The organism is Magnetospirillum fulvum MGU-K5 (assembly GCF_000442515.1).
GTDB lineage: Bacteria > Pseudomonadota > Alphaproteobacteria > Rhodospirillales > Magnetospirillaceae > Phaeospirillum > Phaeospirillum fulvum_B.
Genome location: NZ_AQPH01000021.1, coordinates 1 through 49,883, shown reverse-complemented (window position 1 = coordinate 49,883; position 49,883 = coordinate 1). Strand labels below are relative to the sequence as shown.

Annotated in this window: 49 protein-coding genes; 24 read left to right on the top strand and 25 right to left on the bottom strand. The window is 64.9% G+C overall.

Annotated features, from left to right (window positions below; genetic code table 11):
- The 3 genes from queG to rfaE1 all read right to left on the bottom strand — a co-directional run.
- On the bottom strand, positions 1 to 882 hold an 882-nt coding region (queG, locus tag K678_RS07600), incomplete at its 3' end, for a tRNA epoxyqueuosine(34) reductase QueG (protein ID WP_021131879.1).
- A 7-nt stretch (positions 883 to 889) separates the two neighbouring features.
- Complete coding sequence (queF, locus tag K678_RS07595) at positions 890 to 1,351, bottom strand: preQ(1) synthase (protein ID WP_021131878.1); 462 nt, start codon at positions 1,349 to 1,351, stop codon at positions 890 to 892.
- A complete protein-coding gene (rfaE1, locus tag K678_RS07590; protein ID WP_021131877.1) occupies positions 1,348 to 2,814 on the bottom strand; it encodes a D-glycero-beta-D-manno-heptose-7-phosphate kinase in 1,467 nt (488 codons plus the stop codon). Before rfaE1 ends, queF begins: the two co-directional genes overlap by 4 nt.
- Positions 2,815 to 2,959: 145 nt before the next feature.
- Between rfaE1 and K678_RS07585 the strand changes: the two genes are divergently transcribed.
- The 3 genes from K678_RS07585 to K678_RS07575 all read left to right on the top strand — a co-directional run bounded on the left by K678_RS07585 (position 2,960) and on the right by K678_RS07575 (position 5,925).
- A complete protein-coding gene (locus K678_RS07585) occupies positions 2,960 to 4,192 on the top strand; it encodes an anion transporter (RefSeq protein WP_021131876.1) in 1,233 nt (410 codons plus the stop codon).
- Between the two features lie 143 nt (positions 4,193 to 4,335).
- A complete protein-coding gene (locus tag K678_RS07580) occupies positions 4,336 to 4,830 on the top strand; it encodes a pentapeptide repeat-containing protein (RefSeq protein WP_021131875.1) in 495 nt (164 codons plus the stop codon).
- A 36-nt stretch (positions 4,831 to 4,866) separates the two neighbouring features.
- Entirely contained in the window at positions 4,867 to 5,925 is a 1,059-nt protein-coding gene (locus K678_RS07575) for a GGDEF domain-containing protein (protein ID WP_051185871.1), read from the top strand.
- A 56-nt stretch (positions 5,926 to 5,981) separates the two neighbouring features.
- Here K678_RS07575 and K678_RS07570 read toward each other — a convergent pair whose 3' ends face one another.
- On the bottom strand, positions 5,982 to 6,860 hold the full coding sequence (locus tag K678_RS07570; protein ID WP_155804493.1) for a PLP-dependent aminotransferase family protein: 879 nt from the start codon (positions 6,858 to 6,860) through the stop codon (positions 5,982 to 5,984).
- The gene (locus tag K678_RS07565) at positions 6,857 to 7,408 is read right to left on the bottom strand and encodes a hypothetical protein (protein ID WP_021131872.1); all 552 of its coding nucleotides are present in this window, start codon (positions 7,406 to 7,408) and stop codon (positions 6,857 to 6,859) included. Before K678_RS07565 ends, K678_RS07570 begins: the two co-directional genes overlap by 4 nt.
- Before the next feature lie 106 nt (positions 7,409 to 7,514).
- On the opposite strand from K678_RS07565, the gene ispH reads away from it, so the two are divergent.
- From ispH to rlmN, 4 genes are read left to right on the top strand one after another with little or no spacing between them, the layout of a single operon-like run.
- On the top strand, positions 7,515 to 8,480 hold the full coding sequence (ispH, locus tag K678_RS07560; RefSeq protein ID WP_021131871.1) for a 4-hydroxy-3-methylbut-2-enyl diphosphate reductase: 966 nt from the start codon (positions 7,515 to 7,517) through the stop codon (positions 8,478 to 8,480).
- A 7-nt stretch (positions 8,481 to 8,487) separates the two neighbouring features.
- Entirely contained in the window at positions 8,488 to 9,471 is a 984-nt protein-coding gene (locus K678_RS07555) for a homoserine kinase (protein ID WP_021131870.1), read from the top strand.
- Positions 9,468 to 9,935 (top strand): ribonuclease HI, encoded by a 468-nt coding sequence (rnhA, locus tag K678_RS07550; protein ID WP_021131869.1) that lies wholly within the window; start codon positions 9,468 to 9,470, stop codon positions 9,933 to 9,935. Before K678_RS07555 ends, rnhA begins: the two co-directional genes overlap by 4 nt.
- A 44-nt stretch (positions 9,936 to 9,979) precedes the next feature.
- On the top strand, positions 9,980 to 11,122 hold the full coding sequence (gene rlmN / locus K678_RS07545) for a dual-specificity RNA methyltransferase RlmN (RefSeq protein ID WP_021131868.1): 1,143 nt from the start codon (positions 9,980 to 9,982) through the stop codon (positions 11,120 to 11,122).
- A gap of 200 nt (positions 11,123 to 11,322) precedes the next feature.
- Here the strand turns inward: rlmN and dksA are convergent, their stop codons facing one another.
- Complete coding sequence (gene dksA, locus K678_RS07540; protein WP_021131867.1) at positions 11,323 to 11,739, bottom strand: RNA polymerase-binding protein DksA; 417 nt, start codon at positions 11,737 to 11,739, stop codon at positions 11,323 to 11,325.
- A 154-nt stretch (positions 11,740 to 11,893) separates the two neighbouring features.
- Positions 11,894 to 12,325, bottom strand: a complete 432-nt coding sequence (locus K678_RS07535) for a flagellar assembly protein FliX (protein ID WP_021131865.1) — start codon at positions 12,323 to 12,325, stop codon at positions 11,894 to 11,896.
- A gap of 263 nt (positions 12,326 to 12,588) precedes the next feature.
- Here K678_RS07535 and K678_RS07530 point away from each other — a divergent pair, with 263 nt between their 5' ends.
- From K678_RS07530 to K678_RS07510, 5 genes are read left to right on the top strand one after another with little or no spacing between them, the layout of a single operon-like run.
- Complete coding sequence (locus K678_RS07530) at positions 12,589 to 13,764, top strand: flagellar basal body P-ring protein FlgI (protein WP_021131864.1); 1,176 nt, start codon at positions 12,589 to 12,591, stop codon at positions 13,762 to 13,764.
- On the top strand, positions 13,764 to 14,081 hold the full coding sequence (locus K678_RS07525) for a rod-binding protein (protein WP_021131863.1): 318 nt from the start codon (positions 13,764 to 13,766) through the stop codon (positions 14,079 to 14,081). The genes K678_RS07530 and K678_RS07525 overlap by 1 nt, the downstream gene beginning before the upstream one ends.
- A 2-nt stretch (positions 14,082 to 14,083) precedes the next feature.
- Positions 14,084 to 14,581 (top strand): flagellar protein FlgN, encoded by a 498-nt coding sequence (locus K678_RS07520; protein WP_021131862.1) that lies wholly within the window; start codon positions 14,084 to 14,086, stop codon positions 14,579 to 14,581.
- Positions 14,582 to 14,593: 12 nt separating this feature from the next.
- A complete protein-coding gene (flgK, locus tag K678_RS07515; RefSeq protein ID WP_021131861.1) occupies positions 14,594 to 17,482 on the top strand; it encodes a flagellar hook-associated protein FlgK in 2,889 nt (962 codons plus the stop codon).
- A 9-nt stretch (positions 17,483 to 17,491) separates the two neighbouring features.
- Complete coding sequence (locus K678_RS07510) at positions 17,492 to 20,455, top strand: flagellin (protein ID WP_021131860.1); 2,964 nt, start codon at positions 17,492 to 17,494, stop codon at positions 20,453 to 20,455.
- Here K678_RS07510 and K678_RS07505 read toward each other — a convergent pair.
- Positions 20,439 to 21,083 carry an MlaC/ttg2D family ABC transporter substrate-binding protein gene (locus K678_RS07505; RefSeq protein WP_021131859.1) on the bottom strand — a complete coding sequence of 215 codons (645 nt, stop codon included), beginning with the start codon at positions 21,081 to 21,083 and terminating at the stop codon, positions 20,439 to 20,441. The genes K678_RS07510 and K678_RS07505 overlap by 17 nt on opposite strands.
- 287 nt (positions 21,084 to 21,370) lie before the next feature.
- Between K678_RS07505 and K678_RS17660 the strand changes: the two genes are divergently transcribed.
- From K678_RS17660 to K678_RS07490, 3 genes are all read left to right on the top strand, one after another.
- Positions 21,371 to 22,231, top strand: coding sequence for a PDC sensor domain-containing protein (locus K678_RS17660; RefSeq protein WP_021131858.1), 861 nt, complete (start codon positions 21,371 to 21,373; stop codon positions 22,229 to 22,231).
- A gap of 260 nt (positions 22,232 to 22,491) precedes the next feature.
- Complete coding sequence (locus tag K678_RS07495; protein WP_021131857.1) at positions 22,492 to 23,631, top strand: diguanylate cyclase domain-containing protein; 1,140 nt, start codon at positions 22,492 to 22,494, stop codon at positions 23,629 to 23,631.
- Complete coding sequence (locus K678_RS07490; RefSeq protein WP_021131856.1) at positions 23,628 to 24,275, top strand: DsbA family oxidoreductase; 648 nt, start codon at positions 23,628 to 23,630, stop codon at positions 24,273 to 24,275. The genes K678_RS07495 and K678_RS07490 overlap by 4 nt, the downstream gene beginning before the upstream one ends.
- A gap of 44 nt (positions 24,276 to 24,319) precedes the next feature.
- Here the strand turns inward: K678_RS07490 and K678_RS18155 are convergent, their stop codons facing one another.
- Positions 24,320 to 24,745 carry a bacteriohemerythrin gene (locus K678_RS18155; RefSeq protein ID WP_196802551.1) on the bottom strand — a complete coding sequence of 142 codons (426 nt, stop codon included), beginning with the start codon at positions 24,743 to 24,745 and terminating at the stop codon, positions 24,320 to 24,322.
- 245 nt (positions 24,746 to 24,990) lie between these two features.
- Here K678_RS18155 and K678_RS07480 point away from each other — a divergent pair, with 245 nt between their 5' ends.
- Both K678_RS07480 and sseA read left to right on the top strand, forming a co-directional pair.
- Positions 24,991 to 26,010 carry a cysteine synthase A gene (locus K678_RS07480; protein WP_021131854.1) on the top strand — a complete coding sequence of 340 codons (1,020 nt, stop codon included), beginning with the start codon at positions 24,991 to 24,993 and terminating at the stop codon, positions 26,008 to 26,010.
- 18 nt (positions 26,011 to 26,028) lie between these two features.
- Positions 26,029 to 26,883, top strand: a complete 855-nt coding sequence (gene sseA, locus K678_RS07475; protein WP_021131853.1) for a 3-mercaptopyruvate sulfurtransferase — start codon at positions 26,029 to 26,031, stop codon at positions 26,881 to 26,883.
- Between the two features lie 16 nt (positions 26,884 to 26,899).
- Here the strand turns inward: sseA and K678_RS07470 are convergent, their stop codons facing one another.
- The 9 genes from K678_RS07470 to K678_RS07425 form a co-directional block, all read right to left on the bottom strand.
- Positions 26,900 to 27,643, bottom strand: a complete 744-nt coding sequence (locus K678_RS07470; protein ID WP_021131852.1) for a response regulator — start codon at positions 27,641 to 27,643, stop codon at positions 26,900 to 26,902.
- A gap of 134 nt (positions 27,644 to 27,777) precedes the next feature.
- Positions 27,778 to 28,392, bottom strand: coding sequence for a hypothetical protein (locus tag K678_RS07465; protein ID WP_021131851.1), 615 nt, complete (start codon positions 28,390 to 28,392; stop codon positions 27,778 to 27,780).
- Positions 28,393 to 28,401: 9 nt separating this feature from the next.
- Positions 28,402 to 31,812: a tetratricopeptide repeat protein gene (locus tag K678_RS07460; RefSeq protein WP_021131850.1), complete on the bottom strand. Its 3,411-nt coding sequence runs from the start codon at positions 31,810 to 31,812 to the stop codon at positions 28,402 to 28,404.
- 6 nt (positions 31,813 to 31,818) lie between these two features.
- Entirely contained in the window at positions 31,819 to 32,466 is a 648-nt protein-coding gene (locus K678_RS07450) for a protein phosphatase CheZ (protein WP_021131849.1), read from the bottom strand.
- A 20-nt stretch (positions 32,467 to 32,486) separates the two neighbouring features.
- A complete protein-coding gene (locus tag K678_RS07445) occupies positions 32,487 to 32,855 on the bottom strand; it encodes a response regulator (protein WP_021131848.1) in 369 nt (122 codons plus the stop codon).
- 137 nt (positions 32,856 to 32,992) lie between these two features.
- On the bottom strand, positions 32,993 to 33,730 hold the full coding sequence (locus tag K678_RS07440) for a MotE family protein (protein WP_021131847.1): 738 nt from the start codon (positions 33,728 to 33,730) through the stop codon (positions 32,993 to 32,995).
- A 10-nt stretch (positions 33,731 to 33,740) separates the two neighbouring features.
- A complete protein-coding gene (locus tag K678_RS07435; RefSeq protein ID WP_021131846.1) occupies positions 33,741 to 34,274 on the bottom strand; it encodes a DUF6468 domain-containing protein in 534 nt (177 codons plus the stop codon).
- Positions 34,275 to 34,280: 6 nt separating this feature from the next.
- Complete coding sequence (gene fliM, locus K678_RS07430; RefSeq protein ID WP_021131845.1) at positions 34,281 to 35,456, bottom strand: flagellar motor switch protein FliM; 1,176 nt, start codon at positions 35,454 to 35,456, stop codon at positions 34,281 to 34,283.
- Positions 35,457 to 35,516: 60 nt separating this feature from the next.
- Complete coding sequence (locus K678_RS07425; RefSeq protein WP_021131844.1) at positions 35,517 to 36,065, bottom strand: flagellar basal body-associated FliL family protein; 549 nt, start codon at positions 36,063 to 36,065, stop codon at positions 35,517 to 35,519.
- Positions 36,066 to 36,351: 286 nt separating this feature from the next.
- Here K678_RS07425 and flgF point away from each other — a divergent pair, with 286 nt between their 5' ends.
- Genes flgF through flgH form a run of 4 tightly spaced genes read left to right on the top strand, consistent with a single transcriptional unit; the run spans position 36,352 to position 39,709 of the window.
- Entirely contained in the window at positions 36,352 to 37,092 is a 741-nt protein-coding gene (flgF, locus tag K678_RS07420) for a flagellar basal-body rod protein FlgF (protein WP_021131843.1), read from the top strand.
- A gap of 31 nt (positions 37,093 to 37,123) precedes the next feature.
- On the top strand, positions 37,124 to 37,909 hold the full coding sequence (gene flgG / locus K678_RS07415) for a flagellar basal-body rod protein FlgG (protein WP_021131842.1): 786 nt from the start codon (positions 37,124 to 37,126) through the stop codon (positions 37,907 to 37,909).
- Between the two features lie 11 nt (positions 37,910 to 37,920).
- A complete protein-coding gene (flgA, locus tag K678_RS07410; protein ID WP_021131841.1) occupies positions 37,921 to 38,913 on the top strand; it encodes a flagellar basal body P-ring formation chaperone FlgA in 993 nt (330 codons plus the stop codon).
- Between the two features lie 31 nt (positions 38,914 to 38,944).
- Positions 38,945 to 39,709, top strand: a complete 765-nt coding sequence (flgH, locus tag K678_RS07405; RefSeq protein ID WP_021131840.1) for a flagellar basal body L-ring protein FlgH — start codon at positions 38,945 to 38,947, stop codon at positions 39,707 to 39,709.
- Between the two features lie 61 nt (positions 39,710 to 39,770).
- Here the strand turns inward: flgH and K678_RS07400 are convergent, their stop codons facing one another.
- The 7 genes from K678_RS07400 to K678_RS07365 form a co-directional block, all read right to left on the bottom strand.
- Positions 39,771 to 40,283, bottom strand: a complete 513-nt coding sequence (locus K678_RS07400) for a hypothetical protein (protein ID WP_021131839.1) — start codon at positions 40,281 to 40,283, stop codon at positions 39,771 to 39,773.
- 50 nt (positions 40,284 to 40,333) lie between these two features.
- Positions 40,334 to 41,104, bottom strand: a complete 771-nt coding sequence (locus K678_RS07395; RefSeq protein ID WP_021131838.1) for a LamB/YcsF family protein — start codon at positions 41,102 to 41,104, stop codon at positions 40,334 to 40,336.
- On the bottom strand, positions 41,101 to 42,399 hold the full coding sequence (locus K678_RS07390) for a replication-associated recombination protein A (protein WP_021131837.1): 1,299 nt from the start codon (positions 42,397 to 42,399) through the stop codon (positions 41,101 to 41,103). Before K678_RS07390 ends, K678_RS07395 begins: the two co-directional genes overlap by 4 nt.
- Positions 42,400 to 42,784: 385 nt before the next feature.
- A complete protein-coding gene (locus tag K678_RS07385; RefSeq protein WP_021131836.1) occupies positions 42,785 to 44,179 on the bottom strand; it encodes a DegQ family serine endoprotease in 1,395 nt (464 codons plus the stop codon).
- 784 nt (positions 44,180 to 44,963) lie between these two features.
- Positions 44,964 to 45,485, bottom strand: coding sequence for an MlaD family protein (locus tag K678_RS07375; RefSeq protein WP_021131834.1), 522 nt, complete (start codon positions 45,483 to 45,485; stop codon positions 44,964 to 44,966).
- Between the two features lie 12 nt (positions 45,486 to 45,497).
- Positions 45,498 to 45,989, bottom strand: coding sequence for an outer membrane lipid asymmetry maintenance protein MlaD (mlaD, locus tag K678_RS07370; protein WP_021131833.1), 492 nt, complete (start codon positions 45,987 to 45,989; stop codon positions 45,498 to 45,500).
- A gap of 60 nt (positions 45,990 to 46,049) precedes the next feature.
- Complete coding sequence (locus tag K678_RS07365; protein WP_021131832.1) at positions 46,050 to 46,397, bottom strand: NADH:ubiquinone oxidoreductase subunit NDUFA12; 348 nt, start codon at positions 46,395 to 46,397, stop codon at positions 46,050 to 46,052.
- Positions 46,398 to 46,503: 106 nt separating this feature from the next.
- Between K678_RS07365 and K678_RS07360 the strand changes: the two genes are divergently transcribed.
- The 3 genes from K678_RS07360 to K678_RS07350 all read left to right on the top strand — a co-directional run.
- Positions 46,504 to 48,021, top strand: coding sequence for a replicative DNA helicase (locus K678_RS07360; protein ID WP_021131831.1), 1,518 nt, complete (start codon positions 46,504 to 46,506; stop codon positions 48,019 to 48,021).
- Between the two features lie 10 nt (positions 48,022 to 48,031).
- Positions 48,032 to 49,150 (top strand): alanine racemase, encoded by a 1,119-nt coding sequence (alr, locus tag K678_RS07355; RefSeq protein ID WP_021131830.1) that lies wholly within the window; start codon positions 48,032 to 48,034, stop codon positions 49,148 to 49,150.
- Positions 49,147 to 49,883 (top strand): MlaE family ABC transporter permease (locus K678_RS07350; RefSeq protein ID WP_021131829.1); only part of this gene is annotated, 737 nt, incomplete at its 3' end. The genes alr and K678_RS07350, both read left to right, overlap by 4 nt.

Sequence of the window (49,883 nt, the reverse complement as noted above, 5' to 3'; positions counted from 1 at the left end):
ATCCCGTCCGACCCGTTTGACCGGGGTTCCGACGAACAGGGTGCGAAACCCCGCCTCGTCCAATTGGGCAAGATCGCCCAGCCGAGGCACCATCGTCTCGATCCGGGGCAGAAAATCGGGATCGGACGGCGCGGAAAACCGCACCCACGGGCACGCGGCCTGACAGGCATCGCAACCGTAAATCCGGTTCCCCATCCGAGGCCGCAACGCCTCGGGCATCGGGGCCTTGGCCTCGATGGTGTGATAGGACAGGCACAGGCGCGGATCGATCCGCCCTTCGCCGTCCAAGGCTCCGGTCGGGCAGGCCTCGACGCAGGCCCGGCAACTCCCGCAATGATTGCTTTCGGGCAAATCGGGCGGCAGATCGAGATCGGTCAGCAGTTCGGACAGGAACATCCAGCCGCCGTTACGCTTGGAGACCAGCAGGGTATGCCGCCCCTGCCAGCCCAGCCCGGCTTGCTGCGCCAGCGGCTTTTCCATCACCGGGGCGGTATCGACGCAGGCGCGCACCTCGGCACCGAACCGCTCGGTCAGCCAGCGCGCCAACACTTTCAGCCGCTTTTTTATGACATCGTGATAATCGCGGCTGCGGGCATAGGCGCAGATCGCGCCGCGATCGGGCAGACGGGTCGCCGTTTGGGGATCGTCGGGCGGCGCGTGGCTGGTCGCCAACACGATTGCCGTCCGCGCCTGGGGCCACAAGGCCCGGGGACGGACGCGGCGGTCGGCGGTGTCGGCCAACCAGTTCATCTCGCCCTGGCGGCCTTCAGCCAGGAAACCGAACAGATCCTCGGCCCAGCGCGGCTCCCCATCGACCGGAGCAAAGCCGACATCGCAAAAGCCGAGACGAAGCGCCTGGGCGCGGATCTCGGCTTTCACCACGATGACGCTATCCCCGACCGCGATAAGACGGCACGCCGGGATCGGGCAACCACAATCCGGCCGGGGCCGGGCCGGTCTGCCAGAACACATCGATCGGAATGCCGCCGCGCGGATACCAATAGCCCGCGATCCGCAGCCAGGTCGGGGCGGTGGCCGCGACCACCCGCTTGGCGATCGCCAGGGTGCAATCCTCGTGGAACGAGCCGTGATTGCGGAAGCTGCCCAAGAACAGCTTCAACGATTTGCTTTCGACCAACGCCGCGTCGGGGGCGTAATCGATCACCAGATGGGCGAAATCGGGCTGGCCGGTGATCGGGCACAGCGAGGTGAATTCCGGCGCGGTGAAGCGAACCAGATAAAGACTGCCGGGGTGGGGATTGGGCACCACCTCCAACACCGCTTCGGCCGGATCGGACGGCAGCGCCGTCGCCTGGCCAAGCTGGGTCAGTCCGGGACTCGTGCCGCTCATGACGCGCCTCCATTCATCCGACGAATCGTGTTGGTGGTGCTCTGTCCTTCGATGAGGTCGGCCAGAACGACCTTGCCGCCCCAGCCCTGAACCAGATCGGCACCGACCACCGTCGCGACGGTGTAATCGGCCCCCTTGACCAGCACGTCGGGACGCAACGTCTCGATCAGCGCCAGCGGGGTGTCTTCGCCGAAGATCACCACCAGATCGACCGAGGCCAGCGACGACAGCACGGTGGCCCGCGCCGCCTCGGACTGGACCGGACGAGTCGGACCTTTCAGCCGCTGGACCGAGGCATCGCTGTTCAACCCGACCACCAGCCGGTCACAGGCCGCCCGCGCCTGGGCCAGGATCGAGACATGGCCGGGATGGAGCAGGTCGAAACAGCCGTTGGTGAAACCGACCTTCAGCCCCTTGCGCCGCCACAGATCAGCCAGATCGGCGGCAGCAGCGGCGGTGACGATCTTCGACCCGCCGGCGGTGAGGTCGCCGTGATGCAACACCGCGATCAGTTCATCGGCATAGGCGACGGCGGTGCCGACTTTGGCCACGACGATTCCGGCAGCGACATTGGCGAGCACCGCGCCTTCGAGCAGGCTGGCACCCGAGGCCAACGCGGCGGCCAGGGTCGCCACCACGGTATCACCCGCGCCGGAAACGTCGAACACCTCGCGCGCCTCGGCGGGCAGGTGATGCACCGCCCCGTCGCCCTGGACCAGAGTCATCCCGTCCTGGCTGCGGGTCACCAGCACCGAATTGATGCCGCAGGTGGCGATCAGATGGCGGGCGGCGGCAACCACCTCGTCGTCATTATCGACCGCCATTCCGGTCGCTTCGTGCAATTCCTTGCGATTGGGGGTGACGATGGTGGCCCCGGCATAGATCGAATAATCGGTGCCCTTGGGATCGACCACCACCACCTTGCCCGCCGCGCGGGCGATCAGGGCGGCAACGATGTCGGGAGCCAGCACGCCCTTGCCGTAATCGGACAGCACCACCACCCCGGCTTTGGCCATCAGGGCCTCGGCGCGGGCCAGCACCTCGGCGCGGACCGGCTCGGTTACCGCAGAGCGGGTTTCGCGGTCGGCGCGCAGAAGCTGTTGATTCGACGCGAAGAAGCGGGTTTTGATCGTGGTCTGGCGGCCGGGCTCGACCAGCAGCGCGGGTTCGATCGTCTTGTGCTCGTCAACCAGCCGGGCAATCTCTTGCCCCGGCGCGTCGTCACCGACCACCGCGATGAACGCCGGATGAGCCCCCAGCGCAACCAGATTGCGCACGACATTACCCGCGCCGCCCAGCATCGCGCTTTCGCGCTGGACCGCCAGCACCGGGATCGGCGCTTCGGGACTGATCCGGTCGACCGAGCCATAAACGAAGCGGTCCAGCATCACATCCCCGACGCACAGAACGGAAGTGGCCCGCAACCGCTCGACGCGGTCAGCCAAAGCGGAAAGTTCGGTCATGCTACCCCTTCGGACTGATAGATGACATCGCCCTATCCCAACCGTCCCTCTGGCGCAAGACAAAAGCCCCGAGACACCGGCAATTCCTCATTTGGGCTTTGACTTCTCTTGATTGCGGACGGGCGGACGGGCGATAAACAGAGCCATGGATACCTTCGTCATCGTCGTCTTCGTCCTCACCTATCTCGGCATGGCTTTCGGCAGCGTGCCCGGATTGAAAATCGACCGCACCGGCATCGCGCTGGTCGCCGTGGTGGCCCTGTTGCTGTCGGGTAAGGTCGGCGTCCGCGCCATGGGGAGCTCGATCGACGTCCCCACCCTGCTGCTGCTGTTCGCCTTGATGATCGTGTCGGCCCAGTTCCAACTGGCCGGGGTCTATGACGCGGTGGCGGCGCGGGTGGCGGGGGGCACCGGCTCGCCCCGACGCCTGCTGGCTCTGGTGATCGTCGCGGCGGGCGGGCTGTCGGCAGTGCTGGCCAACGATGTCGTCTGCTTTGCGATGACTCCGATTGTCGCCGAAGGAATCCGCCGCCGTGGGCTTGATCCCCGCCCCTATCTGCTCGGTCTGGTCGGTGCCGCCAATGCGGGCAGCGCCGCCACCCTGATCGGCAATCCGCAAAACATTCTGATCGGTCAGGTCGGTGGGCTGGATTTCTGGGACTTCCTCGCCGCCTGCGCCGTCCCTGCGCTGGCCTCGCTGGTGGTGGTCCATGTCGCCATCGCCTGGATCTGGCGAGCCGAACTCAACACCACCCCGACCCCGCCGCCGCCGCTGACGTCGGGTCCGCACCTGCACCGCTGGCAGGCGATGAAGGGGGCCTGCGCTCTGCTTGGCCTCGCCCTGCTGTTCGCCGCCCCGCTGCCGCGCGAAGTCGGCGCGATGGTGATCGCCGGTCTGTTGCTGGCCAGCCGCCGGATGTCGTCGCGGGAAATGATCGGCTCGGTCGATTGGCACCTGCTGCTGCTGTTCGCCTGCCTGTTCGTCGTCACCGGAGCCTTTGCCGACACCGATCTGGCCCGGCAATGGGTCGAGAGTCTGGCCGACAACGGGCTGTTCCCCGAAACGTTGGGGGCGATGCTGCCGCTGTCGCTGGTCGCCTCGAACTCGATCGGCAACGTACCTGCGGTGATGCTGATCCTCGCGGTCTGGCACACGCCCGATCCGGGGGCGCTGACCGGGCTGGCGCTGCTGTCCACCCTGGCGGGCAATTTCCTGCTGGTCGGCAGCATGGCCAACATCATCGTCGCCGAGCGTGCCGCCTCGGTCGGAGCGAAACTGTCGTTCGGCGATTTCGCCCGCGCCGGTATCCCCCTGACCCTGGTAACGATGGCGATCGCGGTGGCTTGGCTGTGGTTGGGCGGCTGGATGACCTGGTAGGAATGCCGGTCTGTCCGGATATCCCCCGTGGGAACACTCAATCGGCAACAATTCAATCGAAGCGTTGTAGCGGTCGCGAGGCGGGACGGGCATACTTGAGTCCGTCGCCCTTCGTCGGGGTGAGTTTAGACCCACGGAACAATATGCGGATCGTCGCCCTTTTCCTTTTTGTCCTGCTCGGCTTCGCCGCTCCGACCTTGGCCGCCGATTGCAACGCGCCCGCGGCGGCGGGGGTCGATTGGCAACGCTGTTACATGGACGGGCGTGGTTTTATCGGCGACACCCTGACCGGATCGCGGCTGCGCGAGACCAGCTTCCAGCGCTCGGACCTGTCGGGGGCCAATCTGGTCCGGGTCGACGGCTATCGCGTCCGCTTCGTCTCGGCCCGGATGCGCGGCGCAAAGCTGGATGACGGCCAGTTCAGCGATGCCGATTTCACCAAGGCCGATCTGGCCGGCGCATCGCTGGTGCGCAGCGATCTGCGGCGCGCCCGATTCTTCAACGCTTCATTGCGCGGAGCCGACCTGACCGGAGCCAGAACGCAAGGCGCGGAAATGCTGGGGGCCGATCTGTCGGGAGCGCTGTGGACCGACGGGGTGCGCCGCTGCGCCGAGGGATCGCTGGGGCAGTGCAATTGAGCGGAACGATGGACATCATTGGGAGCAGAATAGGTCTTGGCTGATAACAGGAACTCCGACCCGATCGACGTTGCCCTGCATTGCGCACGGGCTGCTCTCGGCATGATGGAGCGGCATCGGATTCCGCCCTATCCCGAGAATTTTTCGATCTGGTACGCCTACGTCAACGGACGCAATCCCGAACTGACGGCGGCGATCGAGGAGATTTTGCGGGCGGGGAAGCGCTTTTCCCCCGAGATCAACGACACCCTGTACGAACGGTTTGCCGCCTTCACCCCCGACAAGGCCGAATTGCGCGAGGTCGGCCAGCGGGTCGAGGAAGCGGTCGGGCGGATGCTCGATTACCTGTCCCACGCGTCGCAGGGCACGTCGAATTATGGCGCGGCCCTGGAAAACTTTTCGGGCTGCCTCAGCACCAACGACCCGACGCCGGGCCAGATCAACGAAGCGGTCGCGGCGATCCTGACCGAAACGCGGACGATGACCGATCTCAACCGCCAGCTCGAACGGCGACTGGCCTCGTCGGGACGGGAAATCCGCCAGCTTCGCGATGCGCTCGACAGCCTCCAACGCGAGGCATCGACCGATGCCCTCACCCAGCTCGCCAATCGCAAGACCTTCGATTCGGTCATCACCCAGGCGATCCGCGACGCCGACTATACCGGCCGCCCGCTCTGTCTGGTGATGGTCGATGTCGATCACTTCAAAAGCTTCAACGACACTTACGGCCACCCGCTGGGCGACCAGATTCTGAAGCTGATCGGCCGCTCGCTGGTCGAGACGATCCAGTCCAAGGACACCGCCGCCCGCTATGGTGGCGAGGAATTCGCGCTGATCCTGCCCGAAACCGATCTGGAGGCCGCGATTGTGATCGCCGACGATATCCGTCTGCGCGTCGCCGGACGTCGGGTCACCAACCGCCGCACCGGCGAAACCCTGGGACAGGTGACCCTGTCGGCGGGCGTCGCCCAATTCGTCGCCGGGGAAACGATCACCTCGCTGGTTCACCGCGCCGACGAGGCGCTGTATCTGGCCAAGCGCGAGGGCCGCAATCAGGTGAGAAGCGAGCGCGAGCTCGCTCCGGACCGGATTTAACCGTCGTTCCGAGGATTGGTCTCATACCGGCCAACCCTCGATTTGGCCGGTTGGTATCAAGCCAGCGCCGCCGCCAGACGGTCGGGGGCGTCGTCGTCGATCGCGCCGGTGACCGAGAGCAGCAGCAGCGGCCGCAATTCCGGCCATCCCGGATACAGCCGGGCGGCCGGAACGGCCTCGATCCCGGACAGTCGGGGCAGACACGGCACCATTGCCTCGGCATCCTTGTCTTCGCCGAGATAGAGCGCGACGGTGGCGAACCGCTGCCCCGACACCAGCGACAGCCCCCTCACCCGCCGCAGCCGCGCCGCGATCCGCTCGGCCGCATCGTTAGCCGCCCGCGCCCGCGCCGCCAATCCGTCGTTGGCCAGGGCGGCCCCAAGCGTCTCGACCGCCGCACCGGACACAGGCGTTTCGCCCGATCCTTCCGCCAGCGCGGCCCGTCCATAGACCAGCCCCAGCGGCAGCGAGACCCCAAGCAACGGCGAGTGCCCCCCAACCACCACCAGATCGGCGTCGGGCGGGCCGCCTAAGGCAAGCAAAGCAGGATCGGCGATCACGGCCACCGGCACCGTTCCATCCTCGCGGCACAGGCTGGCGGCAAGACCGAACCCGCGCAGAGTCCCGAACGGATCGGGGCTCTGGACCACCAGGGCGGCAAGATCCCAGCCCGTCCGCCCGGCCAAATCCTCGATCCCAAGCGGATCGGGGGCCAGACACTCGATCTCGATGGCCAGGGGAGCAAGCGCCGCCTCGATCGCAGCGGCGGTGACGGGATGCAGACTGCCGGACAGAATCACCCGCCGCCGCCCGGTCGCGTCACAGGCTCGCCGCACCGCCAGAACACAGGCCCCGACCACGTCGCTCTGCGCCGCCGCGACCGACACGCCCCCGGTCAATACTGCCAGGGCGTCATCGCCCGGCGCAGACCTCACCGTTTGGTCCTGCGGTTCTGTTCCAGTTCATCAGCGGTGGTCTGGAAGCCGAGATAAATGACGTATTGGTCAATCAGTTCCCGATTCTTAAGCGGAATCTGCATCCGCACCCCCTCGTCGGTGATGCGGAACGAATCGACGCCTTCGGGGAAGACAACCGGAACCGCGATCACCGCCTTGGCCTCGTCGGCGGGATAGAATTTGGGGATCGCGACGAAATAGCTGAGAGTGGCTTCGCGACTGACGGCGGCGGGGCCGCGCTTGAGGTCCAGGCTGACCGACAGATCGACATTGGCGCCCTTGGCGTCATAGCCGCATTCGCCCTTAAAACCGACGATTTCGGCCTCGACCTCGACGTCGGTCAGATCGCGCCCGGCCCCCGGACGGAATTTGGTGATATGCGAAGCGTCCGACAGGATGTAAACGGGGGGGCACGGTGGCGGCTCGGACTTCGTCAACGAGGAACAGCCGGCCAGGGCCACCGCCATCGCCAGAACCGAAAGGGCTGGGCCAAAGGCTCGGCCACGGGGGGCGGCAAATTCACGCATGCCATTCTTCCTTCGACGGACCATGATCTGGTAAACCTTCGAACCGACTTTAGTGAAGGCGGCAGCCAGGCACAAGCTGGCATCAAGTCCGCGAAAGGATGCTCCAGTGACGACAGATTCCTCCGTTGCGAAAAAACCGCCCCTGACCCTGCTGCTGGCGAGCCCGCGCGGCTTTTGCGCCGGGGTTGACCGCGCCATTCATATCGTCGAACGGGCGCTGGAGAAATTCGGCGCGCCGGTCTATGTGCGCCATGAAATCGTCCATAACCGCTTTGTCGTCGAGGAACTCGCCCGCAAAGGCGCGGTGTTCGTCGAGGAACTGAACGAAGTCCCCGATGGGGCGGCGGTGGTGTTCTCTGCCCACGGCGTGCCCAAGACGGTGCCGCTGGAGGCAAAGCGGCGCGCCCTGACCTCGCTCGACGCCACCTGTCCGCTGGTGACCAAGGTCCATCGCGAGGCCGAGCAGCACCACGATCTCGGTCGCCAGATCATCATGATCGGCCATGCTGGACACCCCGAAGTGATCGGCACGATCGGTCAGGTGCCCGAAGGCACCGTCCTGCTGGTCGGCACCCCCGAGGAAGCGGCGACGGTGATGCCGCGCGATCCCGACAAGCTGGCTTATATCACCCAGACGACGTTGTCGGTCGATGATGCCGCCGAAGTGATCAAGGTGCTGCAAGCCCGCTTCCCCAAGATCGTGTCGCCCAAGCGCGAAGACATCTGTTATGCCACCACCAACCGTCAGGCGGCGGTGCGGACGATCGCGCCGCGCTGCGATGCCCTGATGGTGATCGGCTCGCCCAATTCGTCCAATTCCAGCCGTCTCGTCGAAGTCGCCACCCGCGCCGGATGCTCGCGCTCGGTGCTGGTGCAGCGCGCCACCGAAGTCGATTGGGCCGAATTGGAGGGGATCGAGCGTCTGGGGATCACCGCCGGTGCCTCGGCTCCCGAAATCCTGGTCGAGGAAGTGGTCGCGGCCGTGCGGCAACGCTTCGACGTCACGATTGAGGAAGTCCGGGTCACCACCGAAATGGTGACCTTCAAGCTGCCGCAATCCCTGTCGGAATAAGTCCACGATGGCGGTCTATACCGAGGTCTCCGACGACGCGCTCGACGCCTTCGTCGGCCAGTACGATATTGGGGAGGTGGTGTCGTGCAAGGGCATCGCCGAAGGCGTTGAGAACAGCAACTATCTGCTGCAAACGGAACGGGGTGCCTACATCCTGACCCTCTATGAAAAGAGGGTCGATCCCGGCGATCTCCCGTTCTTTCTCGGCCTGATGGACCATCTCGCCGCGCGCGGGCTGGCCTGTCCGACCCCGATTGCCGGACGGGACGGAAAGACCTTGCGCTCGCTATGCGATCGCCCGGCCGCCATCGTCAGCTTCCTGTCCGGGGTGTGGCATGGCCGCCCCCGGGCCGACCATTGCTCTGCCCTGGGCGAAGCGATGGCGGAAATGCATCTGAAGGGGGCCGATTTCGCCATCCGGCGGCCCAACAGCCTGTCGGTGGCGGGATGGCGGCCGCTGTTCGACACGATCCGCGACCGCGCCGACGAGATTACCCCCGGCCTCGCCCCGCTGGTCGAGGCGGAACTGGCCTATCTCGAGACGCACTGGCCGACCGATCTGCCGGTTGGGCTGATCCATGCCGACCTGTTCCCCGACAACGTCTTCTTCCTGGGCGGACGTAACCATGACACCCCGGAACGGGTGTCGGGGCTGATCGATTTCTATTTCGCCTGCACCGATCTGCTGGCCTACGACATCGCGATCTGTCTCAACGCGTGGTGCTTCGAGCCGGACGGGTCGTTCAACGCCACCAAGGCGCGCTATCTGCTGAGTGGCTATCGCCGCCTTCGCCCGCTGTCGGATGCCGAGATGGCGGCTCTGCCGCTGCTGGCGCGGGGCGCGGCGCTCCGCTTCCTGCTGACCCGCAGCTATGATTGGCTGAACACGCCCGCCGGAGCGCTGGTCAAGCGCAAGGACCCGATGGAATATCTGCACAAGCTGCGCTTTCACCAGAACATCGCCGGTCCCGGCGGATACGGCATCGAATGAGCGACACCGAACGGGTCCAGATTTTCACCGACGGGGCGTGCAGCGGCAATCCCGGTCCCGGCGGCTGGGGGGCGATTCTGCGCTTTCGCGGCACCGAGAAGGAATTGAAGGGCGGCGAGGCGCTGACCACCAACAACCGCATGGAAATGATGGCGGTTCTGGTGGCCTTCAACACGCTGACCCGCCCCTGCGCCGTCGATCTTTATACCGACAGCCAGTACGTCAAAAAGGGCATGACCGAGTGGCTGCGCGGCTGGAAAGCACGCGGGTGGAAGACCGCCGACAAGAAGCCGGTCAAGAACGACGATTTGTGGAAAGCGCTGGATGCGGCGGCGGCCCGGCACGATGTCGCCTGGCACTGGGTGCGCGGCCATGACGGCCACCCCGAGAACGAGCGGGCCGACGCCCTGGCCCGCGAAGGCGTCGCGATGGCGCGGGAGGGCGCGACAACAGAGGTTCTCTGACGGGGCCTGTTGCGCCCAAGACGCGGGAACCCTATGTTCCGCCCATGACTGCGACCGAAACCAAACCCAATCTGATCGGCCTATCGCGTGCGGACCTGATCGCCGCGATGGAAACGATCGGCGAAAAGCCCTTCCGCGCCAAACAGCTTTGGCACTGGATGTATCATCGTGGCGAAAGCGATTTCGCCCAGATGAGTTCGATTTCAAAGACGATGCAGGCCCGTCTGGCCGAGCATTTCGTCGTCCGCCGCCCGGTGGTCGAGCGCGAACTGATCTCGACCGATACCACCCGCAAATGGCTGTTGCGCTTCAATGACGGCAACGAGGCGGAAACCGTCTATATCCCCGACGGGGACGAGGATCGCGGTGCCGCCTGCGTCTCGACCCAGGTCGGCTGTACCCTCACCTGCCGCTTCTGTCATACCGGCACCCAGACGCTGGTGCGCAACCTCTCCGCCGCCGAGATCGTCGGTCAGGTGATGGTCGCCCGCGATTCGCTGGGCGAGTGGCCTACCCCCGACGATAGCGGCCGCCGCCTGTCGAACGTGGTGGTGATGGGGATGGGCGAGCCGCTTTACAATTTCGACAACGTCGCCACCGCGCTGGAAATCGTGATGGATGGCGAGGGGATCGGCATCTCGCGCCGTCGCATCACCCTGTCGACCTCGGGCGTGGTGCCGATGATGAAGCTGTGCGGCGAGCGGCTGGGGGTCAATCTGGCGGTCAGCTTGCACGCCGTCACCGACGAATTGCGCGACCGGATCATGCCGATCAATCGGAAATATCCGCTGAAAGAGCTGATCCAGGCCTGCCACGACTATCCCGGCGCGTCGAACGCACGGCGGATCACCTTCGAATACATCATGCTGAAGGGGGTCAACGATTCCCCCGCCGACGCCCGCGCGTTGCTGAAGCTGATCCGGGGCCTGCCCGCCAAGTTCAACCTGATCCCGTTCAATCCCTGGCCGGGGTCAGAGTTCGAAACGCCGGAGCCGCGTTCGGTCAAGGCGTTCTCGGACATCTTGCAAGATGCGGGCTATTCCGCCCCGATCCGGATGCCGCGCGGGCGCGACATCCTGGCCGCCTGCGGCCAGTTGCGGTCGGACAGTCTGCGGGAAAAGGCCAGCCTGGCCAAGGCGCGCGCCGCCGCCGGGATTATCGACGACGACCATCCGCAGCGGGACTGATACCGGCGGCTCAATGAATTGACCCGCCGTATTGCCCTTCGCCGGGCGCGGGCATCCGCGCCCTTGGCCGCCGCCGCAATGGCGGCCAGATACCGGCCAACAGGTCAAAACAAAGGTTGGCCGGTATGGTACCAAAGTCCACGCATGGGAATACCCCCGGCAAAGCCATGCTTCGCCGGGGCGTGTGCCGTTAACAACACCTATTCGTCGCGGTGAGTGCGTTCCTGGCGCTCGTGCCGTTCCTGCGCCTCGATCGACAGCGTCGCGATCGGACGGGCTTCCAGGCGGCGGATGCTGATCGGCTCGCCGGTATCCTCGCAATAGCCGTAGGTCCCATCCTCGACCCGCTGCAACGCGGCGTCGATTTTGGCGATCAGCTTACGCTCGCGGTCACGCGTGCGCAGTTCCAAGGCGCGGTCGGTTTCGGCGGAGGCACGATCGGCGATATCCGGCTCCTGCAAGCCCCCTTCTTGGAGGTGTTGCAGGGTTTCGTCCGATTCGCGCAACAGCTCGGAGCGCCACCGCAAAAGTTTCAGGCGGAAGTACTCCTTCATGACATCGCTCATGAAGAGTTCATCCTCGGACGGATGATAATCCGGCGGCAGCGTGACGGTCATTCAAACCCTCGAAGTCGCGGGCGGTCCCAAATCGATGCGCAATATATGGTCCGAAGCCCACCCCCGCAAGCACCGTCTTTCATCCAAGAAGTTTGAAGCAAGCGAACACCCTGCCGAAGCAGTAGCGGCGAAAGCGAAAAAACGGGCAAGATCATCACCCCCGCCGTGAAAGCTTGGCCAGTTCCACCTCGACTCTCAGTTCGATCTCGTCCAGCAACGCGCTGAGTCGGGGGTCGGTCGAAGATTCACGGCGGACCCGGATCGTCTGGGCCAGGGTCGCCATTTTGTCCACCGGAATTTCGCCCATCAACAGGCCGTGGCGCAGATCTTCAAGCCCGTCGAGCAGGCTTTCGCCACGACGGACCAGACGGCGGCGGGTCTCGCGCTCCAACGCATCGTCGGCCTGCTGAACCATCAGCAACGCGTCGACGCTGCCGATCCCGACCGACGCCTCGACGGCGTGAGATTCCTCCGCCTGATCCATGGAATCGACCAGCGCCCGACGAAACTCGCCGGGTTTGCTGTTCTTATCGGTCCGGCGGGGGCCGCTCGCGGCACCCTTGGACCCAACTCCAGAAATCTTCATGTCTCCCCGGTGCGGCTGCGGATGGTGGGGGCCCGGCATAGGGCCGACATCGATCCTACCACAATTCACCCCGCACATATTTCGCCTGACTCGTCCATCCGGGTCAACCGGGCAGGAATTGCCGGGCAAAAGGGACGGAACTGCCGGTCACTCCCCTTCGACAGCCCGTCAAATGGGGCTTCGGCTCGCCCTGGCGGTTGGCATGGCTTTCGCATAGGTACGGACCGAGAGACCAAGCACCGCCTGCCGGGGACAAAACCGCCATGACCCGCATTCCAGCCACCCACCCCACCTTCGCCGCTCCCCTGCGCGCCTTGCTGCTGTCCACCCTGCTGCTGGCGGCGGCGCTGGGGATGGCTCCGGCCAATGCCTTCGGAGCCTCGCGCATCAAGGACATCGCTGATTTCGAAGGCGTGCGCGACAACATGCTGATCGGCTATGGCCTGGTGGTCGGGCTGAACGGCACCGGCGACAAGCTGACCAACGCTCCGTTCACCAAGGAAAGTCTGGCCGGCATGTTGGAACGGCTGGGGGTCAACATCCGCGACAAGACTGGCGCGATCACCTCGCTTGATCCCAAGAACGTCGCGGCGGTGATGGTCACCGCCGTCCTGCCGCCGTTTTCGCGCCAGGGCACCCATATCGACGCTTCGATCTCGGCGATGGGCGATGCCAAGGATCTGCGCGGCGGCACCTTGCTGGTCACCCCGCTGATCGGCGCCGATGGCGAAGTCTATGCCGTCGGCCAGGGGCAGGTCGCCACCGGCGGCTTTACCGCCTCGGGCGCGTCTGGAAGTTCGGTGACCAAGGGCGTCCCCACCGCCGGCCGCATCGCCAACGGGGCGATCGTCGAACGCGAATTGCCGTTCGAGATGGCCCATATGGAAGCGGTCAAGGTGTCGTTGCGCAATCCCGACTTCACCACCTCGCGCCGGATCGCCCAGGCGGTTAATTCCTATCTTGGCGGCGACATGGCCCGCCCGGTCGATCCCGGCACGGTCCAGATCATGGTTCCGCCCAATTATCGCGGCAATGTCGTCGGCCTGCTGACCGATATCGAGCAATTGCGGGTCGAGCCCGACCAGATGGCCCGCGTCGTCATTGACGAAACCTCGGGGACCATCGTGATGGGCGAGAACGTCCGCATCAGCACCGTGGCGATTGCCCAGGGCCAGTTGACGATCCGCATCACCGAGACGCCGCAGGTGTCGCAGCCCTCGCCCTTCTCGGAAGGCGGCACCACCACCACGGTTCCGCGCACCGATATCGATGTCGAGGAAGGCGGCGGCAAGAAGCTGGCTGTCGTCCCCCACAAGGTCACGCTTCAGGAACTGGTCGAGGGCCTGAACAGCCTGGGGATCGGCCCGCGCGATCTGATCTCGATCCTCCAGGCGATCAAGGCCGCCGGAGCCCTCCAAGCCGACCTTGAGGTGCTGTGATGACCGCCCTGGCCACCACGCCGTCCTATGACCCGTCGCTGGCGGCCCCGCGTGCGCCGACGATGACCGCCACCACCCGCGAAAAGGCCGCCAAGACCGCCAAGGCGTTCGAAAGCCAGTTCGTGTCGCAGATGTATCAGCACATGTTCGACGGCATCGAAACCGACGGTCTGTTCGGCGGCGGCAGCGGCGAGAAGATGTTCCGCTCCCTGCTGATCGACGAATACGCCAAAATAACGACCAACCGCCCCGGCGGCAGTGGCTTCGGCATCGCCCCCGCGATCGAGAAGATGCTGCTGAAGCAGCAGGAGGTTTAGTGATGACGACCCAATCCCTCGCCGAAGACGATTTCGTCCAGGACGACACCACCGACGACACCCTCAAAGACAGCGCCATCCCGGCGTTCGACGATCTGATGTTCGCCTGCACCAACCTGTGCGAATTGCTGGAAGTCGAGAACGACGCGCTGGCCAATCACGATGCCGAGACCATCGCCGCATTGGGCGATCGCAAGATCGCGCTGACACGGCTGTATGCGTCCTACACCAGGGGGCTGGCCGATCTGCCGGAATCGGGTCGCGGTTTCAATCCGGAACAAAGAGACGAATTGCTGGCGGTCGGCCGCCAGTTGGAAGAACTGGTCGAGCGCAATGCGATGCTGCTGCGCGCCGCGATCGACGCCACCAAGACGGTGGTCGACATCATCGCCCAGTCGGTGCGGTCAAGCCAGGAGCCCGGCATCGTCTATAACCGCAGCGGAGCGATGCGCGGCAACGACGACAAGGCGACCAGTTACAGCCTCAACAATCTCCTCTGAAGGAAGCGGGCGATGGCCATCACCCTCGGACTGGACACCGCGCTCTCGGGTCTGCTGACCAATCAGCAGGCGCTGAACACGATTTCCCAGAACATCGTCAACGTCAACACGCCCGGCTATACCCGCAAGGTGCTGATGCCGGAATCCCGCGCCGTCAACGGCCTGGGGGCCGGGGTGCAGGTTACCGCGCTCCAGCGCAACGTTGACGAGGGATTGCTGTCCTATGTCCGCTCCGACAACGCCACGCTGAGCAACCTTCAGGCCCTGTCCGGTACCTATCAGCAGGTCCAGAATCTGTTCGGCAAGGTCGGCGATAAAAGCTCGATCAGCCACAACGTCCAGACTGTCCTTAACAATCTGATCACCCTGGCCGCGACCCCGGACAAGTCCGACGTCCAGTCAGCGACGGTCCAGGCGGCCAAGACCGCGACCGACCAGATGGCGATGGTTACCGACCAGCTTCAGTCGCTGCGGGCGACGGCGGACCAGAAGATCGCCAGCGATTGCGATCAGATCAACTCGCTGCTGAGCAATATCCACGACCTCAACATCAAGATCACCCGCTCGCTGGCCCTGAAGATCGACGCCACCGACCTGCAAGATCAGCGCGACCAGTCGCTGACCAGCCTGTCGAAGCTGATCGACATCAGTTACTACAACCTCCAGGACGGGTCGGTCACGGTTGGCACCAGTGGCGGCGACGTGCTGGTCAATAGCAGCCAGGCCTTTTCCCTGACCCATTCCGGCCTGTCCGGCGCAGCGCCGTGGATGAGCCGCGCCGGGGGGCAGTTCGGCCCGATCACGCTGAACAACGGCAGCAGCCCGGCCAAGGACATGACCAGCCTGATCCGTGGTGGCGACATGAAGGCCAACATTGATCTGCGCGATACGATCCTGCCCAACCTGCAAAGCCAGCTCGACCAATTGGCGACCCAGTTGAAGGACACGCTCAATCTGGTCAACAATCGCGGCGTCCAGTTGCCGACCCCGGCCAGCACGATCACCGGCACCCGGACCTTCGCCGATCAGACCAACCTCAATCAGTCGATCAGCCTGTCCGGCACCGAGGACACCGCCCTGGTGCTCTACGATGCCCAGGGCAACCAGAAGGCCACCACCACCCTGCGCAGCCTGATGGATGGTTCGTCCTTCTCGCTGGCCAAGGAACTGATCAACCAGCCGTGGACGCTCTCGTCGATCGCCGACCGGATGCAGACCTGGATGCGCGGCCAGTCCACCTATGCCAACGCCTCGACCGCCAAGGTCGGGCTTGATGCCAACGGCCATTTCTCGATCTCGACCGGCAACAGCGATATCGGGCTGGCGTTCCGCGATCAGGTCGATAGCACCCCCGGTGCCAAGACCACCGATATCAGCGTCACCTTCCACGCCACCCAGCCGCCGGGAGTCAGCACCAACACCACGTCGATCCCCAAGGCGACCACCCTGGTCGGCACCAGCCTGACCGGCGCCTCTCCGGCCGTCGCCGCCACCGACACGTTCAAGCTGACGATGGGCGGCAACACCTATACCTACACGGTCGGGGCCGCCGCCTCGCCACCGCAAAGCGCCCCGGCCGCCAGCCTCACCGGCAACGACCTGCTGAACTGGGTCCGCTCGATCCCCGGTCTGGAAGGGTCGGAATTCGCCACAATCGCCGGTGTGACCAAGCTTCAGATCGCCAATACCACCGGTCTTTCGATCTCCACCACCGGCACCAGCGCCTCGCTGGCCGCGCTGACCCCCGGCGTTCCGGCGGCGGCAACCCCGGATCAGGTGGTTAAGGGCTTTTCAAACTTCCTGGGCCTGAACGACCTGTTCGTGTCGAACCAGCCCCGCGCCCTGCTCGATTCGCAGATCCTGCCGCCCTATTCCACCCTGGGGACGACGCGCGATCTGACTCTGTATGACAGTCTGGGCGCGGCCGGGCCGTCGATGACCTTCAATGCCGGGACCTCGATCCAGGAAATCGCCGCCAAGATCAACAGCAACAGCACCATCCTTCAGTCCGGATTGGTGGGGCAAAGCTCGGTGACCCTGGCCACGGGCAACACCTCGCTCAACATCCTCGATGTCAACGGCAACACCGTTTCCAGCGTGACCGTGCCGGCCGGGACCACCAGCCTTCAGGCGATCGCCGACGCGCTGACCGCCTCGAACTCGACGCTGACCGCCCAGGTGGAAAAAGATAGCGGCGGATATCGGCTGCGGGTCTGGGACAATAGCGGCAGCCCGCTCACGGTCAGCTATGACGGCCCCGACAGCACCGATCTGCGCAACAAACTCAGCCTGTCGAGCAGTCAGATTTTTGTCGCCAGCGTCGTCGACGAAGGGTCAGGTCAGCGCCTGCGCATCCGCCAGAGCAGCAACATGGATGCTTACGCCCAGTCCAGCACGGATGCCGCCAACACCAGCCTGCTGACCGATCTCGGGCTTGATACCGCCGCCAGCGGATTGGCCGGGAGCATCTCGGTGCGCAAGGACATCGTGTCCGCACCGTCGAAAATCTCGCGGGCGACAACCCAGTGGAACGCCGACACCAAGGTCTATTACATGAGCTCGGGCGATGCCAACATCGCCAGCCAGATGGTCACCGCGTTCAATCAGCCCCAGGCCATCAACGGCGCGGGCAAGCTGGCGACGTCGAAATACTCGCTGACCGACTATGCCACCCAGCTCGTGTCGATGACCGCACAGGACATCAGCAGCACCGCCTCGGACCTCAGCTACCACACCACCCTGAATCAGAACATCAACACCCAGATTCAGGCCAAAAGCGGGGTCAACCTCGACGAGGAGGTCTCGAACATGATTAACTTCCAACAGGCCTATTCCGCCTCGGCCAAGGTCATCAGCACCTTGAAAGACATGCTGGACGTCCTGATGGGAATCATCCGATAGGAGTGAACCATGGATCGCATTTCGACCTACGGGGCCTCCCAGCTCTACATCTCCCGGATCATGCAGACCCAGGTGCGGATGCAGAAGGAGCAGCTGCAATCGACCACCGGCTATGTGACCGAGGATTATTCTGGCATTGCGCAGGATGCCCGCACCGCGATCAACCTGGAAAACTCGACCTCGCTGGCCGATGCCTTCATGGCCGCCAACGCCTCGGTCCAGGTCCGGCAGAACACCGCCAACACCGCGCTGACCGCCGCCCAGACCTCGATCAACACGCTGAAGAACCGGCTGATCTCGTTCGCGTCGGGGCAGATGAAGGACCAGACCGCCGTCCGCGACGTTCAGGATGTCGCGATGCGGACCCTGACCGAACTGCAATCGACGCTCAACACCTCGGTCGATGGCGAGTATCTGTTTTCCGGCGGGCGCAAGGACACGATGCCGGTCAATTTCCCCGTCTCCAAGCTGGCCGACTTCCAGAAGATGTTCGACGGGCTCATCACCACCTTTCCGACCCTGCGCGGGGCCGATCTGCTCGACACCCATCTGACCAATCGCGACACCGGAGCGGTCAGTTTCGACGCCAGCAGCGGCCTGATCATCCCCACCAATGCCGGAGCCTATGCCAAGGTCCCGTCAAGCTCCTATGTCACGATCACCGGCACCACCCAGGTCGTCGGCTCGTCTACCCTGACCAATGACGGCAACGTCACCATCAAGGGACACGCCCCCAGCAATTCCGGCCGCACCCCGCTGGTCGAGACCTCGAACGCCGGGTCGGGCGCCTTCATCACCCTCTCGAACGGCACCGTCGTCACCAATGCCACCACTGGCGCCTTGTCCTTCTCGTATGACAAAGACGGCCAGATGGTGGTCAGCCCCGCCACCGGCAATTCGCTGACGTCGATGGTGCCCGGCACCCGCTTTACCATCAGCGGCTCGAACGCGACGATCGCCTCCACCTCGGCCACCGACACCACCAAGCTGGTCGGCACCAATTTCTACACCTATAACAACAACGCGACCTCGGCCACCGGCCTCCAGATCAACCCCGGCGACGATCTGGTCCTGGTCAACAACGGCGCAACCTTTTCCTTCATCGCCACATCCACCTCGACGATGGCCGATGTGGTCAATTGGGTAAACGCCCAGGTCGATCCGAACGTCCCCGCCCCCTCTCCGTCGATCGCCAAGGCGACGGTCGATAATCAGGGACGGCTGACGATCAGCAATCTCAACGGCGCGGCCGGTTCACCGATCACCGTCCGGGGAGCCTTGTCGGGCGTGTTCGGGGTCAGCGGCACCGTCAATGTCGGGGCCGGGGCGGTGGGCACGGCGGGAACTCCGGTGGTGGGAACGCCGTTGATGACCGGCGTCGTCGCCCAGACGGCCACCTCGCTCGGCACCCCTCCGATCGCGGTGGGCGACACCCTGTCCGTTCAGGTTGGCGCAGGCGCGCCCGCGACACTGACCGTCACCGCCAACACGACCCTGACCGACATCGCCCAGTTCATCCAGCAGCAGGACCCCAGCACCCTCAACGCGAATGGCAGCCTGAACACTCTGGGAGCCCAGGTCAGCGTTTCCGGCAGCGCGATGACGGTGAAGAACAACAACGGCACCAGCAGCTATACGCTGGGCGGCAATGTCGCCGCCGCGCTGGGCCTGACCGGAACCATCGCCAATGGGGCGACCTCCACCGGCTCGGTCCAACCGGCGCTGAAGGGCAATTACGACGGGTCGTTCGTCGTCACCAACTTTGACACCGTCACCGGCAAGATGACGATTGCCAACGACACCACGCCCAGCCAGGCGGAAACCCTGAACGCCACCGCGGTCACGCTGAAGCGCGACACCGGGGCCGACGGCATCCCCGACACCCTGGTATCGACTGGGATGACCGGCGGTTCGGCAACCTTTACCCTGTCGGGCGACACCGTGACGATGACGCTGCCAACCGGCGGCACCGACCTCTCCACCGTTTACAGCGTCGGCCAGCCGGTCACCATCGGCGGCACCGACAATCACAACGGCACCTATGAGGTCAGCGGGGTCACCGCCAACACGATCAGCTACAAGATCAACACCGACATGCTGCGGGTCGGTCCGTTCCTGGCCCAAAGCGGCCGGACCGACATGACGATGAGCTTCCCCACCAAGGTCAAGCCGCAGGACGGCAAGGACACCTCGCCCGACGTCCCGGGCAAGATCGTCTCGGGCACCGCGACCCTGGACCGGACGGCGTTCGGCGGCCTCAGCTTCACCTCGTCGGGCAACATCGTCTCGTCGGTCAAGGGAGCGCTGCTCGATTCGAAGAGCATGCCCTATCCGCCGGTCGGCACTCTGATCACGCTGAAGGGCAGCTCGGAGGTCAATGCCGGGGTCTACGAGATCACCGGCAACGATGGCACCACCCTCAGTATCCGCTGCAAGACGCTGACCACCGAAACCGCGATGCCGCAGACGGAAATGTCGGCGCAATCCTGGTACAAGGGCGACACCCTGTCGCTGAACACCAGCATCAACCAGACCACGACGATCGACACCTCGCTGACGGCGTCGGATTCGGCGTTCGAGAAGGTGGTCCGCGCCTGCGGCATCATCGCCCAGGGAGCGTATGGCACCGCGGGCGGGCTCGACCAGCATCCCGAGCGGGTGGCTCAGGCGATCACCCTGCTGAGCGACGCGCTGTTACATTCGTCAACGACGACGATGCCGTTCGGCAAGGAAGAATCGAGCGACCTGGACGGCCTCCAGAAACGGGTCGGACTGAACCTTGCCGCGATTAAAAACAGCAACGCGGCGTTGACTCAGATGAAGTCGTTCTTCGTCAACCGGGTCTCGGATATCGAGCAGATCAGCTCGACCGAGGCCATCACCGCGTTGCTGGCCGACAGTCAGGCGCTTCAGACCTCGTATCAGGCCCTGGCCAAGATGCAGCAGATGTCGCTGATCAATTTCCTGAAGTAGGAGAGGCGTTGGCGATATTGTTGGCGTCGATCTTACGCTGGAGCGCCTCCATCAGCGGCTCGATCTTGCCGCCGGAGGCGCGCAGCACCGACCCGAAATCCTCGCGCATTGCCCGGATCAGGCTGACCCCGTCAGCGGAGAGATCGACGATCCCCGGCCGACCGTCCGGGGTGAAGGCGACTTCCCAGCCGACCGGCGTCGGCACCGAACCGGGAAGAGAACGGGTCACTTCGGCCGGAATCCGGACCCGGTTGCCCAAATCCTCGCCCGCACCGACCTGGAAGGTGATGCCGGATTCGGCATCGGTCAGCATGCCGACATAGCTCGACACCAGGAATTGCAGCAGACGTTCGGAAAACGCCGATTGTTCCTCGGGGGTCAGCTTGCCCCAGAAGCGGCCCAGAACCGCCGCCGACAGCAGGGACGGCTCGGTATGGCGGCGCAGCAATCCGTCAAGCAAACGGGTCCGCTCTTCCAGCGGATAAGTCCGACCGGACGCGAATGTGCCCACGCCTTCATTCAACGCAGATTGAACCAACGCCTGCGCCGCCGCGACGTCGGCGGCCCGGGCGCTTCCCGCGCCGACGGCCAGCATGGCCACAACAATCAGCGTGCGTAAGATTTTCATCGTTCATTCCCCGAACAAAATGATCCCCGTCGGCGGCGGGTCTACGGCAAAGGAGATACTCCACAAGGTGGCAATACGGCAAGCAGAGGTCGCGCCTTGGATCCGCATGAGAGGGCTGCATCGAGTCCGTCGCGATGCGTCCCCCTGTGGGACTGGCGCGGCCACGCCCGGACGGAGCGGGTTAGGCGGACAGACCAGAGCCAGATGACCCTCTTGCGAGAAGACGCATCTGCCTACATATTAATCTTTGTCAAATTATGATCAATTTGCAGGCGGATGGTGCAGCGATGTCGGACCATGACCCCACGATTGATCTGGTCGCGCCCGGTCACGGTGCCGACATCACTCCCCTTGCTCCACCGTCCGATCACCATGGCCACACCCAGACACTCGATGAACGTCTGCTGGGAATGCGCCTGTCCGGACTGGCGCTTGATATGGTTGATCTGCTTGATCGCACCCTGCACGACCGCAGCGGCGATATCCGGCGCTGGGCAGCCGAACCAGCCGTCCGCGCCTGCCTTAGCGGTCGCCCCACCTCCGCCACCGCCATCCGGGAGGTGGCGCGGATCATTGCCGACCGCGCGTTCTATCTCGATTTGTGGATCATCGACGCCCAGGGCCGGGTCGTCGCCACCGGGCGACCCGCTCGCTCTTCGACACGGATCGGTGTCGATGCCTCAGGCGAGCCCTGGTTTCGCGACGCACTCGGCCTTGGTCCCGGCGGATCGGTCATCTCCGACATCGCCGCCATCCCCGGCTGCGGAAACGCGGCGACACTGGCCTTTGCCGCTGCGATTGGCGGCTCCGACCCCACCGAACCGGCTCACGGGGTGATCGCCCTGTTCTTCGACTGGCATGGCCAGACCACCCCCTTGTTACACCACGCCCGTCAGCGCGGCGGCGGAGCGGGAGTCCGGTGCTTGTTGCTCAACCCCCGCCAGCAGGTGATGGCTGATACCGACGCAACAGGCCGCTGCGCTCATCCCGGTCCTGTTACCCCCGGCCTCGCCGCTTGCGGGTGGTACAAAGACGCCAATGACATCGTGATCGGTTATGCGCGATGTCCGAACCACCAGAACGGCGCAGGACAGGGCTGGATTGGCATCGTTGCGCGTCGTGCCACCAGAAACAGCCACATCCATTAATTCCAGGCGCGTGGACTTATCCTTTGGGTTGGGCTCAAAGCATATTATGCTGAACTGACAGTCAACCTGCGGGGCCGCACCGATATGAATCGCCTTGCCACCCTTCTTGTCGCCAATGCGGACCGGACCGCCCTGGCCCCGGTCCTGAGCAGACTGGAAGCGGCAGGGTATTTCCTGGCGGAAGGGGGGAACACCCCGTCGACCAGGCCCGGCGGCTTAACCCCGACCTGATTCTGGTCGGCGAAGCCGATGGTGACCCGGTGACCCTGGGCGCCGCTTTTCGCGCCAATCCCGAATGCGCCGACATCCCGGTCGTGCTGCTCGCTCAGTCGGCGACGACCGAACTGGCGTTGCGGGCGCTGGCGGCGGACCTGGACGAAGTGATCGATCCGAACGCCGACGATGCTGAATTGCTCGCCCGCCTAAGGCCGCTGATCCGGCTGGCGACGATGCATGCCGAACTGCGCCTGCGCGCCGCCGCCGCCGCAACGCAGAGCCTGATCGCCCCCGAGCGCTTTGTCGCCCCGTCCGATCCGGGCCGTCCCAGCGTGCTGGCGATCGGGGCCGAGTCCGCCACCGTCGCATCCTTGCTGTCCGACAACACCGAGATCACCGCCATTCCCGACCTGTACGAGGCGGAGCGGTTGTTGGAGCAGCGCAATTTCGACGCGGCGGTCCTGACCGCCTCGGGCGAGGCCGAACTGGCCTTCGCCTCCCAGGTCCGCCACAACCCCCGCCTGTTCAATCTGCCGATCGTGATGATCGCCGCCGATGAAACGGTGGCCGCCCGCGCCTATCGCCGGGGGGCAAGCCGGGTGCTGGACCGGCCGCTCGATCCCGGCCATCTCCGCGCCGCAGTCCTGACCCTGGTCCGCCGCCAGAAGGTGCGGTGGGGCATCCGCGGTATCCTGGGCCAAAGCCTGGGCGAGGCGACCGCCGACCCGCTGACCGGAACCTATGGCCGGGCTTTTCTCGAATCCTATCTGGGGGCGAGGCTGGACGTCGCCCGCGCCCAGGACCGCCCGCTGGCGGTGGTGTTCTTCTCGATCCCCAATATCGAGGGGGTGCGCAAGCATTTCGGCGAGGAGGCGGCCACCCACCTGACCCGCCAACTTGGCCAATGGATCACCCGTCTGGTCCGGGCCGAGGACCCGACGGCCCTGTTCGGGTCCAACCGCTTCTGCGTGGTGCTGCCCGACACCCCCCTGGCCGAGGCCGAAGTGGTGATGCACCGGATCGCCGGGGTCCTGTCGAACACCGATTTTGCCGTTCCCGACGTCTATCAGCCGGTGCGGATCTGGGTTCAGGTCGGCTGTACCGACGCCCGGCCCGAGGACGATTGCCTCAGCTTGTTTACCCGTGCCGGGGCCGCACTGGACGAGGAACTACAGGTGCCATGAGGATCGAGTACGTTTTCGACACGGTCTGCCCCTGGTGCTATGTCGGGAAACGTCGACTCGAACGCGCCCTGGCCGAACGCGCCGACAGCCGGGTCACGATCCAGTGGCGGCCGTTCCTGCTCAATCCCGACCTGCCGCCCGATGGGGTTGACCGCCGTTCGTATCTCGACCGCAAGTTCGGCGGCCCCGCCCGGGCGCAGCGGGTTCATGCCGCCGTCGCCACCGCTGGCGAGGTCGAAGGGATCGTCTTTGCCTTCGACCGGATCGGACGGACTCCCAACACGCTCGATTCGCACCGTCTGATCCGCTATGCCGGGTCGATCGGACGCGAGGCCGAAGCGGTCGAAGCCATCTATGCCGCTTATTTCAGTCAGGGGCTGGATATCGGCGATATCAGAATCCTGGCCGAAATCGGGGCCCGGGTTGGACTGAATCGCAAGATGCTGTTCGAATACCTCGCCTCAGAAGCCGACAAGGCGGCGGTACTGTCCGACAATGCCCGCGCCCACCGCCTGGGGGTCAACGGCGTTCCCTGCCTGATCCTTGATGGGCAATATGCCCTGGCCGGAGCGCAGGAGCCCGACATCCTGCTGCGGCTGATCGACATCGTCCGCGAAGCCGAAGCCGAAGCGGCTTTCAGCTAAATTTTGTTTTTATACCAACCGGCCAAATCGAGGTTTGGCCGGTATTACTCCACTTCGTGGAGATAGTCGCGGTAGCCCAGGTCGATCTCGATGATGTGCTCGACCATCGCCTGGACGAAATGACGCAACGACAGCCCGACGAACGACACGTCACGGGGAATCACCACCGCACCGCGAATATGCCGGGCCATATGGCACAAAACCCGATGTTCGATTTTGTGCGCCGGCGTGTGGGGATAGCTGGTCAGCGCGAAAAATCGTTCTTCGGCGGCGAAATGGCGTTCAAGCATCCCCAGCAGGCGATCGATCGCTTCCAGCACGGCGGGGGCATCCCCCCGATCAACGAAACCGGCAACAAGGATGATCTGATCAAAAATTTCTTCATGTTCACGGTCAATCTGGGCATCACCTACCGAAATTGATCTATTCCATTTAGGATAAAGATGCGCCGTGACAGATGAATCCGCCAACCCTTGCTCCCATTCCGACCGACTAGATTTGTCTACGACAATATAAACACCTCCGACACTGCTGGACTAGCTGCTTTATCCTTTCCAGAAAAATTCCATTTTGGTACCGCCCAATGATGGGAAAACTTTCTGCGGCCCGTGGCGATCGCGGCGAAAGCCGGTTTTATCGTTACCGCTGACGCTTGAACCAACGCGCCACGAAAGCTACAGTGAAGAATGCGTAAAACTCAGGAATTCACATAATCATGACGGAAATTCGTGACGGACTGGCCGGGGCCATCGGCGAGACTCCGCTGATCCGGCTGCGGCGGGCCTCCGAGGCGACCGGCTGCGACATCCTGGCCAAGGCCGAATTCCTCAATCCCGGCGGCTCGATCAAGGACCGCGCCGCGCTTGGCATCATCCGCGATGCCGAAAAGCGCGGCTGGCTGAAGCCGGGCGGCACCATCGTCGAAGGCACCGCCGGCAACACCGGAATCGGGCTGGCTTTGATCGGGCGGGCCTTGGGCTATCGCACCCTGATCGTGATGCCCGAGACCCAGAGCCAGGAAAAGCGCGACATGCTGCGGCTGGCCGGGGCCGAGTTAAAGCTGGTTCCGGCCCTGCCCTACCTCAATCCGGGCAATTACGTCCGGGTGTCGGAGCGGTTGGCCGGGGAACTGGCCGCGACCGAGCCGAACGGCGCGATCTGGGCCAACCAGTTCGACAATACCGCTAACCGCGAGGCGCACCGCACCACCACCGGCCAGGAAATCTGGCGCCAGACCGGCGGGCGGGTCGATGCCTTCACCTGCGCGGTCGGCACCGGCGGCACCCTGGCCGGGGTCGGGCTGGCCTTGAAGGCGCACCGGCCCGAGGTCAAGATCGTGCTGGCAGACCCGATGGGATCGGCGCTGTACGAATATTACGCCCACGGCCATCTTCGTTCCGAAGGCAGCTCGATCACCGAAGGAATCGGCCAGGGCCGTATCACCCGCAATCTCGATAACGCGCCGATCGACGATCAGCTTCAGATCGGCGATGCCGAGGCGCTCGACGCCGTGTTTGATCTGGCCGAACACGAAGGTCTGCTGGTCGGCGGCTCGTCCGGCATCAATGTCGCGGCGGCGATCCGTATTGCCCGCAAGATGGGACCGGGCCACACGATAGTGACAGTGCTGTGCGATCATGGTACCCGTTATCAGAGCAAGCTGTTCAACCCGGCCTTCCTGCGTGAACGCGGTCTGCGTGTCCCCGCCTGGCTGGAGCGAACCCCGATCGAGTGACATGGGGAGACCGTGACGATGAGCATCGCCAACCCGGACGCCCTGGTCAGCACCGACTGGCTGGCCGATCACCTTTCCGCCCCCGATGTTCGGGTTGTCGATGCCAGTTGGTTCCTTCCCAAGCAGAACCGCAACGCACGCGAGGAATACGAGGCCGGGCACATTCCGGGCGCGGTGTTCTTCGATATCGACGACATCGCCGACACCGAGTCCGGCCTGCCCCACATGCTGCCCCCGCCGGAAAAGTTTTCGAGCAAGGTGCGCAAGCTTGGCCTGGGCAACGGCAACCGGATCGTTGTGTACGATTCGAACAACTACGCCGCCTCGGCGCGGGTGTGGTGGATGTTCCGCACCTTTGGCCACACCGATATCTCGGTGCTGGATGGCGGCCTGCCGAAATGGCTGCGCGAGGGACGGCCGGTCGAGGATTTGCCGCCGGTGCCGCGCACCCGCCACTTCGTCGCCCGCTTCAACCGGCTGCTGTTGCGCGATTACGACCATGTTCTGGCCAATGTCGAAAGCCAGCACGAGCAATTGATCGACGCCCGCCCCGCCCCCCGCTTCCGGGGCGAGGTGCCCGAACCGCGCCCCTGTCCGCTTCAGGGCCATATCCCCGGCGCTGTCAACATCCCGTCGTCCGAATTGATTGACGAGGCGGCGCACACCCTGCTGGCGCCCGACGCCCTGCGCGCCCGTTTCGACGCTGCCGGGATCGATCCCAAACGGCCGACCGTCGTCGGCTGTGGCTCGGGCGTCACCGCCTGTATCGTCGCCCTGGGGCTGCACCTGATCGGGGCGAACGAAGTCGCCGTCTATGACGGATCATGGGCGGAATGGGGCAATCGCGAGGGATCGCCGGTGGTAAAGGGATAGGGGGCTCCTCGTCCCCCTATGCCCCCTCGCCCAGGGCCTGCATCAGAGCCTCCAGGGATCGCGGCCACAGCCCGGACACCGCCGTGATCCGCTCGGCCGCAAGGGTGTGATTCTGCGCCCGGGCCGCCGATTCGATCTCGCGGCACAGCGCCGACAGCGGGTGGAGATGCAGGCTGGCGGCGGCTCCGGCCATCCGGTGCGCCACCGCCCCGGCTTCGGCCAACTTTCCCTGCCCCAGCAGAACCGGCAACTGGGCCAGATCGCCGCCGGACGAGCGGCGGAACAACTCGGCCAGCCCGACCATCCGCTCTCGCCCTAACGCCGCCAGATCGAGCGCCAGATCGGACGCCGCCACCAGCGCCGGGCCGGACTCGGCGGCGGGAACAGCGGCGGGCTTGGTCAGAAAAGCGGCGAGGTGATCGGGACGAAATGGCTTGACCAGACAGCCAAGAATTCCGGCGCGACGCCAGCGCGGTTCGTCTTCGGCGACCAGGGTCGCGGTCAACAGAATGATCGGCACCGCCCCGGCCGGACCGGGAAGCGCGCGGATCGCCTCGGCGGCCTCGATCCCGTCCATTCCCGGCATGCACATGTCGAGCAGAACCAGATCGAAGGGACCGCCATCGCGGACGGCGATAATCGCGGCGAGACCGTCCTCGGCCGTCGCGACGCGGTGACCGCTGTGTTGCAACAGATCGGCGGCGACGGTCCGGTTGACCTCGTTGTCGTCAACGACAAGGATGCGAGATCGCGCGGTCATCGTGACGGGCCCGTACCGGTCCCGATCAGAACAGCATCACGACAAGCGGTCTGCCTCAACGCCGCCTCCCCCGCACGCTTCACGTCAGAAGAGGGTCGCGCAAAACCCGTATTGCTGCAAGCGGAACCGGACGATCAGCGTGACGTCGGCAGCGGCCCCAGGCTCTGCATCCAGCGCTCGGCCGCCACTGCGGGCGGATCGCGGAATCCGGCGGCGGCGAGTCTGGACAATCCCGGCGAGGCAAGGAATTGTTCAACCGGACGCTTCAGGCATTGGGCATAGGCCGGTGCCAGCGTGCTTTGGTAATCGCCGCTGCCGACATCATAGCGATTGCCGAAGGTGCCGATGGGAAAGCCATCAGCGGTAAACACGTCGAGGCCGCAGCCGACCTGAAGCCGCGAATTCGGCTTCGACCACAGCCCCTGACCATAGAGGCGGACGACGATCTGGGGCCGGATCGAAGGATCGTTGATCTCGACCCGGGCAAACGCCTTCGACAGCATCACCCGCGCCGCCTCTGCCAGCGCGGTACCGTCCTTGATCGTTCCTTCCTCGGTCTGAAGCCGGGTGGCCTGGACCATCAGCTTGCGGTCGAGATCGGCCTGACCGGCGAACACCATCACCCGCGCCGCCAACGGGGGCGACACCCCCGGCACCGGGTCAAGCCGGACCGCTTCGGGCGGCGGCAGGGTGGCCCCGCAACCGGACAGCAGCAGGACCAAGGCGACGAGGCCAGCATATCGGGACATCGTTCCCCCCTAATTCATCGAGGACAGGCCCTCGGCCTTCACCCGGTTTTTCCAATCGCCCATGAAGGTCTGGAATTCCTCGACCTGCTTCACCTTGTCGCCGATACGGCGGTAATCGGCAATACCGCGTTCGGGCTCGCTGGTCAGCAGGTCGAACGCCTCGCGCAGGTCGGTCTTGGACATCAGGTCGCCATAGGTCCGGCGCAATCGGGCCAGACCCCGTTCGTCATGGCCCAGCGTCATCGCAGTGGCAGTATCCAGCACCCGGCGCGCCATCTTAGGATCGAGCGGACGATTGCCCAGCGGCTTTTCGATCGTGCTTTCCATCGCCGCGACCGCCTCGGGCCATTTCTTCAGACGCCAATTGATCTCGCCGCGCAGACGGCGGGCCTCTTCGCTCTGATCGTTGATGATGAGGGCCAGCGCCTCGGCCGAGCGGCCCAGATCGTCCAGGGCCTGAACCCGCAGATAGCGACGCTGCGCGGCCAAATCGGTGGGGATATCGGGCATCTCGCTGAGATCGAGCGCCTCAAGCGCCAGACCGGGCTTGCGGTCGGATAGGGTGAGGAAGGCCAGCCGCGTCCCCACCCGGGCCTTGTCCAGCCCGGACAGGCGGAATTCGACCTGATGGCGCAACAGATCGCTCGCCCGCTCCAGCAAATCGACCGAAGCCAGACGGTCGGCCAGACGGCGGATCATCTCGTCGCCCTTGGCACCGGGCGGAGTCAGTTCCTGGAACTCGTCATACAGCCCGATCGCGGTGACAGGAGGCAGCTTGTCGGCCTCGCCGTCGAGGAACAAGCGGGCGAACGCCTCGCTCATCATCTCCATCACCTTGGGAATGTCGGGGTGATCGGGATAATTGGCGGCAAGCAGATGCATACTGCGCAGCCCCTCGCCATAGCGCTTGGCATCGACCTGAAGCTGGCTGATCCGCTTCATCAACTGGAATTCGAAATCCTCGCCGCGCCAGGCAAAGCGCATCTTTTCCAGTTCGCCGATCGCCTCAAGCGGGGTGATCTTACCCAGCTTCAGCATCAGCTCGACCCGGTCGCGGGTGGCATAGGCGCGGTCGGGGCGACTGTCGCTGGCCTCGGCATCGCGGAACCGAGAGATCGCCTGTTCATATTGCTTGCCCGCGATCGAGGCCAAACCGCCCAGATAGGACAGCCGCCCGACATCGCGACGCTGCAAGCCCGGCCCCATCATCGCATCGATGATCCGGTTGGCACCGCGCCCATCGCCCGCCCCGGCGACGGTACGGGCCGCAACCTCGCCCAGTTCCATCCGCAGCGTGCGCGGCCAGCCCTTGATCTCCTCAGGCGCAAGCCGCAACGTCAACGCCTGACGCGCCGGGTCGGGCTGAGAGCGGGCATTCGCCGCCGCCAGGAACAACTGGACCCGGGGATCATCCTTCAACGCGGGCATCGACAGATCGGCAATCGCCTCGGCATCGTGACGGGCCAGGAAATTGGCGGCACCGCGCGCGGCCCGGAAGGCCGGGGTTTCGACCATCGCCGGATCGGCGGCGGCGAGCAGACGTAACTCGCCCAACGCTTCGGGAGCAAAGCCGTTGGCGAGGTAATGACGGGCGATCTCCAGCCGCTGAATATTGCGGTCGTTGGGGCGCAGCATCGCCATCCGCTGCAACAGCTTGCGCCGGTCGGCTACGAAGCCGTCATTGCCGCCCCGCATCCATTTGGTGATATCGAGCGGCCCGGTCACCTGAGGCGCGTCGGCATCGACCACCGAAGTCTCGGCCCCCGTGGTCTCGGGCGCAGGCGGCGGCGGGGTCAGATACAGCCCCCCCGGCATTGCCACCTCGACCTGGGACTTCGACGGATCAAGCCGCACCCCATCGGCATGGGGCACCGCCGCGACGCCCTGGGCGGTGGTCAGCAATTCGACGCCGGGATAGTCGCGCCCGGCGCGGACCCCCACCCCGATCGTCGGCACCGTCACCACCTGGATGGTGTCGCCCACCTCGGGATCGCGCAGCAACATCGGTTGCGAGCCGTCGGCGGCGGCGATCACCAGCCGACCGCGATCCTGGAAATCCATCTGTGCCGACACGGCGGCGGCGGATTTGGGCAGCAGCGGCTGTTCATGGATGTCGAGCACCCACAATTGGCCTTCCTTACGGACCGAGGGATTAAAGCCCGGCAGGGTCAGCATCCGGACCGCCGTCCCCTTCCCGCCCGAAATCTGCTCGACATGCAAGACGACGTCGCCGCCGGTGCGCTTCAACAACTTGGTGTCGATCTCGGCCTTCAGGTCGAACACCGCCCACAGCCACCCGGCGCGGCGGAATACGGCGGCCCCGGTCGGCTTGTCGAACGAGAAGCCCAGGCTGACCATCTTGCCCACCGGAGCCGAGGGTGCCGGGGCGGTCGAATCGTCAAGACTGGCCAGCGGGGCCGGTGTCGCCGGACCGGCCGGGGTCAGCGGCTTCAATGCCGGGGGCTGATCGGCGCTGCCCGGCGCGGGAGCCAGCGGCGGCGGTGGCGCGCCATTGACACGCGGCGGCGGCGGGGCTCCGGCGGCGCGGACGAGATCGAGCGCGACGCGGGGACCGCTGGCGAAATGGCGGACCCGCATTCCCGGCGGCAACGACAGCACGACGGCGGTTCCCTTGCCCGCCGGACGGGCTTCGAGAAAACCGACATCGGGCGGCAGCGCGGCCCGGAGCGAGGTGACGTTGAGGTTCGCGGGACGGTCAAAGGCAACCGTCACCTTGTCCCCCGCCTCTTCGACGGTATAGCCAACCGTCTTGGGCCAATCGAACACCAGCCGGTTAAAGCCGGTATGTTCGCCGCCGCGCACCATCAATTCGGTGGCGGGAGCAGCGGGCGCAGCGGGAGCCGTCGAGGCCGCTGGGGTCGGAGCAGCCGGAGCCGGAGCCGGAGTGGACGGCGCGGTGGCGGCAGGCGGTGCCACCGTCGCGGTGGCCGCGACCGGACGGGCGGCTGGCGGCGTTGGCGCAGCAGGCGGAATCGGTGCCGGGGATGGCGGCGACTTGTCCGGGCTGAGGTCGATCACCACCGCATTCCCGCTGCGCAGCGTCTTGATCTGCACCGGCCCGGTCAGGGGGAACGTCGCGGTGGTGCGGTCGGCGCTGAGGGAGGCCCCCTTCAGATAGCGCGACAGCGGCTTGACCACCGCCTTGGGATCGCCGGCAATCGGCTTGTCGAAATGGACCACCAGCTGACCATCGACCTGTTCGGCGGTGAACCCGACCGGACCCTCCCAATCGAACACCATCCGGCCATACCCATCATGGTCGGCGGCGCGGGGTGAGGACGCCCCCCGAGCCTGGGCCAGGGCAAGCGTCGGCAATGCCGCCGCCAACACAAGCGCCAGCACCCCCCACCGCATCCGGAACAACCGCTGGGTCAGGTTCGATCGGGGCGAATCCGCCATGAGCGGTTAGTCGAAACTGGCCAGCAGCGCGTCGATATCGGCCTGATTGGCGGCGGCGGCGGGGAGCTGCGGGCCGTTGAGGAGATCCTGATCGCTGGGCGGCGTCTCGGGCTTGTCCTTGGCGGCACCTTCTTTTTCGTATTCGGCACCGAACATCTTCACCAGCCCCTCGACCCGGTCCTCGATATCCTTCAGCGCCTTGACCACCTTGGTGATCCGCTGGCCGGTAATATCCTGGAACGTGCAGGCCTCGTAAATCCGGGTGGTGATTTCCGCCAATTTATCGGCGGCTTCGGACTCCAGAGAGGATGTCACCGATTCAAGGCTTTCGGCGGCATCCATGATCTCGTTGGTTGCGGCCTCGGTCGCGCCCACGATGGCGTCGAGTTCGTCGGTGGCGGACGCGATGAAGCGGTGCTTGATATCGCCGGGGCGAAGCGCGGCGATTTCCTCGCGCGCGGCATGGATGTACTGGGCCAGAGACTCGACCTCACGATACAGGCGGAGGTCTCCGGCACTGATGTCTCCAGCGATGGAATCGAGCAGAGAGCGAACGACCTCGCCGATCTGATCGACATGGACAGTGTCGCCGTGTTCACGGCGGATCACTTCGAGTCGCAACTCAAGGTCGCGGTCAACGCCCTTGCCTGACATGACGCGACCTCCCACTATCGTCAGAAATCACCCAGAACGCTGGTCATCTTGTTCTTCAACGTCTCAGCGTTGAACGGCTTGACGATGTAGTTGGAGACACCGGCTTCCTTCGCGGCGATAACGTTTTCCGACTTGGATTCAGCGGTAACCATGATGAAGGGGACCGGCTTCAGCTTGGGATCGGCACGGACTTCACGCAAAAGCTGAAGACCGGTCATCGGCTCCATGTTCCAGTCGGAAATGACCAGACCATAAGTCCCAACCCGGAGCATCTGGAGCGCCATGGCGCCATCGGTGGCTTCATCGACATTGTTGAACCCGAGCTGCTTGAGCAGGTTCCGGATGATCCGCAACATCGTCTTGTAATCGTCCACGATCAGGACGTTCATATTCTTATCGACAGCCGTCCATCCGCTCCTTCGAGACACACTCGCCAGAAACCGAGCAATCGGCACATTAACGAATACACTTAGTTAAGATAGGCCTACACACCTGCGCAAGCCATTTTTGCGCACATCCGGTTCACTCACCCGCCCGAAGCGCCCTTCGGTGTCGGCATCTGACGACGTTGCGCCAGTTCCGCCGTCACACCCTTGGCCTTCATCGGATCCATCTCGGCCATGATTGGAGCGACCTTCTGTTCCTTCATCCGCTCGACGACTTCGAGCAGGATGCTCATATCGAGCTGCTCGAAAATCTTGGCGGCTTCCTTGGGCTTCATATTCTCATATATTTTGACCAGAGACCGCATCTTGTTGTCTTCCTGGTCATTATATTGCCGCAACAACCCCTCGATCGTGCTCTGAAGGGTCTTCATTTCGGCAACCTTGCGGTCGATCTGGCTTTCGGCGGCGCGCAACATCTCCTCGCGCCGCTCGACATCGCGTTCGCGCGCGTCGATCACGGCGCGACGTTCGCGCAGCTTTTCCAGCACATCCATCTCGGTCTGGGTCCGCCCCTCGGCGGCGGCATCGCCCCCGGCGGCGGGAGCCGGTGCCGGGGCTGACGCCGGTGCCGAGGCCGGAGTGGCGGCGGGTGCAGCGGGCTTGGCCGGCTGCTGCGCCTGCAATTCAGCCACCGACACCGCGCCCAGCCCCAACCCGGTCAGCCCCATGAACAGATCGGTGACCCGCACCGACAGCATCAGGACGCCAAAGAAGATCAGCACGGGCAGAACCCGAACGATCGGAGCGCGTCCACCACCGGCATCGGCGTAGGGAGCGGAGCGCCGCGCCGTGGCCTTCGAGTTGGGTTTCACTGCCATGGCGCTGTTTTCACCTCATCGCCTGAAGCGCGCGCAACAATTCGCGCTCGGCTTCCGACCGATCATCATCAAGCCCGTATTCCGCCGCGGCCGAAGCCTGGGCCACCGCCGCCTGCTGCGCCGACCGTCCCGGCGCGGGGCGTCCCGACGCCAAAGCCGGACCCGAAGCCGGGGCCACGGGGGCGGACACCGCCTCGGCACCGCCGCGCGCCGGTCCTTCGACCCGCGCCGACCGCACCGCGTTTTCCAACCGATTGGCCATCGTATCGGCCCGTTCGATCATGAAGGCGAGGTCGTCGCGCAGGGATTGCGCCTTTTCCACCCGCTCCTGCAGCGAATGGCCTGCTTCGTCAGCTGCTTTGCGCAACTTGGGGATTGAGGATTCCGCGCGCAAGGTGGCTTCGTTGAAGCCGACAATGGTTCGGGCCAGATCGTCGCGATTTTTCCGCAACGCCGCCAGCCGGGCATTCAGCCGGGTGGCATAGGCGATGGTGGCGACCATCAGCACCGAGACGACGATATCGAGAAGTACTTTCCAGTCCACGTCCCGTTACCCCTTGTCACGCCGGCTGGTTTCATCGACCCGGATCGCGATGTGCTGGCCCTTGCGTCCCATCCGTCCCCGGAACATCCCGACCTGGCCGCACCGCATCTCGACCTGCGAGTCCGGCGTGGCGTTCAGCATGTGCTTCGAGCCGGGCTTCCAGGCCAGGACGTCGCGCAAATTCATCACCTGCTGGTCCAGCACCGCCTCCAGCTCGACCTCGGTCATCCACAATTCTTCGGCCAAGTGGGTTTCCCAGATCGAGTCACGGCCGAACTTTTCGCCCATGAACATCTGGAGCAGCAGCTCTCGGACCGGCTCCAGCGTCGCATAGGGCAGCAGCAATTCGAGACGGCCGCCACGATCTTCCATGTCGATGCGCAGCTTGGCGACGATCGCTGCGTTGCTGGGCCGCGAGATGGTGGCAAAGCGGGGGTTGGTCTCCAGCCGGTCGAAGCGGAACGTCACCGGGGACAGCGGATCGAACGCCGCCGACAAGTCCGACAGCACGACATGGACCATCCGTTCGACCAGATTGCGTTCGATCGTGGTGTAGGGGCGGCCTTCAATACGCATCGCGGCGGTGCCGCGTCGTCCGCCCAGCAACACGTCGACGATCGAGTAGATCAGCGAGGAATCGACGGTCAGCAGGCCAAAATTGTCCCATTCCTCGGCCTTGAACACCGCCAGCATCGCCGGCAGCGGGATCGAGTTCAGATAATCGCCAAAGCGCAGCGACAAGATGTTGTCGAGTGAGACTTCGACGTTATCCGAAGTGAAATTACGCATCGAGGTCGACATCATACGGACCAGCCGGTCGAAGACGACTTCGAGCATCGGCAGGCGTTCGTAGGAGACCAGGGCGCTGTTCAGGATCGCCTGGATGCCCGACTTGTCGCCGCCCCCGGCGCCATCCTCGTCAAAGCCCAGCAGCGAGTCGATTTCGTCCTGGTTCAGCACGCGGGTGGCGTCGCGGGCCACGGCGGCGGTGGCTTCGCCCTCACCCGCCCCGGCGCCAAGCATCGCCTCCCACTCGTCGGCCATCGCGTCGCCGCCGCCACCACCGCCTTCGGACGTGGCGGAACCGCCCGCATCCTCCTCGGCCATGGCGGCCCATTCCTTCATCAGGGCCTCTTCTTCTTCGGCGCTGCGGCCCTGGCCGCCTTCATCCTGATTTGTCATGTGAGGAATATCCCGCCGACCGCTCGTGGACCCGATTTCCGCCGGATGCCCGGCAGCCGATTACTGAACCAGCATTTCCTTGAACAGGACATCGCTGACCTTGACCGGCTTGACCGCGGCATTGACCCGGGTCAGCAATTCCTCGCGCAGCAGGTTCATCCCCGACGCGCCCTGAAGGTCCTCGATCCGCAATTCCCGCAGGTAGACCTGAAAATAATCGACGATGCGCGGCATCATCTGCTCAACCCTGGGTTGATCGGCGACAGATTCCAGTTCCAGCGCGACCCGCAGCTTCAAGAACGCCTGCTTGCGGCCCGAAGTCTGGAGATTGACCAGCATCTCGGGCAGATCCATGAAGGCGGCGGCCTGCACCGCCTTGGCGACCGGCGGCGGTGGCGCGGAGGATTCGGCCACCGGCTCCTCCTTGTGGCCGCCCAGCAGCTTGTCGAGAAGACCCGAGAAATAGACCCCGGCCCCGCCGCCAACCAGCAGCAGGATCGGCAGGACGATCAGCAGGATCTTCTTGAGCCCGCCCTTGCTTTGAGATGAGTCCGCACCACCTTCGGCGCCGTCATTGTCGTCGAAATCTTCTTCCAGATCTTCGGTCATAGCTCTCTTCCGACGCCGGCAGAACGGGGCTTGCGGGAAATCGCCTTCGCGTGCTCGTGACGAAAGGCTAGCCCCACGGCGGTTAAGATAAGGTTGCGGACCCCGCGTAAAGACGCGAGCGGTGCCACGATAGCAATCGTCGGGGTGGCCCGGCAATAACTGCCCGGCAAGCCCTGCCCCGATCCTGGTGATTTTATAGAGTTTTCCGCCTTTTTCCTCTGATCCGGCATGTGGCACGCCTCCTGCATGGAAGTCTGCGTCGCGTTCCGCCACCGGGTATCAAGCCATGCAGAACACATCGTACATCGCCCTGTCCCGCCAAGCCGCCTTGTGGCGTCAGCTCGACGTCGTGGCCAACAACATGGCCAACACCAACACCCCCGGCTACAAGGGCCAGGAGATGATGTTCCGCGAATATCTGGTCCCGACCCGGTCGACCGAGCGGGCGCTGGGCGGCAAGTTGTCGTTCGTTCAGGATGTGTCGCTGCTGCGCGACACCCGCGAAGGCCCGCTGACCAAGACCGACAATCCGCTCGATTTCGCGCTCCACGGCGATGGTTATTTCGAGATCGAGACCGAAGCCGGGATGCGCTATGCCCGCAACGGCCATTTCCGCCTCGACCAGACCGGCATGCTGGTCAATTCCCAGGGCTTCGCGGTGATGGACGAACGCGACCAGCCGATCATCTTCGCCCCCAACGAGACCCGGATCGAGGTTGCCAGCGACGGCACCATCTCCACCGAGAACGGGCGGGTCTCCAAACTGAAGGTGGTCAAGTTCGCCAACGACCAGGAACTGCGCAACGCGGGCGACTCGCTGTACGACACCACCCAGACCGCCGAAACGGTGGAACGCCCGGTGATCGTCCAGGGGATGATGGAGGAATCCAACGTCCAGCCGGTGGTCGAGATGACCAAGATGACTCAAATTCTGCGCGACTACGAAGGTGTGCAGAAGATGTTGGACAATGAACACGAGCGCCAGTTGAAGGCGATCTCGACCCTGTCAAACGCCAAGTCGGCTTGACCGGACCGAACCGAGGGGAAGGGTATCCATCATGCGCTCTCTGAACATCGCCGCCACCGGAATGCTGGCCCAGCAGACCAACGTCGAAGTGATCTCGAACAACATCGCCAACATGAACACGACCGCCTATACCCGTCGGCGGCCGGAATTCTCGGACCTGCTCTATCAGAACCTGCGCCGGGTCGGCTCGCAATCGTCGGATACCGGCACCATCGTACCGACCGGCGTCCAGCTTGGCCTCGGCGTCAAGACCACCGCCGTCTACCGCATCACCGAGCATGGCAGCGTCCAGAGCACCGACAACAGCCTCGACATCGCCATTCAGGGCAAGGGCTATTTCCAGATCAAATTGCCGTCGGGCGAAACCGCTTATACCCGCGACGGCTCGTTCCAGCTTTCCCCCGATGGCATCATCGTCACCCACGAAGGCTATACCGTTCAGCCCCAGATCACCGTGCCCCCCGATGCGGTCAGCGTCACCGTTGACTCGACCGGCCAGGTCATCATCAAGCAGGACGGTCAGGTCTCCAGTTCGGTCAAGGGCCAGCTGACCCTGGCCAATTTCGCCAACGATGCCGGTCTGGAAGCGCGCGGCGACAATCTGTTCATGGAAACCCCCGCCTCGGGCCAGCCGATCGTCCAGACCCCGGGCAAGCCCGGCTTTGGCAGCGTGCTTCAGGGCTATCTCGAAACCTCGAACGTCAACGTCGTCTCCGAGGTTACCAACCTGATCGGGGCCCAGCGCGCCTACGAAATGAACTCCAAGGTGATCCAGGCATCCGACCAGATGCTGAGCACCATCAACCAGATGAAATAGCGAGGCACGTCATGACCAGCCTTCGCCCCTTGCGCCTTTTTGCCGCCCTGGCCCTGTTCGCCGCCCTCGCCTGCGGCTTGCCCGCAATCGCCGCCGAACCGAACGCCCCGGCGCTGCCGCCGCAACTCCGCCACTCGGTCACCCTGGACGGCGATGTGATCCGCCTCGGCGACCTGTGGGAGAATGCCGGGGAAAAGGCCGAGGTGCCGCTGGCCAAGGCTCCGGAACCCGGCAAGCACATCACCCTCGAGGCCCGCTGGCTCGCCGCCGTCGCCAATGTCTATGGCCTCGACTGGCGCCCCGCCACCCCGTTCGACCGCACCACGATCGAACGCGCCGGACGCTCGATCGACATCCGCGCCGTCGAAACCGAACTGCGCGAGGCGCTGACCCTCGAAGGCGCCCCCAGCGGCGCGACGATCGAACTGGCCAATCGCAGTTCGCTGCGCATTCTCGTTCCGGTTGGGACCGATCAGACGATCGGTGTCCGCGACCTCAGCTACGACCCGCGGATGAACCGCTTCTCGGCGGTGGTCGAAGTCCCGGCCGGTGCCGCCAACGCCAGCCGTTTCAAGGTCAACGGCTCGGTGTTCGCCTCGACCCGGATCCCGGTTCTGTCCCATGCGATGGGACGCGGCGAAGTGATCTCGGAAAACGACATCGAATGGCTCGATGTCCGCGAGGAAACCGTCCGCCGCGACATCGCCACCAATCTGCGCCAGGTGGTCGGGCAAGAGCCGCGCTATCCCTTGCGCGCCGGGGCTCCGATCCGCACCGCCGAAATCCAGAAGCCCGTCTCCGTCGCCCGCAACAGCGCCGTTACCATCATCGTCCGCACCCCCTTCATGGTGCTGAGCGCACAAGGCCGCGCCATCGAGGACGGCAGCGTCGGCGACGTGATCCGGGTGACCAATGTTCAAAGCAAGCAGGTTGTGGACGCCCGGGTCGTCGGACCGGGGCAGGTGTCGGTGATCCCGGCGGGCCAGCGCGCCCAGGCCTATTGATCCGACCGATCCGCTGCGGAGGTAAACGATCATGACCCGCTCTTCATCCCTGTCCCGCCTGCTCCGCGTCGGCCTCAGCCTCGCGACGATTGGCAGCATGTCGGCCTGCAACACCCTGACCCGGATGTCCGAGGTCGGCTCGGGGCCGGAAATCTCGCGGATCGAGAACCCGAACCAGAAGCAGGGCTATCAGCCGATCAGCATGCCGATGCCCCAGCCGGTCGCCCCGCCCCAGAACGCCAATTCGCTGTGGCGGCCCGGCGCGCGCGCCTTCTTCAAGGATCAGCGGGCCAAGGATGTCGGCGATATCCTCACCGTCGCGGTCACGATTGCCGACAACGCCTCTCTCACCAGCGTGCTCAACAACAACCGCACCAGTTCGGAAAAGGCGCAGATGGCCAATCTGGCCGGGTTCGAGACCAGTCTGGCCAGCCTGCTCCCCAGCGGAGCCAACCTGTCCAGCCTGGCCAATCTGGGGGCCACCTCGGTTGCCCTCAACAACGGCAAGACCGAACGGTCGGAAACGATCAACGTCACGATGGCGGCGGTGATTACCCAGGTGCTGCCCAACGGTAATCTGGTGATCTCGGGACGCCAGGAATTCCGGGTTAATTACGAAATGCGCGAATTGTCGATCCAGGGGATCATCCGTCCCGAGGATATCAGTTCGTCGAACAGCATCTCCTCGGAAAAAATTGCCGAGGCCCGGGTCTATTACGGCGGGCGCGGCATGGTCAGCGACGTCACCCAGCCGCGCTGGGGCCAGGAAATCTTCGACATCGTCTTCCCGTTCTGAGGCTGCTCCAGAGCAAAACGCCGCCGGACAATCGTCTGGCGGCGTTTCTCGTTGCCAAAGTCTAACGCTCGCCCGCCTGCCGCAGCAGGTTCAGCGCCGACAGGGTCATCAGGATCGCGGCGATTACCAACACCCAGCCCCCGGTCCCCAGGGCGACGGAGAATTCGGCCCCCCCGCCGAACACTTTCGACATTTCGCGCAGAACCGGGATCGATTCGATCATCGCCTTTGAGGCGAGATAGGGAACAAAGACCGGCACCGCGACCCAGATCGCCGCGGCCAGCGCCTGAAGCCCCCGCCCCGGCCGCCCGCGCAGGGTCTGGACGATCACCGCGAGCGCGGCCAGCGGGACCAGATAGACCAGCCGGGCGATCCACACCGGCAGCGCCGACTCTCCGGTTGAATCGCCAAAGCTCATCATCCCGGTGAATTTGCTGGCCTGGGCATAGGCGTCGGGCAAGGCAAGCAGGTTGGCGTAATCATGGCCCGAAGAGGCATCGCCGAACGGCAACAGGCAGCCGACCAGCCCGACACCGGCGATCAGTGCCGGAAGATAGCGCACCGGATTTGACATCCCCGTTCTCCCTGTTGACCGCGGCCATCGACGGGCGCGAGACGCCGAGTTTACCCCAAGTGCAGTTCGGGCAGCGAGACCCGGCTGATTCCGGCTTCGTCCAGCGCCGCCACGACGGCCCGGGCAATCGCCGGGGCGGCGGGAGAATCGCCATGCAGACACAGGGTATCGATCCGGGTCGGCAGCACCTTGCCCTGGCGCGTCACCACCGCCTGATCGCGCACCATGGCGACGGCACGGGCGGCCGCCTCGGCCGGATCGTCGATCACCGCCCCGGCCACGCCGCGCGGGGTCAGGCTGCCGTCGGCCTCGTAGCCCCGGTCGCAAAAGGCTTCGGCGGCCAGTCGCAGCCCATAGCGTCCCGCCGCCGCCGCCAACGCCGTCCCGGCCGGAGCGACCAGGATCAAAGCCCGGTTCAGCCCGGCGATTGCCCCCGCCACCGCCCCAGCCAGAACGGGATCGGCACAGGCCATCGTATAGAGCGCCCCGTGCGGCTTGACGTGGGTGACGCGGTGACGGGCCAGGGCACAGACCGCGCTGAGCGCGCCGACCTGATAGGCCAGCAATGCCGGAATTTCGGCGGGATCGATCTCGATCCGCCGACGGCCAAAGCCGCGCAGATCGTCGAAGCCGGGATGGGCACCAACGCTCACCCCGGCGGCCAGCGCCAGCTTCGCCACCCGCAACATCGTCCCCGGATCGCCAGCATGGAAGCCGCAAGCCAGACTGGCCGAGCCGATCAGCGGCAACAGCGCGGCATCGTCGCCCATCGTCCACGGCCCAAAGCCTTCGCCCAGGTCGGCATTCAGCGTGACCTTCATTCCCCCTCCCCTTCGTTGCGCTGGCGCAGCCGGTCCCAATAGGCCAGCCGCTTGACGATCTCCCGCTCGAAGCCCCGTTCGACCGGACGATAGAACCGCCGCCGCGCCATCCCCTCGGGGAAGTAATTCTGGCCGGAAAAGCCCTCGGCGGTATCATGGTCGTACTGATAACCGCGCCCATAGCCCAGCTCTTTCATCAGCCGGGTCGGCGCGTTCAGGATATGCGGCGGCGGCATCAGCGAGCCGGTCTCGCCCGCCGCCTTCACCGCCCCCTTATAGGCCATGTAGGCGGCATTCGATTTCGGCGCGGTGCCGAGATAGATCACCAATTGCGCCAGGGCCAGTTCGCCTTCCGGGCTGCCCAGCCGTTCATAGACATCCCAGGCCGCCAGCGCCTGGACCACCGCATTGGGATCGGCCAGCCCGATATCCTCGACGGCGAAGCGGGTCAGGCGGCGGGCGATGAACAACGGGTCCTCGCCCCCCGCCAGCATCCGCGCCATCCAATATAGCGCCGCATCGGTGTCCGAGCCGCGCAGGCTTTTATGCAGCGCGCTGATCAGGTTGTAATGGCCTTCGCGGTCCTTGTCATAGGCGGGAGCGCGGCGGCTGATCGCACGGGCCAGCGCCGCCGGGTCGAGCGGCGGCTCGGGCGGCAGCATCGCCAATTCCTCGGCGAGATTGAGCAGGAAGCGGCCGTCGCCGTCGGCGGTCGCCTTCAACGCGGCGCGGGCGTCGGGATCAAGCGGCAAGGCATGGCCCAGCACGGTTTCAGCACGAACCAGCAAGCCTTCCAGCGCCGCCTCGTCCAGCCGATGCAGCACCAGCACCTGCATTCGCGACAACAGCGCCCCGTTCAGCTCGAACGAGGGATTTTCGGTGGTGGCTCCGACCAGGACCACCGTGCCATCTTCGACATAGGGCAGAAAGCCGTCCTGCTGCGCCCGGTTGAAGCGATGGATTTCATCGACGAACAGCAAGGTGCCGCGCCCGGCCTCGCGCCGCTTGCGCGCCGCCTCGAACACTTTGCGCAGATCGGCGACTCCGGAAAACACCGCTGACAGCGGCTCGAACTCCAGCCCGACCCGTTCCGCCAGCAGCCGGGCGATCGTGGTCTTGCCGCATCCGGGCGGGCCCCACAAAATCACCGAAGCCATCCGCCCCGCCGCCAGCATCCGCCCCAGCGGCGCGTCGGGGGCCAGCAGATGCTCCTGCCCCACCACCTCCCCCAGCGTGGACGGCCGCAACCGCTCGGCCAACGGGCGGTCGTTGCCGTTGTCAAATAAGGAGGTCATTGGTTGCCCCTCAATCGCCGGGCGCTGTTGGCTTCGCCAATCCCTCGCACCGCTCGGGACCGCCCTTCGGGCGTCGTTCGCCCCGTCTGGGGCTTCACCAATCCCCTCGCTTGGCTCTCGCGCCATGGGGCGCGGGCGCTCAATGCGCCAGTCGCTTCGCTCTCGATCATAGCCTCAGGCACCGGCGCTCGGTCCCCTCGCTTGGCTTTCGCTCGCACGCGCTCGCGGGCGCTCAATGCGCCAGTCGCTACGCTCTCGATCATAGCCTCAAACGCCGGCGCTCGGTCCCCTCGCTTGGCTTTCGCTCGCACGCGCTCGCGGGCGCTCAACGCGCCAGTCGCTACGCTCCAGGGGTTGCCCCTCAATCGCCGGGGGACGGGTCTCATCATCCCTCGATCACCTGGGTCAGGGTCTGGCCGTTGCGGCTGATCGTCAGGCTCCAGCGCGGCAACTCGCCCGACAGCAACCGCCGGGCCTCGGCGACGCTGACAACCGGACGGTCGTTGATCCGCAACAGCCGGTCGCCGGGCTGAAGTCCCAGACGTTGCGCCACCGAGCCGCCGCGAATTTCCAGGATCATCACCCCGGTCAGGGTCGAATCGAGGCCCAGTTCGTCGGTCAAAGCCGGATTGAGATTGACCAGCACCGCACCCGAAAACGGGTTGCGCCCGGCAATCTCGCTGCGGTCGCGCGGTGGGTCTTCGGGCGGGGCGACCAACCGGACGGAAAAGCTCCGCTCGGACCCGCTGCGCAGCGCCGTCAGCTTGGCTTCGCCGCCCAGATCAAGCGTGGCGAGACGGAAGCGCAGCCCCTCGGGATCGTCCACCTCGCGGCCATTGACCGCGGTGATGACGTCGCCATCCTTCAGACCGGAGCGGGCGGCGGGCGAGTCCTTGCTGACGCTGCTGACCAATACCCCGACCGGACGGGGCAGGCCCAGCGCCTGGGCCAGATCGGCGGTCACCGCCTGGGTTGCCGCCCCCAGCCACGGCCGGACCACCTTGCCCCCCTTCGACAGACCGGCGACGACGGTACGGACCAACGCGGTGGGAATGGCGAAACCGATCCCGTTCGACCCGCCGTCACGGGAATAGATCGCCGAATTGATCCCGACCAGACGGCCGTCCATATCGACCAGCGCACCACCGGAATTGCCCGGATTGATCGAGGCGTCGGTCTGGATGAAGGAGCGGAAGTCAGAAACACCGACATTGGTGCGGGCCAGCGCCGAGACGATGCCCTGAGTCACCGTCTGGCCCACCCCGAACGGATTGCCGATCGCCAGCACCAGATCGCCGACTTCGAGCCGGTCGGAATCCCCCAGCGGAAGGGTGGGGAAGCTTTCGCCCTTCGCGGCGATCTTCAGCACGGCCAGGTCGGTGTGCTCGTCGCTGCCGACGATACGGGCTTCGAACTCGCGACGGTCGGACAGCACCACCGTCACCTCGTCGGCGTCCTTGATGACGTGGTGATTGGTTACCACCGTTCCATCGGCCCCGATCAGCACCCCCGACCCCAGCGAGCGCTGCACCCGGTCCTGGGTCAGGCCGGGCACGTCGCCAAAGAAGCGGCGAAAGAACGGGTCGGCAAACATCGGCGAAGCCGAGGCACGGACCACCCGGCGGGTATAGATGTTGACCACCGCCGGAGCCACCTGCCGCACCACCGGAGCGAAGCTCAGACGAATCTGTTCCCGCGATTGCGGCACGCTCTCGACCGCCGGAGCCGGAGCGGCAACCGCGAGAAGGAGGAGGAGAAAGACGGCGAAGGATCGGCTCATGCGTTGGCGTTCCCTTTGATATGGCCCGTTATTTGCACCTTTCGCGGCATAGGGCATTCCCTTGGGGGTAAGATAATGATCGATCCAACATCGCAAACAACGCAAGGTGCAAGCGCGTCGTTGACGACGTCGGGCACAACCACATCCGGGCTATCGACCGGCAGCGGGTTCGATGCGGCGGTGAACGCGGCCAACCGCGCCGCCGCCAAAAAGCAGGCACAGGACAACGAACTGGCTCAAATCCGAGAAAAAGGCTTCACCGCCTGGGTTCGTGACACCCAGATCGAGAAGCTTAAGGAACAGCTTCGCAAGAAGATCATGTCGGAAATGGGCCTGACCGAAGACGATCTCGGCAAGATGGGAGCCGCGTTGCGCCAAACCCTGGAGGCGCAGATCAAAAATCAGGTTGAAAAACGTCTCGCCGCGACCCTGGCCAGCGGAGATAGCGCCTCGTCGTCCGATCAGAGCGCCTCGAACGCCAACGACAATCAGGCCAAGGGCAGCACGGTCACCAAGATCGCCAAAGCGACCACGACCGTCCTGGCCGCGCAGGAACAGGCATCCGCCACCAGTTCCCCCACCCAAACGGAGGAGGAAAAAAGGACCGGCAGGGCAGTTTCGGCATGGTCATTCCTGCCCTGGCGATGCCGGGCGGGGGATCGCTGTTCTAGGCACCGTAACCCCACCGCCCTCTCTCCGGGCAAGAGAGAGGCCGTACGGAAAGCCCTCCCCCTCTCCCTGATGGCGAGAGGGGGGAAGCCCGAGCACCGGGTGAGGCGGTGCGTTAAGGAGCCGGAGCGGGCTGCGCCGGAGCCGCCGGAGCGACCGCAGCAGCAGCGGGGGCCGGGGTGGGCGGCTGGTTTTCGGCGGTGGCGAGGAAGATCAACTGGCCGACCATCTCCTCAATCGATTTAAAGCTGCGCGTCGGCCCCAACCGACCGCCGGTGGCGATGGTGACCGACGATTTGCCCGGGGTCAGCTTAACGAACTTGCCGCCCAGCAATCCTTCGCTGGAAATGCTGGCGACGGTATCGTCAGGCAGGCGGATGCCGTGGGCGATCGACATCTTCACCACCGCGTCAAAGGTCTGCGGATCGAGCGACTGGCCCAGCACGGTGCCCACCTTGATCCCGTTGATCTTGACGTCGGCCCCGGCATCAAGACCGCCGACGCTGGTGAAGGTCGCGCTGACCTCATAGCCTTCGACCTTGCTGAAACTGGCGTGCGACCAGGCAAAGGCCATGAATACCGCCGCCACGGCCAGAACCACCGCGCCCATGATGGTTTCGATAACAGTCCGTCCCATGGGTCACCCGTTTCAGTTGCTGGTCGTCGGCAGCGGTTTGTCGAGATAGCCGCGCTTGGCCCGCGCCTGCTGAATAATCATGTCGAGCAGGTCCTCGATCACCACCGCGTCCTGGGTATATTCGATTTCCTGACCGGACTTGAGCAAAGCGTCGTCGCCACCCGGCCGCAGCTCGATATATTTCGCGCCCAGCAACCCGTCGGTATAAATCAGCGCGGTGCTGTCGGCGGGCAATTGGACGTCGCTGCGCAGATTGAGGGTCAGCAGCGCCCGATATTTGTCGTCCAGGGCCTGGGCCGTGACGGTGCCGATCGGCGCGCCGGAGAGGCGGACCGGGCTGCCGACAACGATTCCATCAGCCCGGTTAAACCGGGCGGTAACGGAAAGGCTGTTTTCGTCCTTCCTGGCGTGATCGCCCACGAAAAAGGCCAGCATCATCGACAGCGTCCCGGCCAGCAGGACACCGCCACCAATGATGGCGTCGCGATCCGAGCGGTTGGACATCCCTCCCCCTTCCTAAAATTCCAGCAAAGCCCTTGGTTCCCCCGTCCCCAGGCAATGGGATCAGGGAGTCCAGGCTTCGTAATCGCCGGTGGCGTGGTCGCGCTTGCCCCCGGCCAGATCGTGCCCCGGCGGAAAATAAGCCTGGCCCGTGCCGGTCATGTTCGGCTGGTGCGGCTTTTGCCACGGCCAGCGCCCGACGGCGTTCAGCGGAGCCGGGGCGGTATGGTGCAACCAGGCATGCCATTCCGGCGGCACCCGCGACGCCTCGGGCTTCCCTTTATAGATCACCCAGCGCCGCTGGCGGGGACGCGTTTGCGTCCGCTCGGTATAATAGCGGTTGCCATCGGGATCGGTCCCGACCAGCTTGCCTTTGACCCAGGTGAACAGCAGGGTGCCGAAGGTCGCCATCTTCGTCCTCGATCCATCTTGCTTTGCGGTGGGGACTATAGGCAAAACCCCCCGCCCCGTCCAGTGGGGTGACAGGCCGGAAAATCCGGGCTAGAGTCGATTAACCATGTCCTCCCAGCTTCCCAAACCGCCGCCCGTCCCGACCGAATCGTCGGCGATACGGATACCGCCGCACAATTTCGAGGCGGAACAGGCTCTGCTTGGCGCGATCCTGCTGTCGAACCGCGCTTACGAGCGCGTCTCGGAATTCCTGCGGCCCGAGCATTTCGCCGACCCGGTGCACGGCCGGATTTTCGCCACCTGCGGCAAGCTGATCGAGCGCGGTCAGATGGCCAACCCGGTGACGCTGAAGACCTATTTCGAAAGCGACGGCGGGCTGGCCGAAATCGGCGGCATCTCCTATCTGGCCCAATTAGCCAATGCGGTCGTGTCGGTGATCAATGCCGAGGATTACGGCAAGCTGATTTTCGACCTGCATCTGCGCCGCGAGTTGATCGGGCTGGGCGAAGACATGGTCAACAACGCCTTCGCCGCCGATCTCGACAGTTCGGCCAACGACCAGATCGGCGCGGCCGAGGCCAAGCTGTATGACCTTGCCACCACAGGCCAGACCGAAGGCGGGTTCGAATCCTTTAATGCCGTCCTGGTCGGTGCCGTCGCCGCCGCCGAGGCGGCGCACAAGCGCCAGGGCAAGCTGTCGGGGGTGCCGACCGGGCTGGTCGATATCGATTCGAAGCTGGGCGGCCTGCATGAATCCGATCTGTTGATTCTGGCCGGACGCCCCTCGATGGGTAAGACCGCGCTGGCCACCAACATCGCCTTCAACGCCGCCAGCGCCTATCGCGAGGAACTGGACACGCTGGGCCGCAAAAAGGCGGTCGATGGGGCGATCACCGCCTTTTTCTCGCTGGAAATGTCGGCGGAACAGCTTGCCACCCGTATCCTGGCCGAGCAGGCCGAGATCGCCAGCCACAAGATCCGTCAGGGCGAATTGTCGAACGACGAGTTCGAACGCCTCGTTATCGCCGCCCAGAACCTGCACAAGCTGCCGCTGTTCATCGACGACACCCCGGCGCTGTCGATCTCGGCGGTGCGCACCCGGGCCCGGCGACTGAAGCGCCAGCACGGTCTGGGGCTGATCGTGATCGATTACCTGCAATTGCTGCGCGGATCGGGGACATCCAGCGACAACCGCGTTCAGGAAGTGTCCGAAATTACCCGCGGCCTGAAGGCGCTGGCGAAGGAATTGTCGGTGCCGGTGATCGCGCTGTCACAGTTGTCGCGTGCCGTCGAATCGCGCGAAGATAAGCGGCCGCAATTGTCCGATCTGCGTGAGTCCGGCTCGATCGAGCAGGACGCCGACGTCGTGATGTTCGTGTTCCGCGAACAATATTACCTTGAACGGGCCGAGCCCGGCCGCCGTCCCGACGAGGCCGAGGACAAATTCAACGATCGCCATGCCCGCTGGCAGGAGCGATGCGAGGAAGTGTGGAACACCGCCGAAGTGATCGTCGCCAAACAGCGTCACGGCCCGGTCGGCACGGTACGTCTGTCATTCCGCGGCGAATTCACCAAGTTCGGCAATCTCGCCACCGCCGGCCATTACGAAGAGCCGGGATTTTGAGAGGGAAGCCATGACCGATCCTTCCCATTCCGGAAGCCTGCTGACCATCGATGTCGAGGCGATCGTCGCCAATTGGCGGCTGATTTCCCAGGGCGTGGCGCCCGCCGAGGCCGCCGCCGTGGTCAAGGCCGATTCCTATGGATTGGGGGCGGCCCAGATCGCCCCGGCTTTGGCCGCCGCCGGCTGCAACACCTTTGTCGTCGCCACCCTGGACGAGGGCATCGCCCTGCGCCCACTGGTGCCCGCCGCGGTGATCCTGGTTCTGAACGGCCCCCTGCCCGGCTCCGAGGCCGATTTCGCCGCCCATTCCCTGGTGCCGGTGTTGAACAGCCTGGGGCAGATCACCGCCTGGTCGAACTTCGCCAAGGCGGGCAGCGGGGCACCGGCCGCCGCGATTCACATTGATACCGGGATGAACCGTCTCGGACTGGACGAGACGGAGCTGGACCGGCTCGCCGCCCGTCCAGGCGTACTGGCCGGGGTTCGTCCGATCCTGGCGCTGTCGCATCTGGCCTGCGCCGACGAACGCGACCACCCGATGAACGAGGAACAGCGGATGCTGTTCACCCGGCTGACCTCGCGTCTGCCCGCGATGCCGCTCAGCCTGTCGGCGTCGAGCGGATGCTTCCTCGGGCGCAACTTTCACTTCGATCTGGTCCGTCCGGGGGCAGCGCTGTATGGCCTGAACCCCACCCCGGGCCGCCCCAATCCGATGGCCCAAGTCGTTCGATTGCAAGGAAAAATCCTTCAGGTCCGCGACGTTGACAGCCCCCGGACCGTTGGGTATGGTGCCACCTATCGCGTTACCGGACCGGGACGGATCGCAACCGTGTCGATCGGTTATGCCGATGGCTGGTTCCGCGCGCTCGGCAATCGCGGTCATGGCATGATCGGAGGGGTGAAGGTGCCGCTGGTCGGACGGGTGTCGATGGATTTGGCCTGCTTCGACGTCAGCGCGGTGCCGCAGGCTGTGTCGCATCCCGGCGCCCTGATTGATCTGATCGGCCCCGATTACACCGCCGATGACGTTGCCGCCGATGCAGGCACGATCGGGTACGAAATTCTCACCGCTTTGGGACGGCGCCATCATCGCCGCTGGCTGACATCTGCCGAGGAGGCGCAGGCGTGACCAACGTGTTTGCTGCCATCGGTCGCGTCTTCATCGCGTTCCTGGCCCAGATCGGCCGCGTTTCCGCCTTTACCGCCCTGGCGCTGTCGCACACGGTGCGGCCGCCCTTCTATCCCCGCCTGCTGCTGCGGCAGATGGTCGAGATCGGCTATTACTCGCTGCCGGTGGTGGGGCTGACCGCGATCTTCACCGGAATGGTGCTGGCGCTGCAAAGCTATTCCGGCTTCGCCCGGTTCTCGGCCGAAGGCGCGGTGGCGACGGTGGTGGTGCTGTCGGTGACCCGCGAACTCGCCCCGGTTCTGGCCGGACTGATGGTGGCGGGCCGGATCGGCGCTTCGATGGCCGCCGAAATCGGCACGATGCGGGTGACCGAGCAGATCGACGCCCTGACCACCTTGTCGACCAATCCGTTCAAATATCTGGTGGCTCCGCGCCTGCTGGCCGGAACCTTGATGATGCCGCTCCTGGTGCTGATCGCCGATATCATCGGCGTGTTCGGCGGCTATATCGTCGGCGTCTACAAGCTGGGCTTCAACTCGGCCACCTATATCTCGCGCACCTGGGAATATCTCGAACCGCTCGATGTGATCTCGGGCCTGACCAAGGCCGCCGTGTTCGGGTTCATGATCACCCTGCTCGGCTGCTACAACGGCTATTATTCCAAGGGCGGCGCCCAGGGCGTCGGCGCTGCGACCACCAACGCCGTGGTGTCGTCGGCGATCATGATCCTGGT

What these genes read in the sequence shown, in the direction of transcription:
- K678_RS07490 (WP_021131856.1), top strand. Translation starts at nt 23,628, where the DNA reads ATGAGGATCGAGTACGTTTTCGACACGGTCTGCCCCTGGTGCTATGTC.
- mlaD (WP_021131833.1), bottom strand. Translation starts at nt 45,989, where the DNA reads ATGTCCAACCGCTCGGATCGCGACGCCATCATTGGTGGCGGTGTCCTG.
- K678_RS07535 (WP_021131865.1), bottom strand. Translation starts at nt 12,325, where the DNA reads ATGAAGATTTCTGGAGTTGGGTCCAAGGGTGCCGCGAGCGGCCCCCGC.
- K678_RS07385 (WP_021131836.1), bottom strand. Translation starts at nt 44,179, where the DNA reads ATGAGCCGATCCTTCGCCGTCTTTCTCCTCCTCCTTCTCGCGGTTGCC.
- K678_RS07440 (WP_021131847.1), bottom strand. Translation starts at nt 33,730, where the DNA reads ATGGCAGTGAAACCCAACTCGAAGGCCACGGCGCGGCGCTCCGCTCCC.
- dksA (WP_021131867.1), bottom strand. Translation starts at nt 11,739, where the DNA reads ATGACCGTCACGCTGCCGCCGGATTATCATCCGTCCGAGGATGAACTC.
- rnhA (WP_021131869.1), top strand. Translation starts at nt 9,468, where the DNA reads ATGAGCGACACCGAACGGGTCCAGATTTTCACCGACGGGGCGTGCAGC.
- alr (WP_021131830.1), top strand. Translation starts at nt 48,032, where the DNA reads ATGACCGATCCTTCCCATTCCGGAAGCCTGCTGACCATCGATGTCGAG.
- flgK (WP_021131861.1), top strand. Translation starts at nt 14,594, where the DNA reads ATGGCCATCACCCTCGGACTGGACACCGCGCTCTCGGGTCTGCTGACC.
- K678_RS07555 (WP_021131870.1), top strand. Translation starts at nt 8,488, where the DNA reads ATGGCGGTCTATACCGAGGTCTCCGACGACGCGCTCGACGCCTTCGTC.
- K678_RS07580 (WP_021131875.1), top strand. Translation starts at nt 4,336, where the DNA reads ATGCGGATCGTCGCCCTTTTCCTTTTTGTCCTGCTCGGCTTCGCCGCT.
- K678_RS07465 (WP_021131851.1), bottom strand. Translation starts at nt 28,392, where the DNA reads ATGTCCCGATATGCTGGCCTCGTCGCCTTGGTCCTGCTGCTGTCCGGT.
- K678_RS07395 (WP_021131838.1), bottom strand. Translation starts at nt 41,104, where the DNA reads ATGAAGGTCACGCTGAATGCCGACCTGGGCGAAGGCTTTGGGCCGTGG.
- K678_RS07400 (WP_021131839.1), bottom strand. Translation starts at nt 40,283, where the DNA reads ATGTCAAATCCGGTGCGCTATCTTCCGGCACTGATCGCCGGTGTCGGG.
- K678_RS07470 (WP_021131852.1), bottom strand. Translation starts at nt 27,643, where the DNA reads ATGACCGCGCGATCTCGCATCCTTGTCGTTGACGACAACGAGGTCAAC.
- flgG (WP_021131842.1), top strand. Translation starts at nt 37,124, where the DNA reads ATGCGCTCTCTGAACATCGCCGCCACCGGAATGCTGGCCCAGCAGACC.
- flgF (WP_021131843.1), top strand. Translation starts at nt 36,352, where the DNA reads ATGCAGAACACATCGTACATCGCCCTGTCCCGCCAAGCCGCCTTGTGG.
- K678_RS07530 (WP_021131864.1), top strand. Translation starts at nt 12,589, where the DNA reads ATGACCCGCATTCCAGCCACCCACCCCACCTTCGCCGCTCCCCTGCGC.
- K678_RS07520 (WP_021131862.1), top strand. Translation starts at nt 14,084, where the DNA reads ATGACGACCCAATCCCTCGCCGAAGACGATTTCGTCCAGGACGACACC.
- K678_RS07525 (WP_021131863.1), top strand. Translation starts at nt 13,764, where the DNA reads ATGACCGCCCTGGCCACCACGCCGTCCTATGACCCGTCGCTGGCGGCC.
- K678_RS07585 (WP_021131876.1), top strand. Translation starts at nt 2,960, where the DNA reads ATGGATACCTTCGTCATCGTCGTCTTCGTCCTCACCTATCTCGGCATG.
- K678_RS07565 (WP_021131872.1), bottom strand. Translation starts at nt 7,408, where the DNA reads ATGCGTGAATTTGCCGCCCCCCGTGGCCGAGCCTTTGGCCCAGCCCTT.
- K678_RS07365 (WP_021131832.1), bottom strand. Translation starts at nt 46,397, where the DNA reads ATGGCGACCTTCGGCACCCTGCTGTTCACCTGGGTCAAAGGCAAGCTG.
- flgH (WP_021131840.1), top strand. Translation starts at nt 38,945, where the DNA reads ATGACCCGCTCTTCATCCCTGTCCCGCCTGCTCCGCGTCGGCCTCAGC.
- K678_RS07510 (WP_021131860.1), top strand. Translation starts at nt 17,492, where the DNA reads ATGGATCGCATTTCGACCTACGGGGCCTCCCAGCTCTACATCTCCCGG.
- K678_RS07480 (WP_021131854.1), top strand. Translation starts at nt 24,991, where the DNA reads ATGACGGAAATTCGTGACGGACTGGCCGGGGCCATCGGCGAGACTCCG.
- K678_RS07450 (WP_021131849.1), bottom strand. Translation starts at nt 32,466, where the DNA reads ATGTCAGGCAAGGGCGTTGACCGCGACCTTGAGTTGCGACTCGAAGTG.
- fliM (WP_021131845.1), bottom strand. Translation starts at nt 35,456, where the DNA reads ATGACAAATCAGGATGAAGGCGGCCAGGGCCGCAGCGCCGAAGAAGAA.
- K678_RS07390 (WP_021131837.1), bottom strand. Translation starts at nt 42,399, where the DNA reads ATGACCTCCTTATTTGACAACGGCAACGACCGCCCGTTGGCCGAGCGG.
- flgA (WP_021131841.1), top strand. Translation starts at nt 37,921, where the DNA reads ATGACCAGCCTTCGCCCCTTGCGCCTTTTTGCCGCCCTGGCCCTGTTC.
- sseA (WP_021131853.1), top strand. Translation starts at nt 26,029, where the DNA reads ATGAGCATCGCCAACCCGGACGCCCTGGTCAGCACCGACTGGCTGGCC.
- K678_RS07460 (WP_021131850.1), bottom strand. Translation starts at nt 31,812, where the DNA reads ATGGCGGATTCGCCCCGATCGAACCTGACCCAGCGGTTGTTCCGGATG.
- rlmN (WP_021131868.1), top strand. Translation starts at nt 9,980, where the DNA reads ATGACTGCGACCGAAACCAAACCCAATCTGATCGGCCTATCGCGTGCG.
- K678_RS17660 (WP_021131858.1), top strand. Translation starts at nt 21,371, where the DNA reads ATGTCGGACCATGACCCCACGATTGATCTGGTCGCGCCCGGTCACGGT.
- K678_RS07505 (WP_021131859.1), bottom strand. Translation starts at nt 21,083, where the DNA reads ATGAAAATCTTACGCACGCTGATTGTTGTGGCCATGCTGGCCGTCGGC.
- K678_RS07360 (WP_021131831.1), top strand. Translation starts at nt 46,504, where the DNA reads ATGTCCTCCCAGCTTCCCAAACCGCCGCCCGTCCCGACCGAATCGTCG.
- K678_RS07425 (WP_021131844.1), bottom strand. Translation starts at nt 36,065, where the DNA reads ATGACCGAAGATCTGGAAGAAGATTTCGACGACAATGACGGCGCCGAA.
- rfaE1 (WP_021131877.1), bottom strand. Translation starts at nt 2,814, where the DNA reads ATGACCGAACTTTCCGCTTTGGCTGACCGCGTCGAGCGGTTGCGGGCC.
- K678_RS07445 (WP_021131848.1), bottom strand. Translation starts at nt 32,855, where the DNA reads ATGAACGTCCTGATCGTGGACGATTACAAGACGATGTTGCGGATCATC.
- K678_RS07375 (WP_021131834.1), bottom strand. Translation starts at nt 45,485, where the DNA reads ATGGGACGGACTGTTATCGAAACCATCATGGGCGCGGTGGTTCTGGCC.
- queF (WP_021131878.1), bottom strand. Translation starts at nt 1,351, where the DNA reads ATGAGCGGCACGAGTCCCGGACTGACCCAGCTTGGCCAGGCGACGGCG.